General features: G+C 72.7%; 49 protein-coding genes (1 of these 49 running past the window's edge). 27 read left to right on the top strand and 22 right to left on the bottom strand.

The window, feature by feature from the left end; all coding sequences use genetic code 11:
- On the bottom strand, positions 1–5 hold the 5' end (the start) of the coding sequence (locus AB0K03_RS35455; RefSeq protein ID WP_364694542.1) for a hypothetical protein. The gene continues 253 nt to the left of window position 1, outside the view; only the first 5 of its 258 coding nucleotides appear in the window; it begins with the start codon at positions 3–5; its stop codon lies off the left edge, out of view.
- A gap of 180 nt (positions 6–185) precedes the next feature.
- Between AB0K03_RS35455 and AB0K03_RS35450 the strand changes: the two genes are divergently transcribed.
- A complete protein-coding gene (locus AB0K03_RS35450) occupies positions 186–851 on the top strand; it encodes an AbfB domain-containing protein (RefSeq protein WP_364694539.1) in 666 nt (221 codons plus the stop codon).
- A gap of 10 nt (positions 852–861) precedes the next feature.
- On the opposite strand, the gene AB0K03_RS35445 is transcribed toward AB0K03_RS35450, so the two are convergent.
- Complete coding sequence (locus AB0K03_RS35445; RefSeq protein ID WP_364694536.1) at positions 862–1188, bottom strand: hypothetical protein; 327 nt, start codon at positions 1186–1188, stop codon at positions 862–864.
- Between the two features lie 22 nt (positions 1189–1210).
- Positions 1211–2887, bottom strand: coding sequence for a sodium:solute symporter family protein (locus AB0K03_RS35440; RefSeq protein WP_364694533.1), 1677 nt, complete (start codon positions 2885–2887; stop codon positions 1211–1213).
- 153 nt (positions 2888–3040) lie between these two features.
- Here AB0K03_RS35440 and AB0K03_RS35435 point away from each other — a divergent pair, with 153 nt between their 5' ends.
- Positions 3041–4909 (top strand): Xaa-Pro dipeptidyl-peptidase, encoded by a 1869-nt coding sequence (locus tag AB0K03_RS35435; RefSeq protein WP_364694530.1) that lies wholly within the window; start codon positions 3041–3043, stop codon positions 4907–4909.
- A gap of 23 nt (positions 4910–4932) precedes the next feature.
- Positions 4933–7572 (top strand): glycoside hydrolase family 97 catalytic domain-containing protein, encoded by a 2640-nt coding sequence (locus AB0K03_RS35430; RefSeq protein ID WP_364694527.1) that lies wholly within the window; start codon positions 4933–4935, stop codon positions 7570–7572.
- Here AB0K03_RS35430 and AB0K03_RS35425 read toward each other — a convergent pair.
- Complete coding sequence (locus tag AB0K03_RS35425) at positions 7556–8230, bottom strand: TetR/AcrR family transcriptional regulator (RefSeq protein ID WP_364694524.1); 675 nt, start codon at positions 8228–8230, stop codon at positions 7556–7558. The two genes, AB0K03_RS35430 and AB0K03_RS35425, sit on opposite strands and share 17 nt — an antisense overlap.
- 85 nt (positions 8231–8315) lie before the next feature.
- Between AB0K03_RS35425 and AB0K03_RS35420 the strand changes: the two genes are divergently transcribed.
- Positions 8316–9572, top strand: coding sequence for an FAD-dependent monooxygenase (locus AB0K03_RS35420; protein ID WP_364694521.1), 1257 nt, complete (start codon positions 8316–8318; stop codon positions 9570–9572).
- On the opposite strand, the gene AB0K03_RS35415 is transcribed toward AB0K03_RS35420, so the two are convergent.
- Both AB0K03_RS35415 and AB0K03_RS35410 read right to left on the bottom strand, forming a co-directional pair.
- Complete coding sequence (locus AB0K03_RS35415) at positions 9541–10197, bottom strand: HAD family phosphatase (protein WP_364694518.1); 657 nt, start codon at positions 10195–10197, stop codon at positions 9541–9543. The two genes, AB0K03_RS35420 and AB0K03_RS35415, sit on opposite strands and share 32 nt — an antisense overlap.
- Positions 10194–11066, bottom strand: coding sequence for an LLM class F420-dependent oxidoreductase (locus AB0K03_RS35410; protein ID WP_364694515.1), 873 nt, complete (start codon positions 11064–11066; stop codon positions 10194–10196). Before AB0K03_RS35410 ends, AB0K03_RS35415 begins: the two co-directional genes overlap by 4 nt.
- Positions 11067–11342: 276 nt before the next feature.
- Between AB0K03_RS35410 and AB0K03_RS35405 the strand changes: the two genes are divergently transcribed.
- A complete protein-coding gene (locus tag AB0K03_RS35405) occupies positions 11343–12236 on the top strand; it encodes a glycosyltransferase family 2 protein (protein WP_364694512.1) in 894 nt (297 codons plus the stop codon).
- Here the strand turns inward: AB0K03_RS35405 and fgd are convergent.
- Positions 12227–13231 carry a glucose-6-phosphate dehydrogenase (coenzyme-F420) gene (gene fgd / locus AB0K03_RS35400; RefSeq protein ID WP_364694509.1) on the bottom strand — a complete coding sequence of 335 codons (1005 nt, stop codon included), beginning with the start codon at positions 13229–13231 and terminating at the stop codon, positions 12227–12229. The genes AB0K03_RS35405 and fgd overlap by 10 nt on opposite strands.
- Positions 13232–13240: 9 nt before the next feature.
- The gene (locus AB0K03_RS35395; RefSeq protein WP_364694506.1) at positions 13241–15133 is read right to left on the bottom strand and encodes a sigma-70 family RNA polymerase sigma factor; all 1893 of its coding nucleotides are present in this window, start codon (positions 15131–15133) and stop codon (positions 13241–13243) included.
- A gap of 233 nt (positions 15134–15366) precedes the next feature.
- On the opposite strand from AB0K03_RS35395, the gene AB0K03_RS35390 reads away from it, so the two are divergent.
- The 4 genes from AB0K03_RS35390 (at position 15367) to AB0K03_RS35375 (ending at position 18480) form a co-directional block, all read left to right on the top strand.
- Positions 15367–15768, top strand: coding sequence for an ATP-binding protein (locus AB0K03_RS35390; protein WP_364694503.1), 402 nt, complete (start codon positions 15367–15369; stop codon positions 15766–15768).
- A gap of 126 nt (positions 15769–15894) precedes the next feature.
- Positions 15895–17034 (top strand): PP2C family protein-serine/threonine phosphatase, encoded by a 1140-nt coding sequence (locus AB0K03_RS35385; protein WP_364694500.1) that lies wholly within the window; start codon positions 15895–15897, stop codon positions 17032–17034.
- Positions 17035–17103: 69 nt separating this feature from the next.
- On the top strand, positions 17104–17568 hold the full coding sequence (locus tag AB0K03_RS35380; RefSeq protein WP_364694497.1) for a MarR family transcriptional regulator: 465 nt from the start codon (positions 17104–17106) through the stop codon (positions 17566–17568).
- A gap of 36 nt (positions 17569–17604) precedes the next feature.
- Positions 17605–18480, top strand: a complete 876-nt coding sequence (locus AB0K03_RS35375; RefSeq protein WP_364694494.1) for an LLM class flavin-dependent oxidoreductase — start codon at positions 17605–17607, stop codon at positions 18478–18480.
- Positions 18481–18742: 262 nt separating this feature from the next.
- On the opposite strand, the gene AB0K03_RS35370 is transcribed toward AB0K03_RS35375, so the two are convergent.
- Complete coding sequence (locus AB0K03_RS35370; RefSeq protein ID WP_199513700.1) at positions 18743–19090, bottom strand: histone-like nucleoid-structuring protein Lsr2; 348 nt, start codon at positions 19088–19090, stop codon at positions 18743–18745.
- Between the two features lie 321 nt (positions 19091–19411).
- Here AB0K03_RS35370 and AB0K03_RS35365 point away from each other — a divergent pair, with 321 nt between their 5' ends.
- Positions 19412–19891, top strand: coding sequence for a hypothetical protein (locus tag AB0K03_RS35365; protein ID WP_364694491.1), 480 nt, complete (start codon positions 19412–19414; stop codon positions 19889–19891).
- Complete coding sequence (locus AB0K03_RS35360; RefSeq protein ID WP_364694488.1) at positions 19888–21234, top strand: D-alanyl-D-alanine carboxypeptidase; 1347 nt, start codon at positions 19888–19890, stop codon at positions 21232–21234. Before AB0K03_RS35365 ends, AB0K03_RS35360 begins: the two co-directional genes overlap by 4 nt.
- Before the next feature lie 14 nt (positions 21235–21248).
- Here the strand turns inward: AB0K03_RS35360 and AB0K03_RS35355 are convergent, their stop codons facing one another.
- Positions 21249–21746 carry a DUF456 domain-containing protein gene (locus AB0K03_RS35355; protein ID WP_364694486.1) on the bottom strand — a complete coding sequence of 166 codons (498 nt, stop codon included), beginning with the start codon at positions 21744–21746 and terminating at the stop codon, positions 21249–21251.
- 105 nt (positions 21747–21851) lie between these two features.
- Between AB0K03_RS35355 and AB0K03_RS35350 the strand changes: the two genes are divergently transcribed.
- Together AB0K03_RS35350 and AB0K03_RS35345 are read left to right on the top strand one after the other, a co-directional pair.
- Positions 21852–22499 carry a PIG-L family deacetylase gene (locus AB0K03_RS35350; protein ID WP_364694483.1) on the top strand — a complete coding sequence of 216 codons (648 nt, stop codon included), beginning with the start codon at positions 21852–21854 and terminating at the stop codon, positions 22497–22499.
- A gap of 123 nt (positions 22500–22622) precedes the next feature.
- Complete coding sequence (locus tag AB0K03_RS35345; protein WP_364694480.1) at positions 22623–23531, top strand: FliA/WhiG family RNA polymerase sigma factor; 909 nt, start codon at positions 22623–22625, stop codon at positions 23529–23531.
- A 54-nt stretch (positions 23532–23585) separates the two neighbouring features.
- Here AB0K03_RS35345 and AB0K03_RS35340 read toward each other — a convergent pair whose 3' ends face one another.
- Complete coding sequence (locus AB0K03_RS35340) at positions 23586–25922, bottom strand: ATP-binding domain-containing protein (protein WP_364694477.1); 2337 nt, start codon at positions 25920–25922, stop codon at positions 23586–23588.
- A gap of 185 nt (positions 25923–26107) precedes the next feature.
- On the opposite strand from AB0K03_RS35340, the gene AB0K03_RS35335 reads away from it, so the two are divergent.
- Complete coding sequence (locus AB0K03_RS35335; protein ID WP_364694474.1) at positions 26108–26626, top strand: hypothetical protein; 519 nt, start codon at positions 26108–26110, stop codon at positions 26624–26626.
- Between the two features lie 67 nt (positions 26627–26693).
- Here AB0K03_RS35335 and AB0K03_RS35330 read toward each other — a convergent pair whose 3' ends face one another.
- Entirely contained in the window at positions 26694–27536 is an 843-nt protein-coding gene (locus tag AB0K03_RS35330) for a sigma-70 family RNA polymerase sigma factor (protein ID WP_364694472.1), read from the bottom strand.
- A 256-nt stretch (positions 27537–27792) separates the two neighbouring features.
- Between AB0K03_RS35330 and AB0K03_RS35325 the strand changes: the two genes are divergently transcribed.
- Complete coding sequence (locus AB0K03_RS35325; RefSeq protein WP_364694470.1) at positions 27793–29289, top strand: DEAD/DEAH box helicase; 1497 nt, start codon at positions 27793–27795, stop codon at positions 29287–29289.
- A 3-nt stretch (positions 29290–29292) separates the two neighbouring features.
- Here AB0K03_RS35325 and AB0K03_RS35320 read toward each other — a convergent pair whose 3' ends face one another.
- The gene (locus tag AB0K03_RS35320; RefSeq protein ID WP_364694467.1) at positions 29293–29670 is read right to left on the bottom strand and encodes a VOC family protein; all 378 of its coding nucleotides are present in this window, start codon (positions 29668–29670) and stop codon (positions 29293–29295) included.
- A gap of 34 nt (positions 29671–29704) precedes the next feature.
- A complete protein-coding gene (locus AB0K03_RS35315) occupies positions 29705–30349 on the bottom strand; it encodes a hypothetical protein (protein WP_364694464.1) in 645 nt (214 codons plus the stop codon).
- A 17-nt stretch (positions 30350–30366) separates the two neighbouring features.
- Here AB0K03_RS35315 and AB0K03_RS35310 point away from each other — a divergent pair, with 17 nt between their 5' ends.
- On the top strand, positions 30367–30561 hold the full coding sequence (locus tag AB0K03_RS35310; protein ID WP_364694461.1) for a hypothetical protein: 195 nt from the start codon (positions 30367–30369) through the stop codon (positions 30559–30561).
- A gap of 90 nt (positions 30562–30651) precedes the next feature.
- Here the strand turns inward: AB0K03_RS35310 and AB0K03_RS35305 are convergent, their stop codons facing one another.
- The 3 genes from AB0K03_RS35305 to AB0K03_RS35295 all read right to left on the bottom strand — a co-directional run bounded on the left by AB0K03_RS35305 (position 30652) and on the right by AB0K03_RS35295 (position 33249).
- On the bottom strand, positions 30652–31692 hold the full coding sequence (locus AB0K03_RS35305; RefSeq protein WP_364694458.1) for a phosphatase domain-containing protein: 1041 nt from the start codon (positions 31690–31692) through the stop codon (positions 30652–30654).
- Positions 31693–31799: 107 nt separating this feature from the next.
- Positions 31800–32510: a hypothetical protein gene (locus tag AB0K03_RS35300; RefSeq protein WP_364694455.1), complete on the bottom strand. Its 711-nt coding sequence runs from the start codon at positions 32508–32510 to the stop codon at positions 31800–31802.
- A 169-nt stretch (positions 32511–32679) separates the two neighbouring features.
- The gene (locus tag AB0K03_RS35295; RefSeq protein ID WP_364694453.1) at positions 32680–33249 is read right to left on the bottom strand and encodes a hypothetical protein; all 570 of its coding nucleotides are present in this window, start codon (positions 33247–33249) and stop codon (positions 32680–32682) included.
- Between the two features lie 326 nt (positions 33250–33575).
- Here AB0K03_RS35295 and AB0K03_RS35290 point away from each other — a divergent pair, with 326 nt between their 5' ends.
- The 8 genes from AB0K03_RS35290 (at position 33576) to AB0K03_RS35255 (ending at position 43222) form a co-directional block, all read left to right on the top strand.
- Entirely contained in the window at positions 33576–34412 is an 837-nt protein-coding gene (locus AB0K03_RS35290; RefSeq protein ID WP_364694450.1) for an NAD-dependent protein deacetylase, read from the top strand.
- A gap of 229 nt (positions 34413–34641) precedes the next feature.
- A complete protein-coding gene (locus tag AB0K03_RS35285) occupies positions 34642–35664 on the top strand; it encodes a LacI family DNA-binding transcriptional regulator (protein WP_364694447.1) in 1023 nt (340 codons plus the stop codon).
- A 134-nt stretch (positions 35665–35798) separates the two neighbouring features.
- On the top strand, positions 35799–37481 hold the full coding sequence (locus AB0K03_RS35280; protein WP_364694444.1) for an ABC transporter substrate-binding protein: 1683 nt from the start codon (positions 35799–35801) through the stop codon (positions 37479–37481).
- 82 nt (positions 37482–37563) lie between these two features.
- A complete protein-coding gene (locus AB0K03_RS35275) occupies positions 37564–38670 on the top strand; it encodes an ABC transporter ATP-binding protein (RefSeq protein WP_364694442.1) in 1107 nt (368 codons plus the stop codon).
- The gene (locus tag AB0K03_RS35270; RefSeq protein ID WP_364694439.1) at positions 38667–39647 is read left to right on the top strand and encodes an ABC transporter permease; all 981 of its coding nucleotides are present in this window, start codon (positions 38667–38669) and stop codon (positions 39645–39647) included. Before AB0K03_RS35275 ends, AB0K03_RS35270 begins: the two co-directional genes overlap by 4 nt.
- Before the next feature lie 3 nt (positions 39648–39650).
- Positions 39651–40742, top strand: coding sequence for an ABC transporter permease (locus AB0K03_RS35265; protein ID WP_364694436.1), 1092 nt, complete (start codon positions 39651–39653; stop codon positions 40740–40742).
- Positions 40739–41749, top strand: a complete 1011-nt coding sequence (locus AB0K03_RS35260; RefSeq protein ID WP_364694433.1) for an ABC transporter ATP-binding protein — start codon at positions 40739–40741, stop codon at positions 41747–41749. The genes AB0K03_RS35265 and AB0K03_RS35260 overlap by 4 nt, the downstream gene beginning before the upstream one ends.
- A gap of 69 nt (positions 41750–41818) precedes the next feature.
- On the top strand, positions 41819–43222 hold the full coding sequence (locus AB0K03_RS35255; protein WP_364694430.1) for a GH1 family beta-glucosidase: 1404 nt from the start codon (positions 41819–41821) through the stop codon (positions 43220–43222).
- Positions 43223–43274: 52 nt separating this feature from the next.
- On the opposite strand, the gene AB0K03_RS35250 is transcribed toward AB0K03_RS35255, so the two are convergent.
- A complete protein-coding gene (locus AB0K03_RS35250; RefSeq protein WP_364694427.1) occupies positions 43275–44528 on the bottom strand; it encodes an ROK family protein in 1254 nt (417 codons plus the stop codon).
- 194 nt (positions 44529–44722) lie between these two features.
- Here AB0K03_RS35250 and AB0K03_RS35245 point away from each other — a divergent pair, with 194 nt between their 5' ends.
- Positions 44723–45553 (top strand): class I SAM-dependent methyltransferase, encoded by an 831-nt coding sequence (locus AB0K03_RS35245; RefSeq protein WP_364694424.1) that lies wholly within the window; start codon positions 44723–44725, stop codon positions 45551–45553.
- A gap of 60 nt (positions 45554–45613) precedes the next feature.
- Positions 45614–45823, top strand: coding sequence for a hypothetical protein (locus tag AB0K03_RS35240; RefSeq protein WP_364694421.1), 210 nt, complete (start codon positions 45614–45616; stop codon positions 45821–45823).
- 54 nt (positions 45824–45877) lie between these two features.
- Here the strand turns inward: AB0K03_RS35240 and AB0K03_RS35235 are convergent, their stop codons facing one another.
- A complete protein-coding gene (locus AB0K03_RS35235) occupies positions 45878–46252 on the bottom strand; it encodes a cupin domain-containing protein (protein ID WP_364694418.1) in 375 nt (124 codons plus the stop codon).
- A 69-nt stretch (positions 46253–46321) separates the two neighbouring features.
- On the opposite strand from AB0K03_RS35235, the gene AB0K03_RS35230 reads away from it, so the two are divergent.
- Complete coding sequence (locus tag AB0K03_RS35230; protein ID WP_364694416.1) at positions 46322–46759, top strand: MarR family winged helix-turn-helix transcriptional regulator; 438 nt, start codon at positions 46322–46324, stop codon at positions 46757–46759.
- Between the two features lie 398 nt (positions 46760–47157).
- Here the strand turns inward: AB0K03_RS35230 and AB0K03_RS35225 are convergent, their stop codons facing one another.
- The 3 genes from AB0K03_RS35225 to AB0K03_RS35215 form a co-directional block, all read right to left on the bottom strand.
- Positions 47158–49680, bottom strand: a complete 2523-nt coding sequence (locus tag AB0K03_RS35225; RefSeq protein ID WP_364694413.1) for a DNA topoisomerase IV subunit A — start codon at positions 49678–49680, stop codon at positions 47158–47160.
- A gap of 17 nt (positions 49681–49697) precedes the next feature.
- Positions 49698–51755, bottom strand: a complete 2058-nt coding sequence (locus AB0K03_RS35220) for a DNA topoisomerase IV subunit B (RefSeq protein WP_364694410.1) — start codon at positions 51753–51755, stop codon at positions 49698–49700.
- A gap of 123 nt (positions 51756–51878) precedes the next feature.
- On the bottom strand, positions 51879–57128 hold the full coding sequence (locus tag AB0K03_RS35215) for a diguanylate cyclase (protein ID WP_364694407.1): 5250 nt from the start codon (positions 57126–57128) through the stop codon (positions 51879–51881).
- Positions 57129–57328: the final 200 nt, after the last annotated feature.

Here is a 57328-nt window from a genome sequence, read left to right as displayed (position 1 = left end):
TCCATGCCCCTGAGTATCGGAAGCATGGTGTCCCTACTGAAAGGTCCCGGGTAGCGGTGCAACCGAGCCGCACCCGAGCGGCACCGGTTTCTCCATCAAACGGCCCGCCCGGGTTGCCGTTCAGTGGCCGCGACGGCCCGGTACTCTGCCTCCGGCCCCGGTGGAACACCCGGAGAAGGGACACGATGACCGGCCAGGCACCCGAACCACCGCGCCCCGCCGGCACCGTCTACGGACGCGGCGGGGCCGACGCGCGGCAACCGCGGCCCGGCCTGCTCACCCGCACCCCGCCCGCTGTCACCGCGCTCGTGTGCGCGGCGGTCGTCGCGGTCCTGGCCGCCGCGTACGGCGTCTGGCGCGCCACCACCGGCGAGCCGGAGCCGCCGGCCCCGGTCGTGGCGCCGGCACAGCTCTCGGCCGCGCCGTCGAGCCCGGCACCGGCCCGGCTGGCCGCCGGGTCGTGGCTGCTGTCCCCGCTCGACGACCCGGAGACCCACCTGACCTCGGCGAACGGCTTCGCCGCTCTGGCGCCGGACGAGCGGATGGTGCTGGTCGCGGGCCCCGGCCTGGCCGATCCCGCGTGCTTCTCGTTCCGCGGCCCGGACGGGCGGTACCTGCGCCACTTCGACTACCGGCTGCGCTTCGACGGCACGGAGGACTCGGACCTCTTCCGCAACGACGCCACGTTCTGCCCGCAGCCGGGCCTGCCGGCCGGGACCGTATGGCTGAGCTCCAAGAACTACCCGAACCACCTGATCCACCGGCGCGGCACCGACCTCTACATCGACGAACCGGACGGCTCGGAGGCGTTCACGGCCGACAGCTCGTTCCAGGTCCAGCCTGCCTTCTGAGCCGCGGCCCTCAGCCCTCCGGCCTGGTCTCGCCCTCCTCGCGCAGTTCCTCGGCCGACGGCACGACGGTCGGGCGCCACCACAGCCAGAGCAGGAAGAGCAGGCCCAGCACCAGCATCGACAGGCCCATCCAGAGGTTGATCCGGACACCCTGCGCCTTGTCGATGTCCTTGCCCGATTCGAAGAGCCCCATGAGGCCGACGATCACGCCGTACACGACGAACAGGCCGCCGATGACCCGGCGCACGTCGAAGAGGCGGGCGGCCGCGGACCGCTTCTCCACCTCCTCGGTCTCCCCGAGCAGCTCGTCCTTCGGACGGTTCACTTCCTCAGCCATGACAAGTCCTCCCGTCCGCCGGTCACCAGACCGGGATGTACAGCAAGAAGGCCAGCACGACGGCGATGCCGCCGAGCAGGACCGGGTTGCGCCACCAGACCTTGTCGGCGGCGAGGACCGCCTCGCCCGAGGTCGAGGTGCCCGCCAGGCCGTAGACGAGGCCGCGCAGGTCGTTCTCCGGCTTCGGGTGGGTGACCAGGGTGACGATCACGGCGACCACGACCGCGGTGACGAAAGCGAGGCCCGCGCCCCAGAAGCTCTCCTCGAGGTCGGAGTTGAACTTCACGACGTCGGCCAGGTAGAGCAGGTACAGCGTGAGCGACGACAGCGTGCCCAGCAGCAGCGACCAGAAGCCGGCCCAGGCCGACATCCGCTTCCAGAACATGCCGACGATGAACGTCGCGAACAGCGGCGCGTTGATCAGCGAGAACAGCGCCTGGATGTAGTTCATGATGTTGTCGTAGCCGGCCGCGATGAACGCGGTGCCGATGCTGATGATGATGCCGGCGATGGTGGCGATCCGGCCGACCCGCAGGTAGTAGTCGTCGGAGCGACCCTTGCGCACGTACGACTGCCACAGGTCGTACGTGAAGACGGTGTTGAAGCCGCTGACGTTGGCGGCCATGCCGGCCATGAACGAGGCGACCAGGCCGGTCACCGCGACGCCGAGCACGCCGTTGGGCAGCAGGTCGCGCATGAGCAGCGGGATCGAGTTGTTGTACGTCAGATCGCCGGTCTTGGCGCCGAGACCCTTGACGGTGACGATGGCGATCAGGCCGGGGATCACCGTGATGATCGGGATGAGCAGCTTCGGGAACGCGCCGATGATGGGCGTACGCCGGGCCGCGCTCATGTCCTTGGCCGACAGCGCGCGCTGCACCTCGGCGAAGTTCGTGGTCCAGTAGCCGAACGAGAGCACGAATCCGAGACCGAAGACGATGCCGATCCAGTTGGCGCCGAGCGGGTTGTCCGAGGCGGCCGTGCCCTGCCAGGTGTGCAGCGCCGCGTCGCCCAGTTTGCTGTCGCGGACGGCGTCGAAGAGCCCGTTGATGCCGCCCACCTTGACGAGGCCGACGATGGTGATGGGCAGCAGGCCCGCGAGGATGACGAAGAACTGCAGCACCTCGTTGTAGATGGCCGAGGAGAGCCCGCCGATCGTGATGTACGTGAGCACGATCGCGGCGCCGATGACGATGGAGGCCCACAGCGGCCAGCCGAGCAGCGCGTCGAGGATCAGGGCCAGGGCGTACAGGTTGACGCCGGCGATGAGCACCTGGGCGATGGCGAAGATCGTGGCGTTCAGCAGGTGCGTGGGGCGGTTGAAGCGCAACCGCAGGAACTCGGGGACGCTGCGCACCTTGGAGCCATAGTAGAACGGCATCATCACGATGCCGAGGAACACCATGGCCGGCACGGCGCCGATCCAGTAGTAGTGCAGGGTCATCAGGCCGTACTGGGCGCCGTTGGCGGCCATGCCGATGATCTCGAGCGCCCCCAGGTTGGCGGAGACGAACGCGAGCCCGGTGACCCAGGCGGGCATGGACCGGCCGGACAGGAAGAAGTCGGCGCTGGTGCTGATGGCTCTTCGGGCGGCGAACCCGATACCCAGGACCGTCGCGAAGTAGATGACGAGGATGAGGTAGTCGAAGACGTCGAGATCGAGCCTGACCCCGGGCCCCTCAGCAGCGAACACGCCCATGGCACCTCCTGTGCAGTCGGTCGCCGCTTACCCGAGCCGAAGATCTTTCACACCTGTCCGTTTCCGGCAGGTGACGCGGCGGCGCACCTTCCGCTGGAGGGCTCCCCACGATCGAATGGCGTGGATGTCTGTTCCATCAGCGAAAGGACTCCCATGCCCCTTGCCTTACCGCGCCTGCTTCTGGCCTGTTTGGTCGCGGTCGTCGCCGCGCCGGCGCCCGCGTACGCCTCGCCGGGCGGCGGCAGGCCGTACGTCCGTGGCACCGAGACCGTGCCCGTCTACGACTACGCCGACGCAGTCCGCGAGAGCGTCTGGGTGCAGACCTCGGACGACGCCGACGAGGACGGCTCGCCCGACCGGGTGGCGGTCGACCTCGTGCGCCCGCGCACCGGGCCCGGGGTCAAGGTCCCGGTGATCATGGATGCCTCGCCCTACTACGCGTGCTGCGGCCGGGGCAACGAGGGCGAGCTGAAGGAGTACGACGAGAACGGCGTCATCACCAAGGCTCCGCTGTTCTACGACAACTACTTCGTGCCGCGCGGGTACGCCTTCGCCGCGGTCGACCTGACCGGCACGAACCGCTCCACCGGCTGCGAGGACGTCGGCGGACCGCACGAGGTGGCCGGCGCCGAGGCCGTGATCGACTGGCTGAACGGCCGGGCACCCGCGTTCGCCGCGGACGGCAGCCCGGTGTCGGCGGCCGGGTGGACCACCGGCAAGGTCGGGATGATCGGCAAGTCGTGGGACGGCTCGATCGCCAACGGCGTCGCCGCCACCGGCGTACCGGGGCTCGAGACGATCGTGCCCATCTCCGCGATCTCCAGCTGGTACGACTACATGCGCTACAACGGCTCCCTGCGCGCCTCCGGCTACCCGAACTACCTGCAGTCGGTGGTGAGCGACCGGATCGCGCAGTGCGCCGCGGTGACCGAGTCGCTGGCACACGACAGCGCCGACGAGACCGGTGACTACAACGGGTTCTGGCGCGCCCGCGACTACCGCCCGGCGGCGTCGAAGGTGCGTGCGAGCGTGTTCGTGGTGCACGGCGTCAACGACCTGAACGTGACCACCAACCAGTTCGCGCGGTGGTGGGACGAGCTCGCCGACGCCGGGGTGCCGCGCAAGATCTGGCTGCACCAGACCGGACATGTGGACCCGTTCGACGTGCGCCGCGGCGCCTGGGTCGACACCCTGCACCGCTGGTTCGACCGCTGGCTGCAGGGCCTGCGCAACGGGGTCGAGCGGGAGCCGCGGGCCACCGTGGAGACCGCTCCCGGCACCTTCACCGAGGCCCGGGACTGGCCGCTGCCCGGCACGCGCCCGGTGACCGTCCGGCTCGGCTCCGGGACCGCGGCGTACACCGACGCCTCGCTCACCGAGGACCGGGCCGTGGCGGACCCGGCCGCCGACGTGCCGGGCCGCCTGGCGCTGCGGTACGGGCCGCTGACCGCCCCGCTGCGCATCTCGGGCTCACCCTCGGTGCGGCTGCGCGTCCGCGTGGACCGGCCGACCACCCAGCTCACGGCCCGACTCGTGGACTACGGCACGGCCACGCGCGTGCAGTACGACCGGGGCGAGGGCGTACGGACGCTGGACACCGAGTCGTGCTGGGGCGAGTCGACGGCCGCGGACGACGCCTGCTATTTCGACGTCGCGGAGCGGGTGGTCACCACGGACCACGCCGTGCTCACCCGCGGCTGGCAGGATGCCGCGCACCACGTGTCCCTGCGCTTCACCACGCCGCTGCGGGCGGACCGGTGGTACTGGATCACCGTGCCGGTCGATGCATACGACGCGACCGTGCCGGCCGGGCACACGCTGGGCCTGATCCTGACCCAGAGCGATCCGGAGTTCACCGAGGCGCCGAACACCGGTGCCACCGTCAACGTGGATCTCGCGCGGAGCACGCTCACCCTGCCCGTCACCGGACGCGCCTCGCTGAAGCCGTCCTCCGCCGCGCCGCACACGAGAAACGGCCTGACCGCGGAATCCCGGTCGCGGCATCAGCTGCCCCACAGATAGGTGTTCATCTATAGTCCGAACCTATGCGGACGTTGTCCTTTGTGTTCGGTCTTGTGCTGACCGCCACTCCTCTGGCCGTGCCGTCCCCGGCACAGGCCGCGACGAACTGGACCGTGACCGGGCCGGGCGGCGCCGTCGCCGCCCGGCTCGGCCTCGACGACGCCGGCCGGCTCAGCTTCGGCGTCGACCGCGGCGGCGCCGCGGCGCTCGCCCCGGCCCCGATCGGCATCACCACCACGGCCGCCGACCTCAGCGGCGGGCTGGCCTTCACCTCGAGAAGCAGCCGTACGGTGCACGAGCGTTACACCCGCACCACCGGCAAGCAGCTGAAGCGGGACGTGACCCTCGCCGAGTCGACGTTCTCGTTCACCGGCACGAACGACGCCCGGCTCGACGTGGTCGTCCGAGTCTCCGCCGAGGGGGCCGCGTACCGGTACGTGCTTCCGTCCGGCGGCACGGTGACCGGCGAGACGTCGTCCTGGACGCTGCCCGCCGACGCGCCCGCGTGGCTGCTGCCGTATTCGCCGAACTACGAGGAGACCCGCGTGCAGACCACGGCCGCGAGCGCCGCCGCCGGCGATTACGGGTTCCCGTCGCTGTTCCAGGTGGGCACCGGCACGTACGCGCTGCTCACCGAGTCCGATGTGGACGGCCGCTACGACGGCGCCCGGCTGACCCATGACGCCGGCTCCCCGGCGTACCGGATCAAGCTGGCCGACCCTCGGATCACCGCGGCCGACCGGCTGGCGACCCCCTGGCGGGTCGCGGTCGTCGGGGACCTCGCCACGGTGACCGGCTCGATGCTCGTCGACGACCTGGCCCCGCCCTCGAAGCTGACCGACACCTCGTGGGTACGCCCCGGCACGGTCGCCTGGTCCTGGCTGTCGGAGCACAGCAGCCCGTCCGATCCCGTACGCCAGAAGCAGTACATCGATTTCGCGGCGCGCAACGGGTGGCCGTACGTGCTCATCGACGAGGGCTGGAGCGCCGACTGGGTGCCCGAGGTGACGCGCTACGCCCGGGCCCGCGGCGTCGACGTGCTGCTCTGGCTGCACTGGACGAGCCTCGACACCGACCAGGAGCGCGACACCCTGCTGCCGCGGTTCCGCGAGTGGGGCGTCGCCGGGATCAAGGTCGACTTCATGGACTCCGACAGCCAGGCGCGCTTCCGGTGGTACGACGACATCCTCGCGGCCACCGCGGCCGAACACCTGATGGTCAACTTCCACGGCGCCACGATCCCACGCGGCATCCAGCGCACCTGGCCGCACGTGCTGACCCTCGAGGCGATCCGCGGCGCCGAGCAGTTCCGCACCCGGGCGGCGACCAACACGATGTTCCCGTACACCCGCAACGTGGTCGGCGGGATGGACTACACGCCGGTGACCTGGGCGGTGACCGACCGCGACACCACGGACGCGCACGAGGTCGCGCTGGCCCTGGTGTACGAGTCCGGCTGGATCCACCTCGCCGACAAGCCCGAGACGTACGAGGCGCACCCGGAGGCGCTGCGGACGCTCAGCCAGTTGCCGGCCACGTGGGACGAGACGCGCCTGCTCGTCGGCGCACCCGGCCGGGAGACCGTCGTGGCCCGGCGCCACGACGCCCGCTGGTACGTCGGCGGCATCTCGGCGCTCCCCGCCCACCCGGTCTCGGCCCCGCTCGACTTCCTCGGCGGCGGCCGCTACCTCGCCGAGACGCTGCGCGACGGCGACCACGGCCTCGTCCGCGAGAGCCGCATCGTCCGGCGCGGGGACACCCTGGCGGTCCCGGAGCCGGCGAACGGCGGGTTCGTGACGGTGCTGTGCGCGTACACCGGGTCGGCGACCTGCGACAAGCCGGTCCGGCACGTCCCGGCCACCACGCTCACCCTCGATCCGTCCACGACGGACGTCCACCCCGGAGGGTCCGTCACGGTCGAGGCGGTCTTCACGCTGCCGGCCGGCGGTCCGATCACCGGGGTACGGCTGGCGCCCCGCGCACCGGAAGGCTGGACGGTCAGCGGCGCGGCGGTGACCGGCGAGCGCATGCGTGGCGGCGACTCGCTCACCGGCACCTGGACGTTCCACGCCGGCGACGACGTGCCGACCGGCCGGGCCGACCTGCCGATCGCCGCGGAGTTCACCTTCACCGGCGACCCCGGCTCGCCGGACACGCCGGGCAGGCGGCCCGTGCACGTCGAGGAAGCGGTCCGCGCGCTCGTGCCGCCGGAGAACCCGGCCGGCACCCCCGCCGTCAGCGACCTGCCGTTCCTGACCGAGAGCAACGGGTACGGCCCGGTCGAGCGGGACCGGTCCAACGGCGAGGCCGCCGCCGGCGACGGGAACCCGATCACGATCCGCGGCACCGTCTATCCGAAGGGCCTCGGGATGCACGCGCCGGGCGAGGTGACGATCTGGACCGGCGGCGCCTGCACCGGCTTCTCCGCCCGGGTCGGCATCGACGACGAGGTGACACAGTCCGGCTCGGTGGACTTCCAGGTCCTCGGCGACGGGCGGCCGCTGGCGGCGAGCGGGGTGCGGCGCAGTGCCGACCCGGCCGCCTCGCTCACGGCCGACCTCACCGGTGTACGGGTCCTGACCCTGCGCGTCACCGACGGCGGGGACGGCAAGAACTTCGACCACGCCGACTGGGCGGACGCACGGCTCAGCTGCGGCTCGTGACCAGCGCCTCGACGCCGTCCAGGAGGCGGGCCAGGCCGTACTCGAAGGCCTGATCCCCGCCTCCCCGGGCGGCACCGGCCAGCGCCGCGGTCAGCTGCGGGAAGCGTTCACCGTGCTCCCGCAGCACCGCGGCGATCGCCGTGCTCATCTCCGCCTCGCCGAGCCGGGCGGCGGCCTGCTGGGCGAGCATCCGGCCGTGCCCGGCGAGCACCGCGATGGTGTCCAGCCGCTCGGCGCCACTGAGCGGCAGCGTCTCGATGCGGGCCAGCGCCACCTCCATCCAGCCCATCTCGTACGGCCCCAGCGGCCGCCGCCCCACCGTGGCCTCGATCGTCCACGGGTGAGCGAGGTAGCGGCCGAACAGCAGCCGTGACCACTCCTCCAGGGCCGCGCGCCAGCCGGACGCCGAGAGCTCGGGCGGCTCGCCGACGGCCCGCTCCACCATGACCGCGACGAGTTCCGCCTTGCCGGGCAGATACCGGTACAGCGACATCTTCGTGTAGCCGAGATCGGTGGCCACCCGCTGCATCGACACGGCGGCGAGCCCCTCAGCGTCGGCCACCGCGATGCCGGCGTCGGCGATGCCCTCCAGCGTCAGGGCCGGCTTCGGGCCGCGGGTGGGCCGCGCCCGGCCACCCCACAGGAATTCGACCGACATCGGGCCCCCTCTTGCGTCCGGCCGCCAACTGTCTCTACCGTACACAGAAATAACTGATTCCCATGGACACAGTTTGGGGGCCGTCATGGCCGGGACCGTTCTCATCTCCGGCGCGGGCATCGCCGGGCCCGCACTCGCCTACTGGCTGGCCCACCACGGGTTCCGGCCCACTGTCGTCGAGATCGCGCCCGCGCTGCGTACCGGCGGCAGCGCCGTCGACTACCGCGGGCCCGTGCACCTCGGGTTGCTCGAACGGATGGGCGTCCTCGACCGGCTCCGGGAGGTGCAGACCGGCGGAACCGCCATGCGCTTCGTCGACGCGGACGGCCGGTGCCTCATGGAGATGCCGCCGGACTTCGCCGGTGGCGACCTGGAGGTGCTGCGCGGCGACCTGTCCCGCATCCTGTGCGAGGCGAGCGGCGACCGCACCGAGTGGCTCTTCGGGGACACCGTGACCGCGCTCGCCGAGACCGCCACCGGCGTCGACGTGACGTTCCGCAGCGGAGTCCGCCGCACGTTCGACCTGGTCGTGGGCGCCGACGGGGTGCATTCCACGGTACGGCGGCTGGCCTTCGGCCCGGACCGCGATCACGTCCGCCACCTCGGCTACCACGTGGCGGGCTGGGACATGCCCAACCACCTGGGCCTGACCCGCGACACGCTCAACTACAACGTGCCCGGGCGGCTGGCGGCCATCGGCGGCGACCACCGCGACCCCGCCCGGGCCGCGGCGTTCGTTGCCTTCTCGGCGCCGGCGGAGATCGCGTACGACCGGCACGACCTCGCCGCGCAGAAGCGGATCGTGCGCGAGCGCTTCGCCGGGCTGGGCTGGGAGGTGCCGCGCATGCTCGACGCCCTCGACGCGGCGGACGACCTCTACTTCGACGCGATCTGTCGGGTGGACGTACGCCCGTGGTCGCGCGGGCGCATCGCGCTGGCCGGGGACGCGGCCTGCGGCGCCACGATCTGCGGGATGGGCAACGGCACCGCGCTGGTGGCCGCGTACGCCCTGGCCGGCGAGCTCGCCGCGGCCGGCGGCGACCACACCGTGGCGTTCGACCGTTACGAGGCCCTGATCGGCGACTTCGCCCGGCGTGCGCAGAAGGGCGGCGACACCACCGGCCGGTTCCTGGCGCCGCGCACCGCCCGCGGCATCCGCATGCGCAACTGGCTGCAGAACCAGGGATGGTTCATGCGCCTCACGATGCGGATCGCGGGCGAGCGCAGCGCCGGGATCGACCTGCCGTCCTACGCCGGGACCGTCGTCCGGCGTCCTGACGGCCTCCCCGAGGCCGGTCCCGGCGGCAGCGTCAGCGCAGCTTCTCGACCGCCTCGACGGTGAGCTCGCTGAGGTCGTCGACGACCAGGCTCGCGAGCGCGAGCGCGTCCTCGGCGGGCGGGTAGACGCCGTGCGGCACGGCGATCACCGCGAACCCCGCGGCGCCCACCGCACGCAGGCCGTTGCTGGAGTCCTCCACCCCGGCGCACACCTCGGGCGCGAACCCCAGGCGCTCGGCCGCGGCCAGATAGACGTCCGGCGCGGGCTTGCCACGCGGAACCTCCTCGGTGGACAGCGTCGCCCGGAAGACGTCGGTGAGCCCGGCCGTCTCCAGCACCTGGTCGATCAGCACGCGGGCCGCGGAGCTCGCGAGGGCCAGCGGGAACCGGTCGGCCAGCCGCCGCACCGCCGCGACGGCCCCGGGGATCACCGGCAGCTCCGCGCGGTAGCGCTCGGCCATGCGCCCGAGCACATCGGACGCCACTTGCTCCGGGCTGCGCGGCACGCCGACGTCCTCGCTCAGGTGCCGGGCCCACTCGCCGGTGCTCATCCCCATCAGCCGGGTCTGGGTGTCCGGCAGGAATTCCCGGCCGTGCTCGGCGACGTAGCCGCGCCGGACCTCCTCCCAGACCTCCTCGCTGTCGATGATGACGCCGTCGAGGTCGAAGACCACCGCCTCGATCGTCACAGCGCCTCGACCGCCGGCATGACCTCGGTACGCAGCGTCTCGATCTTGCCGAGGTCGGACACGCCGGCGACCATGCCGTGGCCCACGGTGACGCCGAGACCGGCGAGGTGGGTCAGCGTGGCGATGATCTCGTCCACCTTCTCGCCCTTCTCCCCCGGGTCCAGCTGCACCAGCGCGGTCTTCTCGATGTCGTCGTAGTCGCGGCCCTCGGCCTCGCAGTGCTGCCGCAGCACCTCGAGCTTGCGCTCGATCTCCGGTCCGGCGAAGAGGTTGCAGGCGTCTGCGTACTTGGCGACCAGCCGCAGGGTCTTCTTCTCGCCACCACCGCCGACCAGGATCGGCGGGTGCGGCCGGGACAGCGGCTGCGGCGAGTTGAGCAGGCGGCCGAGGCGGTAGTGCCGGCCCTCGTACGCCTCCTCCTCGCCGTGGAACATGCGCAGGCAGATCTGCAGCGTCTCCTCCAGCCGCTCGAAGCGCTCGGCGGTCGGCGGGAAGAACAGGCCGAGGCCCTCCGACTCCTCGGCGTTCCACGCCGCGCCGATGCCGAGCATGGCCCGGCCACCGGAGAGGACGTCCAGCGTGGTCACGGCCTTGGCCAGCAGCCCGGGATCGCGGTAGGTCACGCCGGTCACCAGCGTGTGCAGCTTGGCCCGGCGGGTGTGCGCGGCCAGGAAGCCCAGCACCGTGTACGCCTCGAGCATCTCGTGCTCGGGCGGCCCCACGACCCCGATCTGCCACAGGTGGTCCATGACGCTGATCCGGTCGAAGCCGGCCTCGTCGGCGGCGGCGGCGATCTCGGCGAGCTGCGGCCCGAGCCGGGGCGCGCCCCCGGGCCAGGTGAAGTCGGCGATGTGCAGACCCAGTTTCACGAGGGTTCCTCTCCACGGGCGAATCCACCTGCGACCCTACTGCGGCGGACCGGCCGCACGCCGGAATTGTGACGGTCCGTAGTGGAGCGCCGGGCGGCCTGAACCGGTTCACCGGGTCGAGTGGTTCGCGCCTGCGGAGTTGACGCACCGTAGTTCCTCGGTAAGTTGTTGGCGGTCCCGATCACCCCGCCCGTTCCAGCCCGCCGCCGAGGAGCCACCGCCATGCCTCCCTCGCCGCGACGCGCGGCGCCGTCCCACGCCGCGCCGTCACCAACCGTGACCGTTGTCATCCCCGCCCTCAACGAGGAGGACAACCTCCCGCTCGTGCTCGAGAACCTGCCCGCGGTCGACGAGGTCGTCGTCGTGGACGGCCGCTCCGACGACGACACCGTGGCCGTGGCCCGCGAGGTCCGCCCCGACGTGGTCGTGGTGCGCCAGACCCGCTCGGGCAAGGGCAACGCGCTCGCCTGCGGCTTCGCCGCCGCGACCGGCGACATCGTGGTGACCGTCAACGCCGACGGCTCCGCCGACCCCGGCGAGATCCCGCGCTTCGTCGACGCGCTGCTGTCCGGCGCGGAGGCGGCGCACGGCTCGCGCTTTCGCTACGGCGGCGACCACCGCGACGCGCTGCCCGGCGAGCGGCTCGGGCACGCCGCCCTGAGCCGGGTCGTCAACCTGCTGTTCCGCACCCGGTTCACCGATCTCAGCTGCGGCTACAACGCGTACTGGCGGGAGCTGCTGCCGGTGCTGGACCTGCCCGGGCCCGAGGTGCCCGGACTGCGGCGCGGCCGCCGCGCCTGGGGCGACGGGCCGGAGATCGAGACGCTGATCACGGTCCGGATGGCCACCCGCGGCCTGCGCGTCGTGGAGGTGGCCACGGTGGGTTACCCGCGCATCCACGGCGACCGGCCGCGGCAGCTGTGGCCGGCCGCCTACCGCATCGTGCGGACCATCGTCACCGAGTACGCCCGTCGCTGGCGCCGTGCCCCCGCCTTCCCGGTGCGCCAGGCTGTCGCGCCCGGTGCGGCGGAGGCGGGACGGCACTCACGCCGCCACGCCGTGCCGCCGCCTCCCCGGGTCCGCCGCCGTTCCCATCTGCGGGTCATCCGCGGCGAGGGCCACGACGAACCGCCGCGCTACGGAGCAGTCCCGGGCGAGAACTACCGCTGAGCGCGCTCGCGCAGCCGGGGCAGGATCTCCTCGCCGTACACGCCGAGGAACCTGTCCTGGTCCGGGCCCGGCGCGTGGAAGACCAGGTGCTTGAAGCCCATGTCCAGGTACTCGGCGACCTTGGCGGCGTGCTCCTCGGGGTCCGAGGAGACGATCCAGCGGGTCACGGTCCGGTCGACGGGCAGCGCGTCGGCCCGGCGCTGCATCTCGATGGGGTCCTCGACGCCGGTCTTCTCCTCGGGGGACAGGGCCAGCGCGCCCCAGTAGTGCGTGTCGTTACGGGCCTTCTCCAGATCGGGATCGAACGACACCTTCACCTCGATCATGAGGTCGAGGTCGTCGAGCGGACGGCCCGCCTTGCCCGCGCCCTCACGGACGGCCGGCAGCAGCGTCTCGGTGTAGAGGTCGTGGCCCTTGCCGCTGGTGGTGATGAAGCCGTCGGCGACCCGCCCGGCGAGCCGGGTCGCGGCCGGGCCGGAGGCACCGATGTAGATCGGCACCGGCTGCTCCGGCTTGTCGTAGATCGTCGCCATCTCGGTGCGGTAGTACGTGCCCTCGTACGTCACCCGGTCCTCGGTCCAGAGCTGCCGGATGAGCGCCACCGCCTCCTTGAGCCGGGCGAACCGCTCCTTGCCCTCGGGCCAGGTCAGGCCCAGCGGCACCTCGTTGAGCGACTCCCCCGAGCCGACGCCGAGGATGACCCGGCCCGGCGCGAGGCAGCCGAGCGTGGCGAAGGCCTGCGCGATCACCGCGGGGTGGTAGCGGAACGTCGGGGTGAGCACGCTCGTGCCGATCAGCACACGCTCGGTGCCGGCGGCCAGCGCGCCGAGCCAGGGCAGCGCCGCCGGGGCGTGCCCGCCGTCGTGCCGCCACGGCTGCAGGTGATCGCTGACGAACACGGAGTCGAAGCCGTGCCGCTCGGCCTCGATGCCGTAGCGGAGCAACTCGCGCGGGGCGAACTGCTCCGCCGATGCCTTGTACCCGAACCGAATCATGGTCCGACCCTATCCCGCGGCTTTGTACGCCCTGCCCGCCTCGGTGGGGGTGTTCGCGTCCTTGTAGAGCCCGAAGTCCACGCTGTCGCCGACGGCGGGCAGGCCGAACCAGGCATAGCGCTCGACGTACGACCGGGACTCCATGCCCTTGGTGCTGCCCTTGATGAAGGCGACCTCCTGCGCGGCGCTCGGGTACTTCGGGCTGCCGGAGAAGTTGATCAGCCCGTACTCGGTGACCCAGACGGGCAGGCCGTACTTCTTGTGCACCGCGTCGACGTAGCCCAGGAACTGCTGGACGGCGGCGGCGCTGAAGTCCGAGCCGTACCAGTGCAGCGTGATGAAGTCGACGCGCAGGTTCTTGGCCTTAACACCCTTCATGAACCGGTCAAGCCAGCCGCCCGCGGTGTCGCCGCCGTACGCGACGGCCGGGCTGCCCAGCCGCATGCCGGTCGCCTGCAGCCGGGGCCACGCGGCGAGGGCGTCCTCGACGCTCATGTTCGCCTGCCCGCCCATGTCCGGCTCGTTGAAGCCGAGCAGCACGTCGCCCTCGCGCTTCACCTCGGCCAGCGTGGCGTCGGTGACGTTCGCCTTGCCCCAGACCATCGGGACGAACTCGACGTCCGCCGGGCCCGGCATGCTGTCGTTGTCCGGCGACCAGTTGTAGTACCAGCCCGCACCGACGTCGGCCAGCGCGCCCTTGATCCCGGCGAACTGCCAGGTGCCCACGCCCTTCTTCGTGCTCGTGCCGGTGGGCGGTACGGGAACCGGCGCCTTGGTCTTCTTCGTCGGTGACGGCTTGGCGGACGGCGTCGCCGAAGCGCTCGGCCGGACCGGCACCGAGGCCGGCAGCGACAGCCGCGGCGCCGGTGCCGCCGTGGAGACGACGGCCGCGCTGGCGACCGGCTTGTCGTCGTGGGTGTAGACGGCCACCGCCGCACCGCCGCCGGCCACGGTGCCGGTCGCGAGCATCGCGGTCAGCACCCGCCGGCCGATGCCCACCGTGCCCTTGACCGCGATCTTGGCGGCCAGGACCTTGCCCGACCCGCCCGCCGCGTGGGCCCCGGCGTGCGTCGCGGACCCGGCCGTCGCCGCGTGGGCGCCCGCGTGCGCCGCGCCGGTCGCGCCGCCGAGGCCGGCCAGCCCGCCGCCGAGCGTGTGCGGCAGCGGGACCAGCGCCATGCCGACCAGCAGCTTCTCCGCCGCCACCAGCCCGGACCAGGCCGGCGAGCACTGGCGGCAGTCGCGGGTGTGGCGGGCGATGCGCTTGCGCCACAGGGCGCCCGGCCGCCCGTCCCAGCCGGCCGTGACTGCTGCCAGCTCGGCGCACGGCGGCGTCGCGGCCAGCGCCCGGACCACCACCCGGGCGGTCTCCAGCTGGCCCTTCATCCGCTGGATGCGGACTGCCGCGTGCTGGCGGGTCACCTCGATCGCGTCGACGATCTCGTCCCGGGTGAGCTCGCCGGAGGCCTCCAGCCACCACAGCGACAGCAGCTCGCGGTTGTCCTCGTCCAGCCAGCGGGTCGCCTCGGCGGTCTCGCGCCGCTGGCCGGCGAGCTCCAGCCGGGTGATCGCCAGGTCGGTGAAGTCGGCGCCCGGATCGCGCACGTCGTCGGGCAGCAGCGCGTCCGGGGCGGCGCGGCGCACCCGGTAGCGCTCGCGGACCTGCCGCACGGTGATCGCCACGAGCCAGGACCGGAACGCCTCGGGGTCGCGCAGGTCGCCCAGGTTGCGCAGCACCCGCAGCATCGTGTCCTGCACGACGTCGTCGACGTCGGCGTGCCCGTCCAGGGCCCGGCCGACGATCGTGTAGACGAGCGGCAGGTACCCGGCGACGAGGCGGTCGGTCGCCGCCGGGTCGCCGGCGCGGGCCGCCACCACCGTCGCGGTGTCCGGTTGAGCCATCACTGTTACGCAGACCTCTCCGTGGAGCACCGATCATTGCGCGCGGCGGCGATTCTGCCGGCCACGAAAAGGGAGACCGCCCGAACGGCCTGCGATAACAGGAAGTTCGGGCGACCGGTTCCGGACCTCCTCTGGGCGACGGCCTTCACACACACGGTTAGTCCGGGCCTCCGCCGGGGAACATTCGATGCGGCATCGGACGACGGGCGATCGGCGGAGGAGGTCCGAGTCACATGCGTATCTCGCTCCACCTGAACCTGCCCCGCGAGGCGGACAGCGTGCCCGCCGTGCGGCGGTTGCTCCGGTGCGCCCTCGCGGCGCTGCACATCGACCGGCAGTCCGGCGAGGACCTGGAGATCGCGCTGAGCGAGGCCTGCGCGAACGTCGTGAAGCACGCCGACGGCGCGGACACCATCGAGGTCCGCCTCGACGTGGCGGCGGACCGCTGCGCGATCGACGTCGCCGACAACGGCGCCGGCTTCGACGCCGACACGGTGACCGAACCCGACACGGTCAGCGACCGTGGCCGCGGCCTCTTCCTGATCAAAGCGCTGAGCGACAACGTCCGGATGCAGTCCACCCCGCGCCGGGGCAGCCTCATCCACTTCGAGAAGTCCTTCGCCACGGCCCCGTAGGGCCGGCCGCTCTCCCGCCCGGCCGCGCCTTCTCCCCCGGCGATTCGGCCCGGCGTGGGGCCGTCGTGCGCGTTTTCTATCATTCTTGCTCTACTGCAAATATTGCCGTTCATACCGGAGGGCGTCGTGTCCGACCGTCCGACACCTGTGGGCGCGCTGCTGCGAGCAGCGCCGCCCGACCGGCTGCCCGAGGTGGCAGCCGAGCACCTGCGCCGGCACCACGCCGCCGGCCGGGTCGAGGTGCTGCTCGGAGATCTCACCCTCACCGGCCTGCGCCCGCTGCTGGAGCCGTCCGGCCCGGCCGGGGACGCGCTCGCCGTACGCTGCTTCGGCAGCCAGCGGCCCGTGGTCGGCGACGCCTCCGGCGGCCGGTACGCGTACCTGCCGCTGAGCGTCTGGGGTGAGCGGCTCGGCGTGCTGTCCGTGCAGACGTCGCTGCCCGCCGGCGCCGGGCTGACCGAGCAGCTGACCGCCGTCGCGGACGAGCTGGCGGTGGCGCTGCGGGCCGCCGGCGCGGTGACCGACCGCTACCGGCAGGCCACCCGCCTGCAGCGCCTCACCATGGCCGCCGAGCTGCAGTGGGAGCTGCTGCCCGGCCGCTCCCTCGGCGACGAGCGGTTCCTCGTGGCCGGGCAGCTCGAGCCGGCGTACGCGGTCTTCGGCGACCACTTCGACTGGGCGCTCGACGGCGACCGGCTCACCGTCACGGTGCTCAACGGGTACGGCGACGGCCTCGATGCGGCCGTGCTCACCACGGTCGCGGTGAACGCCATGCGCAACGCCCGCCGGGCCGGCGCCAACATCGTCGAGCAGGCGGAGCTGGCCTCCGACGCCCTGTACGCCCGCTACGGCGGCGCAGCGCACGCCGCCACCCTGCTGCTCGAGATCGACCTCGTCGGTGGCCGGGTCGAGGCGGTCGACGCCGGGTCGCCGCGCGCGGTGATCGCCCGGGAGCGGGAATTCCATCCCGTCACGCTCGAGCAGCAACTGCCGCTGGGCATGTTCGGCGACAGCCGCTACGAGACCCAGCGCTTCCTGCTCGAGCCGGGTGACCGGCTGCTCGTGGTCAGTGACGGTGTGCACGCCGCCACGCCGGGCGGACGGGCCCCGTACGGGGAGTCGGCTATGCTGACCGCCTTGCGCCGGACGCGGTTGCAGCCCGCGACCGAGGCGGTGGGCACGGTGATGCGCGGCTTGCGTGACTACCACGCGGGAACGGACCCGGCCGACGACGCGGTCACCGTCTGCCTCGATTGGCGGCGATGATGCTTCGAATCACCGCCGGACGGGTACGGCCCGCAACGCACTGAACTTTTCTGCGTACAGAGGACCGGCATGGAGCGCGTCACGGACGTCGCAGCGGCGGTGGAGTCGACGGTGGAGTCGTTGCTGGGCATCTTCGAGAGTGCCCGGCTGGCCCAGTCACCGGCCGTGCCGCCGGCCCAGCTCCGGGTGCTGACGATCATCACCCGCAACGAGCACACGAACATGAGCCGCCTCGCGGAGGCGCTGCAGGTGGTGCCGTCCTCGGCCAGCCGCCTGTGCGACCGGCTGGAGGCCACCGGCCTGCTCCGCCGCGTTCCCGACCCGCGGGACCGCCGGGAGGTGCGGCTGCTGCCCACCCCCGCGGCCGGCCGGCTGCTGCAGGAGCTCCGGGAGCGCCGGCAGGCCGCACTGGCCGAGGTGCTGGAGAAGATGAACCCGGCCCGGCGTACGGAGCTCGTCCGGGCGCTGGCGGCGTTCGACACCGCGGCGAGCTCCGGCGCCACCGGTGACGCGGACGGGTTGCGTACGGCCTGACGCCGCCCGCCGATCATCGTCGGGTACGGTCCCCCGGTGCGCATCGGCATCGTGATCCTCCCGGACGACCGCTGGTCCCGGGCCCGGCACCGCTGGCGCCGCGCGGAGGAGTACGGCTTCGACCACGCGTGGACGTACGACCACCTCGGCTGGCGCGACCTCGTCGACGGCCCCTGGTTCGACGCCGTGCCGACGCTGACCGCGGCGGCGACGGTGACCAGCCGCATCGGCCTGGGCACCTTCGTGGCGTCGCCGAACTTCCGGCATCCCGTGCACTTCGCCCGCGAACTGACGGCCGTGGACGACATCTCGGACGGCCGCCTGCTGCTGGGCGTGGGGGCCGGTGGCACGGGCTTCGACGCGGACGTCCTCGGCGGGCCGGCGTTGTCGCCCCGGGAGCGCGTCGACCGCTTCGCGGAGTTCCTCGAGCTGCTCGACCGTCTGCTGCAGGACGACCACGTCTCGTACGCGGGCCGCTACTACCGGGCGGTCGGCGCCCGGACGCTGCCCGGCCCGGTCCAGCGGCCCCGGCCGCCGCTGCTGGTCGCCGCGAACGGGCCCCGTGCGCTCGCGCTGGCCGCCCGCCACGGCGACGGCTGGGTGACCACGGGCGGACAGGGGCTCGACGACGAAGCCGCCTGGTGGCATTCCGTCCGCGAGGTGAGCTCCCGCTTCGACGCCGCCCTGCACAAGCACGACCGGACGGTTCCGCGACGCATTCTCAACCTGGACTCCTCACCGGTGTACTCGCTGAGCAGTCCCGGCGCGTTCGAGGACGCGGTGGGCCGGGCGCACGAGCTCGGATTCACCGACGTGCTGTCGCATTGGCCGCGGGCCTCGAGCTGGTACGCCGGCGACGAGAAGGTGCTGGAAAGGGTTGCGCCGATGCTGCCGCGGCTGCGGGCATCCTGAAGCGCGCGACCGAAAGGGCCGGAAACTTTCCGAGTACAGGACTTTTTGCGTAGTCCCCCGCGACGCGGTTTCCTTGCCGCCGGCCGCGGGGTTTGCACGGCGCCCGCCGACGGTCGCGGCAATAGGGCCGGCGGTCACCCTTCGACGGCACCCTCGATAACGGCGGCCCCGGCATTCGGCACGCGCTGATGCGCCGGCCGCGGCGCAAAGAGACGTTTCCCCACCGGCCGGCCGTGCGGCCGACCGATGGGGAATGTCGTGCTCAGCGTCCGTGCGCTGCCCGGTACGCGCTGCTGACGCTCGCCGGGATGCGACCACGCTCGGAGATCTGGTGGCCGTTGCGGGCCGCCCACTCACGGATGAGCCTGTTCTCATCGCGGCTTCCCGCCGTGCGCGCCGGCGCCGGACGAGCAGTGCCGCGCCCCGAACCGGAACGGCCGATTCGCGTACCCGCATTGATGAACGGATCCAGGGCCTTGCGCAGCTTGCCGGCATTGGCCTCGGACAGATCGATGGTGTACGCCGTGCCGTCGAGACTGAACTCGACCGTACGATCGGCCGGCTTTCCGTCGAGGTCGTCGATGAGGGTCGTGATTACCTGCCGCGCCATAACGACTCCTGAGGGGAAATCCGAAGAACCGGGGTCAGTCTGGCGTGTCCGGCGCTGTGCGCGCAACAGTTCTCCTGAATTTCACAGCATATCGCTCACGCCGGGCAATAATCGGGGCCGTGGGCCTCACTAAATGCAACCGCGCTATTCCGCACGGCGGCACCTATTCACGACGGTCGAGGCCCGGCGGGCGGCCCGCGCGGCCGGGCGGCGCGGGACGGGCCGGGAATGGCGCCCGCCGGGTGGCCGGCCGCGGGACCGCGGCGGTGGCTGGAAAACCCCGGTGGGCGGGTACCCCTGCGGGCCGTTAGGGTCGTCGCCATGGACGCCGACGACGACCGTGCCAGCCCGCACGCGAGCGACCGGCGCACCGGTGGGCCGGACCCCGGCTGGCACGAGCAGCGCCGGCAGGCCGTCGCGGGTCACGCGGCCGCACTCGAGGCGGCTCGCGCCGCCGAGGCGGGCCGGGCCGCCGAGCTGCTCGCCGGGTTCGTCCGGCGCGCCGCCGAGGCGGGGCTCCCCCCGGGCCCGCTGCGGGCGGTGTCGTTCGACGGCCGGTCCACGTACCGGACGTCGCTGCGAGGCTGGTACCTGAAAGCCAACCGATCCGTAGCCGTCGGTGAAGACGCCCACTATTACGTCCTCAGCGTGCCGTCATCGCTGCGCGCCCGGTTCTCGGGCGCCGACGTGTCACCCAGCACCCCCCGGCTGGTGGTCGGCGCGGGCGGCGGCGACGGCGAGACCATCCCCCTGGCGGACCTGCTGGACCGCCGCCTGACCGCAGGAGTCGTCTGGCCGTGAGCTTCCGTTCCACGACCCGGCGCCGCGTCGTGGCGTCGCTCACCGCGGTCGTCGCGCTCGGCGCGACCGCCCTCACCGGGCCCGCCGCGGCGGCCGGCCCCGCGGCCGCGGTCAGACCGGCCACCGCTGCGGAGAAGCCGGCCGTCGCCGGCCACAAGGCCGCGACCGTTCCGTGCCCCAAGCCGGACGTCAAGCCGCCGCCCGGCCGCCCGCCGCGTCCCACCCCGCCCGAGGACGACCCCGTGCTGCGGGCCGTCGGCGGCGACGCGCTGGCCACCGACGGGCTCGTCGTCCCGCGGGGCGCGCCCAGGCCGCCGGCCCTGACCGCCACCAGCTGGCTCGTCGCCGACCTGGACACCGGCGAGGTGCTCGGCGGGTGCGGCCCGCACGTGTACGGCACCCCGGCCAGCGTGCAGAAGATGCTGCTCGCCGCCACGGTGATGGACAAGCTCGACCCGAAGAAGACGATCACGGTCACCGACGGCGATCTCGCCATCGAGCCGGGCAGCTCGGCGGTCGGCCTGCTCAAGGGCGGGAAGTACACGATCGCGACGCTGTGGCTCGGGCTGCTGCTGAACTCCGGCAACGAGGCCGCGAACGCGCTCGCCCGCCTCGGCGGCGGCAAGGGCGGTGTCCCGGCCACCGTGGCGGCCATGAACGCGGAGGCGAAGCGGCTGGGCGCGTACCAGACGCACGCGGTGACCCCCTCCGGCCTGGACGGGCCGGGGCAGTTCACCAGCGCGTACGACCTGGCGCTCATCGCCCGCAAATGCTTCGCCAACGCCGACTTCCGCAAGTACGCGCTGACCCGCGCCACGCAGATCCCCGCCCAGAAGCACCTGAAGAAGGGCGGGTTCCAGATCCAGAACGAGAACAAGCTCATCTTCAACTACCCCGGGGCGCTCGGCGGCAAGACCGGCTTCACCCAGCTCGCCCGGCACAGCTACGTCGGGGCTGCCCAGCGGGACGGACGGCGGCTGGTCGCGACGCTGCTCGGCGCGGAGGCCAGCCCGCTGCGCGGCTGGCAGCAGGGCGCGGCCCTGCTCGACTGGGGCTTCTCGCTGCCCAAGGAGGCGTCGGTCGGCAAGCTGGTCGAGCCCGACGGCGCCGACGCGAAGGGTACGGCCGCAGACACCGAAGCCGCCCCCGCGGGCCCCGGCCCGGGCAGCACCCGCAAGGCGGCCCCGACCGCCGCACGGGCGGCCTCCGGGCCCGGGCTCTCCCTGGGCGCGGCCGCCGCCATCGCGGTGATCCTGGCCGCCACCCCGCTGCTGCTGCTGCTCACCCAGCGTCGGCGGCACCGCGTCCGCCGCCGTCCCCGCAGCCGCCCGCAGGCCTCCTGACGGGCTTCCCCCGGCTACGCCGCGAGCAGACCGACGACCCAGATCACCGCGATGCCGAGCGCCGCGGCGAGCTCGACCAGCATCGACAGCCCCACCGCGGTGAGCGCCTGACGGGTCGACGGCCACGCCGCTCCCGGGCCGAGGCGGGCCCGTTCGGCGAGGAACAGGCCGAGCACGAAGCCCAGCACCAGGCCCACCACCGGCACCACGAAGAAGCCCACCAGGGCGAGCAGCCCGCCGGCGACCAGCGACGACGTCGGCACGCCCGTGCTCTTGAGGCGGCGGCCGGGCCACAGGTACTTGACCACCGTGCCGCCGACGGCGATGAGCGTGGCCACGACCAGGATCGCCCAGCGCAGCCCGCCGGCCTCCCCCAGCAGGGCCCACAGCAGCACCGCCGCCCAGCACAGCAGCAGCCCGGGCAGGACGGGCAGCAGCACGCCGAGAACGCCGACCGTCATCGCGACCCCCGAGATGAGGGTGACGGTCGTACCGGTGTCGGTGAGATCCATGTGACCACCCTGCCGCAGCCGCGCCACAACCCTCAACCGCCGCGCCCGCCGGCCGATGGACACTCAGCGCCGCCGACCGCGGCGCCCGGATCCGAGGAGGTGGGCATGTCACGCAGTGTGCTGGCCGTGGGCGCCCGCCCCGGGGACCTGGAGAACGGCTGCGCCGGCACCCTCGCCGCGCACCGCGCGGCAGGCGACTCGGTGACCATGCTGGTGCTGTCCTGTGACGGCGCCGACGATCCGGGTACGCGGCGCGCGGAGGCGGCGGCACGGGCCCTCGACTGCCTGCTCGTGTGGGGCCCGGAGGCGGCCGAGCGGCGCCGCCGGCCGGAGCGCAGAACCCAGGGCCGGGGCACCGGTGACCGCCGGGTACGCCGCGGGCAGCCCGGCGAGAGCTGGGACGGGGCCGCGATCGCCGCGATCGAGAACGTGCTGACCGGGGTCGACGCCGACGTGATCTACGTGCACGCCCCCGACGACCCGGACACCGAACGCCGGGCCGCGGCTGCCGCCACGCTCTCGGCCGCACGGCACAGCGCGCGGATCCTGCACTACCCCGGGGAGTCCGCCGCGCGCTTCGACCCGACGCTGTTCGTCGACATCACCGCCCACCTGGACCGCAAGCTCGCCGTCGTCGCCGACCCGGAGCTGGCCACCGCCACGGCCCGGCACCTGGGGGCCCGGGCGCGGGTCCGCTACGCCGAGGCCTTCGTCCCCGAGCGCTTCGTCTGGGACGTCGCCGGAACCCGCTGACGAAGCAACCGGGCGGCAACGTTCCGCAACCGGAACCTGTACCCGCCGTCACCCAAAGTTTCTCCCTGTCAGCCGGTGCCGCCCACCAGCCACGGGCCACCGACAGAAACCGGGGGAAACGACATGACCAGCACCATGACGACCGCTGCCGACTGCGACGCCGCCGACACGACCGCCGTGCCGGCCCTGTCCGCCGCCGAGCAGGAGGAGCTGATCCGTACGCACATGCCGCTCGTCGGCCACCTCGTGCGCGACATGCTCACCCGCATCCCGAACCACATCCACCGCGACGACCTGACCAGCGCCGGCCTGCACGCGCTCGTCACCGCGGCCCGTGGCTGGGACCCCGAGCGCGGCATCCCCTTCCACCGCTTCGCGACGACCCGCATCCGCGGCGCGATCCTCGACGAGCTGCGTTCGCTGGACTGGGCCACCCGCTCGGTGCGCAGCAAGGCCCGCGCCACGGACGTCACCCGGCAGAACCTCACCACCACGCTCGGGCGTACGCCGACGACCGAGGAGCTGGCGCAGGCGCTGGGCACCACCACCACGGACCTGCACCAGACCGACAACGACGTGCAGCGCGCCACCGTCCTGTCGCTGCAGGGCTTCACCACCAGCAGCGCCGACGACCTGGTCACCGAGCCGACGCCGGGGCCGGAGGAGATGCTGGTCCGGCGCGAGCAGATCGGCTACCTGCACCACGCGATCGGCTCGCTGCCCGAGCGGCTGCAGCTCGTCATCACCGAGTACTTCCTCAAGGAGCGCCCGATGGCGGAGATCGCCGCCGAGCTGGGCGTCACCGAGAGCCGCATCTCGCAGCTGCGCGCCGAGGCGCTGTCGCTGCTCAAGGACGGCATGAACACGCACCTCGACCCGCACCTGGCCCCGGTGCCGGAGAACCCGGAGAGCATCACGGCTCGCCGCCGGGCGAGCTACTACGCGTCGATCGCCGGCAACACGAACCTGCACTCGCGGCTGGCCCTGACCAACGCGCACGGCCTCACCCCGTACGCCCAGGGAGCGGCGTGAGGCAGCAGCGGTGAGACGGGGGCCGGCGCGGACAGCGCCGGCCCCCGTCGCGTCTCAGGCCAGGGCGTTCAGGACCTTCGGCAGGTCGGCGGTGTGCAGCACGCCCAGCCGGCGCGTCGCCCGGGTCACGGCCACGTAGAGGTCGCTGAGGCCGCGGGGGCTCTCCGCGACGATCTCGTCGGGCTGCACCACGAGCACGCTGTCGAACTCCAAGCCCTTCGCCTGCCGTACGGTCATCAGCACGATGTGGTTGCGCAGGTCGGGCTGCTCCCCCACGGCTGCCTCCGGGATCGCCGCCACCAGCGCGTCGCCCAGCGACTCCTCGAGGGCGGCGGGCACGAGGACACCCACCCTGCCTTCCTGTGCCTCGGCTGCTTCCCGGCGTACCGCCGCGATCAGCTCGTCGGCGAGCGTTTCGGGCCGCACCCGGCTCGCCCACGGCGCGACGCCGGCCTCCCGCACCGAGCGCGGCGGCTGCAGGGACGGGTCGACGGCGGCCAGCACGTCCGCGGCGACGGCCATGACCTCGGCCGGCGTGCGGTAGTTGACGGTCAGCTCGACCAGCCGCCACCGCTGCGCGACGTACGGCTCGAACACCCGGTCCCAGGTCGTCGTCCCGGACAGGTCGCCGGTCTGCGCCACATCGCCGACCACGGTCATCGACCGGCTGGGGCAGCGCCGCATCAGCAGCCGCCACGCCATCGGCGACAGCTCCTGCGCCTCGTCGACGATCACGTGCCCGAACACCCAGGTCCGGTCGGCGGCGGCACGCTCCGCGGCGGTACGGGTGTCGATCACCTCGTGCCGCTCGACGAAGGCGCTCGCGTCCACGACGTCGACCGCGGACAGGATCTCCTCCTCCTCGTCCTCGAAGTCGAGCGACCGGGAACCCTCGACGATCTCGAGCACACCCTCGGCGTACTCGATGGCCTCGCGCCGCTCGCGGGCGGCGGCGCGGGCCCGCAGCGTGTCGTCCACGCCCAGCAGCTCGGCGAGCTCGTCGAGCAGCGGCACGTCGGCCGGGGTCCAGCGGGCCCGGCGGTCCCGCAGCAGCAACGCGCGCTCCTCGGCGGTGAGGTCACCGGCCGCGGACTCGAGCCGGTCCGGGTCGCTGAGCAGGTCGCGCAGCACCTGCCGGGGCGTGAGCACCGGCCACAGCTCGAACAGCGCCCGCTGGACGTCCTCGTCCTCGCGCAGCTCGCGCCGGGTCTCGGCGAGGTCGGCCTCCTCCAGGAGGTTGTCGCCGCCGAGCGGGTCGGCGCCGATGCGCTCGGCGATCTGCAGGCTCAGCGCGTGGATCGCCTCGGTGACGAACATCTGCCGGGCCACGTTGTGCGGGCGCCCGGACCGGCGCGCGGCGGCGCGGGCGTCCTCACAGACGGCCCGCTCGATCCGCAGCGGATAACCGTCGTGGTCGACCTCGAGGTGGTCGTCGGGCACGGTCTGCCGGTCGGCGACCGCGCGGGCGAGCACGTCGAGCATGTCGAGGCGGCCCTTGAGCGCCGCCGTCCCGGGCGCCTCGGACGCGCGGGCGGTCACCCCGGGGAACATGTCGCCGAGGGTGGCGAGCAGCACGCCGGTCTCGGCCAGCGACGGCAGCACCTGGGAGATGTAGCGCAGGAACGTCGCGTTCGGACCCAGGATGAGCACGCCCTGCTTGGTGAGCTGCGCGCGGTGCGTGTAGAGCAGGTACGCCGCGCGGTGCAGCGCCACGGCGGTCTTGCCCGTGCCCGGGCCGCCCTGCACCACCATCACGCCCGGCAGCCCGGCGCGGATCACCTCGTCCTGCTCGGCCTGGATGGTCTCGACGATGTCGCGCATCCGGCCCGTACGGTTCGCGCCGAGCGCCGACAGCAGCGCCGCCTCGCCGGTCACGTCCTCCCGGCCGCCCGCCCCGGCGGTGAGGTCGAGCACCTCGTCGTCGATGCCGGTCAGCTGCCGGCCCTTGGTGCGCAGATGCCGGCGGCGGGTCACCCCCTGGGGGGACACGGCGGTCGCCAGGTAGAACGGCCGGGCCGCCGGGGCCCGCCAGTCGACGAGCAACGGGTCGCGGTCGCGGTCCTCGGCGAACAGCCCGAGCCGGCCGATGTACTGCGGCGCCGCGCCGGTGAAATCCAGCCGGCCGAAACACAGTCCGTTCTCGACGGAATTCATCTGGGCGAGCTGCTCGGCCCAGTGGCTGCGGGTGGCCTCCCGCTGGGAACGGCCCTGCGGGGTGCCGCCGGCCTCGAGCAGGATCGCGCGCAGCCGGTCGGCGGCCTGCTCGCGCAGCACGTCGAGGCGGTCGTACAGCGTGGTCAGATAGGCCTGTTCGGACTCGATGTCATCGTTCCGCATGGTGTCCGTACCGTCGGCGGAGCTTGACAAAACCACTCCCTGTTGTGGTAGCATTCGGCCGTCGACGACCATTCTTGGTCGTCTTTTTTTGTTGCCATGGAAACGCTCAGAATAGCCGGTCCGCGTTACCTCTGACGACACCGTGGCGGAGGTTACGCCACGCGGCAGACAGTGTCAGGAATCCGTCACCGTGCGGTCCTGGCCGTTACGCCGATGGGGGCTCCGCCTTTAAGCGGGTCATGAACCACAGCCACCCGTTCCGGCGTCTCGGCGCCCTCGCCCTCGTCGCGGTCGCCGCGCTCGCCTTCTCCTCCGCCTGCTCCGACGACTCGGACGACGCCCCGGCCGGCAACGCCGCCGCGGCCGCGGCCGGCGGTCCCGAGCCCAAGACCCTCGAGGGCGCCAAGGCCGCCGCGCAGACCGTCTTCGACCGCTTCAGCGGCGGCGACTTCGGCGGCGCCTGGGAGATGTACACCGCCGCCGGCAAGGCCGCGATCACCAAGGCGGACTACATCAAGCTCAACGAGACCTGCTCCCGCAAGGGCCTGTCCATCCAGCTGACCAGCGCGCGCATGGACGGCGCCGACAAGGCCGTCGTCATCGCCAAGCAGCTGGTCGCCGCGCAGTCGTACACCATGGTGTACGAGCAGGACGCCTGGAAGCTCGAGCCGGCCAAGGAGGGCCTCGCCCTCTACGCCAAGGGCGCCGACCGCGCCATCGCCCTGCAGAAGAAGGCCGGCACCTGCGCCAACGCCTGATTCCCGTACGCGGCGAGGCCCGGTCCCCCAGCGACGTGGGACCGGGCCTCGTTGTCCTCGTACCGGCTCAGGCCGCGACCGGCAGACCGTCCGGGCCGGTGAGCGCCAGCCGGTCCCGCAGCGTGCCGCGGGTCGCGATCTGGTCGTAGTACGCCGCCCGGCGCCGCGCCACGCAGCCCTCCTTCGCCGACGTCGCGACGCCCGGGTTGAGGTGCGTGTTCAGGCCGTCCTTGAGCAGCGACAGCGCCTCGGCGCGCAGCTGCGAGACGCGCGACTCGGTCACCCCGAGGTCGGCGGCGATCTGCGCCATGGGGCGCTCGTCGAAGAAGTAGCCGGTGATGACCACGCGCAGGCGCTCGGGCAGGACCTCGATCGCGTGCCGCAGATAGCCCAGGCGCTCGCGGCGGATCAGCATCTCCTCCGGGCCTGCGCTCGGCTCGGTCACCATGTCGTCGGCGCCGGCCGTCGCGAAGCCCTGCAGGCTGAACACCACGGCGCGCTGCACGTCGTCGTCGGCGGCCTCGATGTCCTCGACCGAACAGCCCAGCCGCTCGGCGACCTCGGCCAGGGTGGGCGTACGGCCCAGCTCGGCGGTCAGCTCCTGGCGCGCCGAGTCGGTACGCCGGGCCCGCTGCCGCACCGAACGGCTCGCCCAGTCCAGGCCGCGCAGCTCGTCCAGCAGGGCGCCGCGCACCCGCGCCGCCGCGAACCGGGCGAACGGCACGCCCCGGGAATCGTCGAAACCACGGGCCGCCGCGACCAGCGCCGCGTACCCGGCCGAGAGCAGATCGTCGCGGTTCACGTGGGCGGGCACCCGGGCGAGCATCTCGCGGACCAGGTGGCCGACGAGCGGCATGTGCGCCCGTACGGTGTCCTCACGACGGCGGTCGACCTCAACAGCACCGCTCATAGGGGGTCTCCTCGGAAGGTACCGGCCGGACATCGGGGGGAGAGTCCGGCGCTGAGGAGTACGGTCCGGTTCGCCGGGTGCAGGCAGGGTCACATTCGGGTGCAGCGGGGTTGCCGTGGAGCGGGGCGTACACTTGATCTCGCGGCTTCGACCTGTTCTGCCTCGGGCCGCGTACGGATCGACCACCACGCGCCGCGACCCGTGAGGTCTGCGCCGGGCAGGACGACCCCTTCAGACGTTCGGAGTTCACACCTACATGTCCTCGTTCACCGATCTCGGCGTACCCGCCGAGCTCGCCGAGGTGCTCGCCGGTCTCGGCGTCACCAGCCCCTTTCCCATCCAGGCCGCGACGCTGCCCGACTCCCTGGCCGGCCGCGACGTGCTCGGCCGCGGCCGCACCGGCTCCGGCAAGACGTACGCGTTCGTGCTGCCGGTCGTGGCCCGCCTCGCCGGCTCCCGCACCCCGCGGCGCCCCGGCCGGCCGCGCGCGCTGATCCTCGCCCCGACCCGCGAGCTCGCCACCCAGATCGACGCGACCCTGGCCCCGCTGGCCGGCGCGCTGGGCCTGCGCACGCTCACGATCTTCGGCGGCGTCGGACCCAACCCGCAGATCCGCGGTCTCAAGGCCGGCGTCGACATCGTCGTGGCCTGCCCCGGCCGGCTCGAGGACCACCTGCGCAGCGGGCACGCCAGCCTCGACGCCGTCGAGATCACCGTGCTCGACGAGGCGGACCACATGGCCGACCTCGGGTTCCTGCCGGTGGTGCGGCGGCTCATGGACGCCACCCCCCGCGACGGGCAGCGGATGCTCTTCTCCGCCACCCTCGACGGCGGCGTGGACGTGCTGGTCCAGCGGTTCATGCGCAAGCCGGTCACGCACCACGTCGACTCGGCCGCCGAGGCACCGGTCGAGATGGCCCACCACGTCCTGCACGTCCGCCACGACGACCGGTTCCCGGTGCTCGTCGACCTGGTCGCCGCGCCGGGACGCACGGTGGTGTTCACCCGTACCAAGCGGCGCGCGAAGACGCTGACCCGTCAGCTCGTCGCCGCCGGCGTTCCCGCGGTCGAACTGCACGGCAACCTCGCGCAGAACGCGCGCAACCGCAACCTGTCGGCCTTCTCCGACGGCACCGCGGAAACCCTCGTGGCCACCGACATCGCCGCGCGCGGCATCCACGTCGACGACGTGGCGCTGGTGATCCACGCCGACCCGCCGGTCGAGCACAAGGCGTACCTGCACCGCTCGGGGCGTACGGCGCGGGCCGGCGCGCAGGGCACGGTCATCACGCTGATGACCGACGACCAGCAGGGCGACGTGCGCGACCTCACCCGCAAGGCCGGCATCAAGCCGACCACGTCGAAGGCCCGCCCCGGCGACGCCCTGCTCGCGCAGCTGGCGCCGGGTGAGCGGACGTACAAGGCGCCGTCGGCTCCGGCTCCCGCCGAGGGTCCGTCCTCCGACGGCTCCGGCCGCCCAGGCGGTTCACGCCGCGGTCACGGGCGCGGCCGCCCCGCCGGCGCCCGGGAGCAGGCACCGGCCGGCGGCGAGAAGTCCGGTGGCCGCCCGCCGAAGGGCCGGGGCACCCAGCAGTCCCGTACGGGCGCGTCGGGAGGACAGCCGCGATCGGCGGCCTCCGGCGGGCAGCCGCGGGGGCGGCGCAGCGGTGGCGCCGGGTCCACGCCGGTGCACACCAGCCAGTCCGGAGGCGCCGCGGCGTTCTCCTCGGGCACCCGCGTCGGCCGCCGCTGACGTTCAGCCCTCGCCGGGTTGTCTGTTCAGGACACAGAACTCGTTGCCCTCCGGGTCGGCGAGCACCATGAAACCCTCGTCGCCCGTCTGGCCCACGTCGGCCCGGCGGGCGCCGAGGCGTAACAGCCGCTCCACCTCCGCCGCCTGATCGCCACCGCCGGCGACCACGAGGTCGGGGTGGTTGCGGTTCTTGCCGGACTTCGGCCCGGCGGGCGCCTGCAGCCACACGGTCGGCGCGCCGGGGTCGTCGTCCGGCGGGTACAGCTTGGCGCACCCGTCGTCGCCCGCCTCGGCCCGGTAGCCGAGCGCGGCCGACCAGAACCGGGCCATCACGGCGACGTCCTGCACGTCCAGCGTCCACTGCGCGATGCGACTGGTCATCGCGCCCGCATACCCGCGCCGGCCCCGATGACACTCAGGGGATGCGGACGGAGATCTCCTCGCCGAGGGTGGACCCGTCGCAGAGCTCGAGGTCGTCGCCACTCCAGAAACGGCCCGGGTCGTACCAGTTGGGCTGCTTGCCGCGCGGCAGCAACCCCATGTCCTCGTACGTCACCGCGACCACTTCGGCGCAGTAGGCCGTCTCGAGGTCGCCGGGCTCCGGCTTGTCGTGCTGCCAGGGCAGGCGGATCTGCGGCACCCGGCCCCGCGCCCAGCGCCAGGCGAGCTGCGCGGTCGACGGGAACGGCGTGCCGTCCAGCCGGGCCACGGTCTTGAGCGCCTTGTCCTCCATCTCCTTGCCCGCCGGCGGCTCCAGCTGACGCAGCCAGCCGCGCTGGCCGTACCGGTGCGCCCAGACGGTGACCGCGTCGCGCAGGTCGTGCAGCTGCACCCCGCGCTGGAACGTGCCCGACCACAGGTCCGGCAGGGACTTGCCGAGCTCCGCGTGCCACATCAGCGGCGGCATGTCCTCGATCACGATGGACATGCCCACGTGGTTGACCGGGCTGTTGGTCATGGTCTGGATGGCACGGTCCGGGCCCGACCGGCCCCGGAAGATCCAGATGTCACCCGTACGCGTCAGGTCGATGGCCTCTTCGAGGCTGATCTCGGCAACCACGTGTCTATCCTCGGCAGATGCGTTGGTGGAAAGTAGCGGGACTGGCCGGGCTGGCGGGAGTCGCCGCCACGGGTGTGGTGCTGGCACGGCAGGAGCGGCGGCGGCGGGCGTACACGCCCGACGAGATCCGGGAGCGGCTGCACGCCCGGGTGTCGGAGACGGCCGGGACGCCGGCGCCGGACCCGGATGCCGAGGCCGGCGCGGAACGCTGACGCCCGGCCCGGGCCGCCCGGGGTTGTCGCCTAGACAACGTCGGTGTCCCGCAGCAGTGACCAGAGGCCCACGCCGCCCGGGGTTGTCGCCTAGACAACATCGGTGTCCCGCAGCAGTGACCAGAGGCCCGCGCCGTCCGGGGCGGAGAACCAGGTCTTGCCGCCGGAGCCGACGGCCTCCGCGCTGCCCGTCGGCCCGGGGATCGCGCCGGCGAGCACGGCCTGCGTCGGCGACAGGCGGCGGATCGCGACCGCGGCCACGTTGTCCGGGTGCGCGTGCGCGAACTCGGAGTAGATCTCCTGGTCGTGCTGGCCGTCGTCGCCGATGAGCAGCCACCGGATGTCCGGGAACTCGCCGGCGAGCCGGGCGAGCGTGTTGCGCTTGTGCTCCTGCCCGCTGCGGAACCAGCGGTCCGGCGTCGGGCCCCAGTCGGTGAGCAGCAGCGGCCCGGCCGGGTAGAGGTGCCGGGAGAGGAAGCGGTTCAGCGCCGGGGCCACGTTCCACGCGCCGGTCGACAGGTAGAAGACCGGGGCGCCGGGGTTGGCGTTGACCAGCCGCTCGTAGAGCACGGCCATGCCCGGCACCGCCATGCGGGCGTGCTCGTCCAGCACGAACGTGTTCCAGGCCGCGAGCAGCGGCCGGGGCAGCGCGGTCACCATGACGGTGTCGTCGATGTCGCTGATGACGCCGAACTTCATGGCCGGATCGACGACGCGGATCGGCGCCTCGACCGGCTCGGCCCCCTCGGTGACCAGGCGTACGCACGCCCAGCCCGGCTCGAGCTCGCCCTTGACCTTGGTGTCCACGTACCCGCTGCGGTCCGTGCGGGTCTGGTGCACCTGGTCGCCGATCTGGATCTGCACCAGCGCGTTGTTGACCGGCGACGTGGTGAAGCTGCGCCAGCCGCGCACCTTCTCGAGCCGCTTGCGGGCCTGCGAGCCGCGGGTGAGCACGACGCGGGCCATGACGCGGGCCCAGCCGGGTGCGCCGTACCCGGTGTAGGCCGTGATCACGGGCCGCCAGCCGCGCTGCCGCAGCCGTCGCTCGACGACCTCGTGGACGGCGTCCTCGATCCGGGCCGCGCGGTGCAGCCGCACGGCCGGGGGACGGCCCGCCGGGGTCACTGACACTTCGGCCTCCTGCCCTTCGTCGTCGACGGCCCCTGTGACGGTACCCGGCCTGCCCGGGTCCCGCGCCGCAACGGGCCGAGGCGCGGCCCCGGGTCCACTCTGGAGGGTCAGTGCACCGCCAGCCGCGCGTTGCCGGCGCGGGCCACCGGCTCGGCGGGGCTCCACTGCTCCGCCCACCGCCCGGTGTTCTCCGGCCGTGGATCGCGTCCGGCGTTCATCGCCGCGGCCAGCGCCTCCGCACGCAGGTTGCGCAGGTTGTCGGCCGCCTTCTCGGCCTCGGCCCACGCGTTCCGTTCCCGCTCGACCGCCGCCTGGTACGCGGCGAAGCGATGCTCCCGGACGGCGCCCCGCAGGGCGGTCTCCTGGGCGACCGGGTGCTTGCGCGGGTTCCACGGCCCCCGGTGTGCCAGCACCTCGTTGAGCTGCGCGATCGACAGCTCCTTGCGACGGCACGCGGCGAGCGCGGAGCGGTGCAGGCACCGGGTGCGGTCGGCGATCTCGGCCCGGGTGCGGCGCTGCCGGAGCACGGGGAACGCGGCCGCGGCCCGGCAGCGACGGGCCTCGCGGTCGGCGGCGTCGTACGCGGCCCAGGCCGCATCGACCTCCTCCTGCGCGATCTCCCAGGCGACGCGGCTGCGCCGGGCGACCCCGGCGGCATGGTCGGCGGCCGCGGCCACCTCGTCGGCGTACCGTTCGGCGGCCGGCGGCGGGGCGGGGCGGCGGTTCGCGCGCGCCTCCCGGCGGGGCAGCGCGACGGCGGCCGTCGCGGCGGCGACGGCGAGCAGCATGATCATCCAGATGACGGCAGCGGTCTCCACGGTCAACACCGGTTTCCTCGTGCGTCGGGTTCGCTGATGACGGGCAGGCGGCCGCGGCGGATTCGGGCACAACTGGTCGCCGCGGGCCACCGGAGTGCCGCCCACTCGGGCCGGGCAGGCGCATACGCCGGCCCGCGGGCGTCACGGGAGGGGTTCTTCGCCGGTGGTCCTACGCCCGCGGCGGGGCGCGCCCGGCGTAGGGGTGCGGGGCGGCGCCGCTGAGGCCGGGCACGGCCCGGTCGCACAGCCGGGCCGGACCGGCCGCGCCGGTGGAGAAGGGTGCGCTGGTGTCCTCGGCCCAGGAGGCGGGCGGGACCGCTGTCCGGGCTGCGTCGCCGGAGACCGCGTGCTCTGCGTCAGAGGCAGCGGGTGCATCGCCGGAAGCGGTGGCGCGAGCCTCCAGGCCGGCGACGGCGGCGGCGCGCGGTGCGTCCCGGTAGGCGGCGGCACGGGCCTCGAGACCGGCGATGGCGGCAGCGCGGGCTTCCTCGGCCGAGGTGGCGGACCCAGGCCCGGCGCCCTGCGCGGACCGCGCGTCCGGCACGACGACGCGGTCAGCGAGGCCGGTGCCCACGGGCGCGTCCACGGTGGTGACGACGGTCGCGGGGCTGTCCGCGTCGGGCGCGGCGGAGAGCGCCGGCGTGGCGAACGCGAGCGCGATCAGCGCCAGGCCGGTGAGAAACTGCAGCAGGCGGCGCCCGTCCCAGTGACGGGGAAGCAGGCGCACGACGACAGCCACGGCATCAACTTACCGTGATCCGCAGGTCCGTGCACAGATCGCATTGACTGAGTGCTTCGTCCCACTCCGGCGGGTGACGGCGCCCGTCCCCCGCCGGCTGTGGCCCGCCAGCCCCGGGCACCGGGCCCGCGCCGGCCGGCGAGACCCGGCCGGCCCCGGGGTGACCGAGTCTCGCGGCGCCGGGCCCACGCCGGCTCGCGAGGCCCGCCGCACCAGGGGTGACCGGAGTCCCGCGGCGCCGGGCCCACGCCGGCTCGCGAGGCCCGCCGCACCAGGGGTGACCGGAGTCTCGCGGCGCCGGGCCACGGGTGAGGGACCATGGTGGGGTGGAGCGAGTCGACGAGCTGGCGCGGTGGTGCGCCGACGGCGGGGTCGTGGTGCTGAGCGGCGCCGGCCTGTCCACCGAGTCCGGCATCCCGGACTACCGCGGCCCGTCCGGCGCCGCCCGGCCCAGCACCCCGATGACCTACCAGACGTTCACCCGGGATCCGATCGCGCGCCGGCGCTACTGGGCACGCAGCCATCTCGGGTGGCGCACAATCGGCGATGCCTACCCGAACCACGGGCACCGGGCGGTCGCGCGCCTGCAGGAGCTGGGACGCCTCGACGGGATCATCACGCAGAACGTCGACGGGCTGCACCAGGCCGGCGGCGCGCACGGGGTGGTCGAGCTGCACGGCAACCTGGCGTGGATCGTCTGCCTGGACTGCGGGCGGCGCAGCGGCCGGGCCGAGCTCGGCGAGCGGCTCGACGCCGCCAATCCCGGCTTCGCGGCGGCCGTCTCCGCGGTCAACCCGGACGGCGACGTGGAGATCGACGACGCGGAGCTCGACGGCTTCACGGTGGTGGACTGCACCGCGTGCGGCGGCATGCTCAAGCCCGACGTCGTGTACTTCGGCGAGACGGTGCCGCCCGCGCGGGTGAGCCGCAGCTTCGAGCTTGTCGCGGGCGCACGCACGCTGCTGGTCCTGGGTTCCTCGCTGACCGTCATGTCGGGCCGCCGCTTCGTGCTGCGGGCGGCGAAGGACGGGATCCGGGTGGCGATCGTCAACCAGGGCGAGACGCGGGGCACGCCGTACGCGCGGCTGATCGTCGACGCGCCGCTGGGCCGGGTGCTGCCCGAGGTGGTCCGGCGCGTGGAGGGCGTCCCCGCCGCCGGCTGATCTCGGGTTGATTCCCGGATGCCGCCTCGACCGCGGGCGATTTGTCCGCTTGATGCCGCCCCGGGAAGGGCGTGAACGCCTGCGTTTCCCCTTGGTTATCGTCTCGAAACCTAAATAAAGACGCCGACGCGTTGACGTGACGCGACTCACCGGAGTTTACTGCCGGAACCGCTCCCGAAACCGGTTCCGAAACTGCGGTGTCACCGCCCGGATACAAGTCGGAGGACCAGTGCCAATCACCATCGCCGATGTGGCGGCCCGGGCCAAGGTCAGCAAGACCACGGTCTCCCGGGTGCTCAACGGCAAGGGTGAACTGGACGAGTCCACCGCCGCCCGGGTGCGCAAGGTCATCGAGGAACTCGGGTACGTGCCCAGCTCCCGCGCCGTCGGGCTGGCCCGCGGGCGTACCCGGGTCGTCGGCATGCTGGTCCCCTCGCTCACCTGGCCGTGGATCGGCGAGGTCCTGCAGGGCGCGGTCGACGTGCTGGAGACCGAGCGCTACGGGCTGCTGCTGTTCACGTGCAACCGCGGCGAGGAGTCCATGCGCCAGTTCGGCGCGCAGGTCTCGGCCAAGAGCTTCGACGGCCTGCTGGTCATCGAGCCCGAGGGCACCCTCGACTACATCGCCACGCTGCACGCCCGCGGGCTCCCGGTCGTGCTCATCGACGACCGCGACGTCCAGCCGATGCAGATCCCGAGCGTCGGCACCACGCACTTCACCGGCGCCGGCGCCGCCGCCCGGCACCTGCTCGAGATCGGCCGCTACAAGCCCCTCGTCATCGCCGGCCCCGAGCGCTTCGGCTGCACCGTGCAGCGCCTCGAGGGGTTCGCCACCGAGTACGCCGAGGCGGGCCACCCGATCCCGGCCGACCACATCCTGCCCGGCGACTTCACCATCGCCTGCGGCTTCGAGGGCATCAACGCCGCGATCGAGGCGGGGCTGGACTTCGACGCCGTCTTCGCGCACAACGACCTCTCCGCCACCGGCGCCATGCAGGCCATCCTCGACAGTGGACGGCGCATCCCGCAGGACGTCGCGGTGGTCGGCTTCGACGACATCCCCCTGGCGGCGCACACCCAGCCGCCGCTGACCACCGTGCACCAACCGTTGCGCGAGATGGGCGAGGCCGCGGCACGCACGCTGCTCGCCCACTTCGAGGGCTCACCCCTGCCCAACCGACCGACCGTCATACCCGCCACCTTCATGGCCCGCGGCTCGACCGGAGCCGGACCGGCCGCCGACCCCTCGTGACTCCGCCGTCCGAGTAGCCCACGAGTCACCTGACGAGACATCACCCGTCGATCGCCTCGGCGATCGGCTGCACCCCGCCCTTTCCTCGGGCGACCCCTCTCACCCGATATCGCATTACCTGAGGAGATCTAGAGATGCAGAGAAGGAAACTGTTCGCGGTCGCCCTGGCGGGCGTGCTCGCCTCGGGCGGGCTCGCCGCCTGCAGCGACTCGCCGAACGCGGGGAACAAGAACGCATCCGGCGGCAACACCTTCCTGACCGTGGGCATGCCGAACGGTCCGCAGACGGAGAACCACAACCCGTTCCTGACCACGTCGGCCGGCGCCTCGCTCGGCTACCGCTGGATGATCTACGAGCCGCTGATGATGTGGAACCCGGTGAAGCCGGCGGACCCGTCGAAGCCGTGGCTGGCAACCGGCGCCGAGTGGTCGAAGGACTTCAAGAAGGTCACGATCACCGTCCGGGACAACGCCACCTGGTCCGACGGGCAGAAGGTCACCGGTGACGACGTCGCCTTCACCTTCAACCTCATCAAGAAGAACGAGGCGATCAACCTCGCCGCCACGCCGTACGGCGAGATCACGAACAGCGGCAACACGGTGACCGTGACGTTCACCAGCTCGATGTTCGTCTACAAGGACAAGTGGCTGGGCCAGACCCCGATCGTGCCCAAGCACATCTGGGAGAAGATCAGCGACCCGAGCAAGGACGCGAACAAGAACCCGGTCGGCTCGGGCCCGTACACGCTGAAGTCCTTCACCCCGCAGACCACCACGCTGTCGGTGCGCACCTCCGGCTACTGGCAGGACCTGCCCCAGGTCAAGGAGCTGCGCTACACCTCGTACACCGACAACAACGCGCAGACCACGGCGCTGTCGGACGGCTCCAACGAGTGGAGCTTCGTCTTCATCCCCAACTACAAGACGGTCTTCCTGGACAAGGACCCGGCCCACTACAAGGTCTGGGCGCCGCCGGTCCTGGGCATCCACGGCCTCTACATCAACACCACCAAGAAGCCGTTCGACGACCCGAAGCTGCGCCAGGCGATGAACATGGTCGTCAACCGCGAGGACATCTTCAACCAGGCCGAGGCGGGCTACTTCCACCCGGTCGTCACCAGCGTGACGGGCCTGCCGTCGCCGGCCGGTGACGCGTTCATCGCGCCGGACTACAAGGGCAAGAACCAGACCGTCGACGTGGCGGGCGCCAAGGCCCTGCTGCAGCAGGCCGGCTACAAGCTCAACGGCACCACGCTGACCGACCCGAGCGGCAAGCCGGTCAAGCTCACCCTGACCGACCCGAGCGGCTGGTCCGACTACCAGACCTCGCTCGAGATCGTGAAGAGCAACCTCGCCGAGATCGGCATCCAGGCCACCGTCGACAAGGCGAACCAGGACGCCTGGTTCCGCAACGTCGAGGAGGGCAACTTCGACGCCACCTTCCGCTGGACCAACGGCGGCTCGACGCCGTGGGACATCTACCAGACGGTGATGGACGGCAAGCTGCTCAAGCCGATCGGCACCGCGTCCCCGGGCGGCAACTTCGGCCGCTTCAAGAACGACGAGGCCACCAAGGCGATCGCTGACTACGCGAACGCCTCGGACGACGCGGCCCGTACCGCCGCGCTCAACACGCTCCAGAAGGTCTTCGTCGAGCAGGTCCCGATGATCCCGGTCGGCGCGGACAACGTCGGCATGGCGTACAGCACGAAGAACTGGGTCGGCTGGCCCGACGACACCAACCCGTACGGCGCCGGCCAGCCCACGCAGGCCAACGCCCTGGACGTCGTCCTGCACCTCAAGCCCGCCAACTCCTGATCCGCACCGCCGCCCCCGGGACCCGCGTTCCGGGGGCGGCACCGCGGCGGTTCCGACCCCCCTTTCCGCAAAGGAACTCGACATGACGTTGAGCCCCGACGCGAAAGCGCCGGCCAGCGAGGTGGTGCTTGAGGCGATCGGCCTGACCAAGCACTTCCCCGTCCGCCGGAAGCTGCGCGACCTGTTCAAGCGCGAGCACGAAGCCGTGCACGCGGTCGACGACGTGAACCTCACCCTGCGGCGTGGTCGGGTGGTGGCGCTCGTCGGCGAGTCCGGCTCCGGCAAGTCCACGGTCGCGCGGCTGCTCGCGCAGCTGTACCCACGGACCGGCGGGGACATCCAGCTGCACGGGGAGTCCACGCGGGTCCACGGCGGCCGAGCGTTCCGGGCGTACGTCCGCCGCGTGCAGATGATCTTCCAGGACCCGTTCGCCTCGCTGAACCCGGTGCACACGATCCGGTACCACCTGACCCGGTCGCTGAAGATCCACGGCAACGCCGGCTCCTCCGCCGCGGACCTCGAGCGCGCCCTCGCCGACCTGCTGAACCGGGTCAGCCTGACGCCGCCCGAGCGCTACCTGGACAAGTTCCCGCACGAGCTCTCCGGCGGCCAGCGGCAGCGCGTCGCGATCGCGCGGGCGCTGGGCGCGAACCCGGAGGCACTGCTCGCCGACGAGCCGGTGTCCATGCTGGACGTCTCGATCCGCCTCGGCGTGCTGAACCTGCTGCGCGACCTCAAGGAACGGCTCAACCTCGCCATCCTCTACATCACCCACGACATCGCATCGGCCCGTTACTTCGCCGACGAGACCCTGGTGATGTACGCGGGCCAGATGGTGGAGGGCGGCGACAGCGAGAGCGTCACGCAGGCGCCGGCGCACCCGTACACCCGGCTCCTGATCGACTCCGCCCCCGACCCGGACCGCATCCACAACATGCTGGAGGACACCGGGGACCGCGGCAACGGCGAACCCCCCAGCCTGATCCACCCGCCGGCCGGCTGCCGGTTCCACCCGCGCTGCCCGATGGCGATGCCGCGGTGTACCACGGACCTCCCGGTCCGCCTGGAGATCGGCGACGCCCCCGGCCACTGGGCCGCCTGCTGGCTGTACGACGAGGCCACCGTCGCCGAGCAGCAGCCGGGTTCGGCCGCGACCGCCGCCATCGTGAACGTGGAGGGCGCCCGATGAGGTACCTGCTCCAGCGGATCCTGTTCTACGCCTTCACGGCGTGGGCCGCGATCACCATCAACTTCTTCATCCCGCGGATGATCCCGGGCGACCCGGTCAAGTCGCTGCTCGCCCGCTTCCAGGGCCAGATGAGCACCGAGGCGATCAACTCGTTGTACGTGCTGTTCGGGCTCGACAAGGACGCCAGCGTCTGGGAGCAGTACGTCGACTACTGGAAGCAGCTGCTCCACGGCGACCTCGGCCTGTCCTTCACGGCCTTCCCCGCGAGCGTCTCGCAGATCATCGGCGACGCGCTGCCGTGGACCGTGGCGCTGGTCGGTATCACGACGATCATCAGCTTCTTCATCGGCACCGGCCTCGGCGTGCTGGCCGGGTGGCGGCGCGGGTCGTGGATCGACGGCCTGCTGCCGGTCACGACCTTCCTGTCCTCGGTGCCGTACTTCTGGCTCGGCCTGCTGGCGATCTACCTGCTCGCCGGACCGGACAGCTTCTTCCCGTCGTCCGGCGGCTACGAACCCGGCCTGGTGCCGGCCTGGGACCAGTACTTCATCCCGAGCGCGATCCGGCACAGCCTGCTGCCCGCGCTCACGATCCTCATCTCCTCGGTGAGCGGCTGGATCCTCAGCATGCGCAACATGATGGTCACCGTCGCGGCGGAGGACTACATAACCGTCGCGCACGCCAAGGGCCTTCCCGAACGCCGGGTGGCGCTGAACTACGCGGCCCGCAACGCACTGCTGCCGAACGTCTCCGGCTTCGCGCTGTCGCTGGGCTTCATCGTCGGCGGCACGCTGCTGGTCGAGATCGTCTTCTCGTACCCGGGCCTGGGCTTCCTGCTCTTCCGGGCGGTCGGCGCCAAGGACTACCCGCTGATGCAGGGCATCTTCCTCGTCATCACCATCTCGGTGCTCGTGGCGAACCTCATCGCCGACATCGCTTATCTGATGCTCGACCCGCGTACCCGCAAGGAGGGCTGACCGGTGACTCTTCCCACCTCCAGCGTGGAGCAGGTCATCCCCGGACAGGGGGCGATGGCGGAGCCCGAGGCGCCGACGCCGACGAAGGCCAAGCGCCGGCGGTTCCGGTTCGTCGCCAACGCCAAGGCGCTCACCGGCCTGGTCGTGCTCGGCATCTACCTGCTCTTCGCGATCATCGGGCCGTGGATCGCGCCGTACGACCCGGACGCACGCGGCCCGGAGCTGGTGGCGCCGCCGTCCGCGGACCACTGGTTCGGCACCACGCACCTCGGCCAGGACGTGTTCAGCCAGGTGCTGGTCGGCACCCGCGGCGTCATGCTCGTCGGCCTGGCCGCCGGCGTGCTCGCCACCGTCCTGTCGGTCGTCATCGGCGTCACGGCCGGTTACCTCGGCGGCGGCTGGGACGACAGCCTCTCCGCACTGTCCAACGTCTTCCTGGTGATCCCGGCCCTGCCACTGATCATCATCGTGACGGCGGCGGCGCCCGGCGGCGGTGACACCCTCGTCGCCCTCATCATCGGCTTCACCTCCTGGGCGTGGGGGGCCCGGGTGCTCCGGGCCCAGACGCTGTCACTACGCAGACGCGAGTACGTCGAGGCCGCCCGCGCCAACGGCGAGTCGACGTGGCGGATCATCCTCTTCGAGATCCTGCCCAACCTGACCGCCATCATCGCCTCCGGCTTCGTCGGCACGGTGATCTTCGCGGTCACCTCCGAGATCACCTTGGCCTTCATCGGCATCGGCTCGGTCTCGACCTGGAACTGGGGCACGATCCTGTTCTGGGCGCAGAGCCAGCAGGCCCTCGCCCAGGGCGCGTGGTGGTGGTTCGTCCCGGCCGGTCTGGCGATCGCGTTCCTCGGCACCGCCCTGTCGCTGATCAACTTCGGCATCGACGAATTCGTCAGCCCGCGCCTGCGCAGCGCCGGGAAGACCAAGATCAAGACCGCCTCCGGCCACACCGTACGGATGCGCGTCGGCTTCACGCCGGTGCTGAGCAGCTCGGGGGCGCCGCCCACGCAGGCACGTCCGATCCCCACGATCAACACCGCGGCGGCGACGCCGGTGAACCGCAGCAACAAGGAGGCCACGCAGTGAGCGGCGAGCCCGTCCTCGAGATCAAGAATCTCAACGTGGACTACGGCCTGGGCGACCAGGCGGTGCACGCGGTCCGCGACGTCAACCTGACGCTGCACCGCGGCGAGGTCCTCGGCCTGGCCGGCGAGTCCGGCTCCGGCAAGTCCACCCTCGCGTACGGCCTCACCCGGCTGCTCGCCCCGCCGGGCGTGATCAGCGGTGGCGAGGTCATCTACCACCCGGACAACGGCGAGCCGTACGACGTACTCGGCCTGGACGACGCCGGACTGCGCGCGTTCCGGTGGGCCGAGACGGCGATCGTGTTCCAGGGTGCGATGAACTCGCTCAACCCCGTACACAAGATCTCCACGCAGTTGAACGACGTCCTCGAGGCCCACGAGCCCAAGATGTCGGCGCACAGCCGCAACGCCCGGGCCCGGGAGATGCTCAAGCTCGTCGGCATCTCCCCGGATCGGATGGACGCCTATCCGCACCAGCTCTCCGGCGGCATGCGGCAGCGCGTGATGATCGGCATGGCGCTCATCCTGCAGCCGCAGGTGGTCATCATGGACGAGCCGACCACCGCGCTGGACGTGGTGATGCAGCGGCAGATCCTCGGCCAGCTCATCGAGCTGCGGGAGCGGCTGGGCTTCTCGGTCATCTTCATCACCCACGACCTGTCGCTGCTCGTCGAGTTCTCCAACCGGATCGCGATCATGTACGGCGGCCGGATCGTCGAGGAGGCGCAGGCGCCCGCGCTGTACCGGAACTCGCTGCACCCGTACAGCGCGGGTCTGCTCGGCTCGTTCCCGGCGCTGCGCGGCGCCCGCCGCGAGCTCAGCGGAATCCCGGGGTCGCCGCCCGACCTCAAGGGCATGCCCTCGGGCTGCTCGTTCCACCCGCGCTGCCCCAAGGTGTTCGACCCCTGCGCCGACAACATCCCGGTGCTGGGCAACCCCGACACCCCGGACGGGTCGACCCGCACCGTGGCCTGCTGGCTGCACCCGGTCAAGCAGCCGGTCGGCTGACCACCGGCACCGACGGCCCCGGCCCTGCGCGCCGGGGCCGTCTGTCTATCCATCCCCCACAGGAGAACCATGAACCCCACCGTCAGCTCCGCCCCCGGGCTGCTGCTCCCCGCAGCCGACTTCCCCCCGTCGTTCAAGTGGGGCGTCGCCACCTCCTCGTACCAGATCGAGGGCGCCGTCGCCGAGGACGGGCGCACGCCGTCCATCTGGGACACGTTCTGCCGGGTGCCCGGCGCCGTGGCCGGCGGGGACCACGGCGACGTCGCGTGCGACCACTACCACCGGATGCCGCAGGACGTCGCGCTGATCAAGAGCCTCGGCGTGGACACGTACCGTTTCTCGGTGGCGTGGCCGCGGGTGCAGCCGCACGGCCGCGGCCCGGTCAACCCGGCCGGCCTCGGCTTCTACGACCGGCTGACCGACGAGCTGCTGGCCGCCGGCGTCGAACCGTGGGTGACGCTGTACCACTGGGACCTGCCGCAGGAGCTGGAGGACGCGGGCGGCTGGCCGAACCGCGACACCGCGTACCGCTTCGCCGACTACGCGATGATGGTCTTCGACAAGCTGAACGACCGCGTGGACACGTGGACCACCCTGAACGAGCCGTGGTGCTCGGCGTGGCTGGGCTACGTCACCGGCGTGCACGCCCCCGGCCGCAAGGACTTCGACGCCGGCCTCGCCGCCGTGCACCACCTGCTGCTCGGCCACGGCCTCGCCACCCAGCGGATGCGGGCGGCGGCGACGCGCGAGCACACCTACGGGATCACCCTCAACATGGGTACGGCCGACCCCGCGACCGACAGCCAGGCCGACCGCGACGCCGCCCGCCGCGCCGACGGCATGGGCCTGCGCGTCTACCTCGACCCGCTGCGCAAGGGTGCGTACCCGCAGGACATCGTCGACGACCTGGCCGCCCGCGGCTCGGCGTTCCCGGTGCAGGACGGCGACCTCGAGATCATCTCCACGCCGTTCGAGGTGCTCGGCGTCAACTTCTACTTCGGACAGGACTTCAGCGGCACCGACGAGAACGGCGGCACGCTCGACGCCGACGGCCTGCCCGTCGTGCGGGCCATCCTTCCCGACCGCCCCCGCACGGCGATGGACTGGCCGATCACGCCGGAGCGCTTCACCCAGCTGCTCGTGCGCCTGCACAACGACTACCCCGGCCTGCCGATCGTCGTCACCGAGAACGGCGCGGCGTTCGACGACCGCGCCGACGAGAACGGGAACGTGGCCGACGACGACCGCACGTCCTACCTGGCGGAGCACATCGCGGCCGTGGCGGCGGCCCGGGAACAGGGCGCGGACGTGCGCGGATACTTCGCGTGGTCGCTGCTGGACAACTTCGAGTGGGCCGAGGGGTACGCGAAGCGGTTCGGCATCGTGCACGTGGACTACGAGACGCAGAAGCGCACGCCGAAGCAGTCGGCGCTGTGGTACCGCGACACGATCGCCCGGGTGCGCGGCAACTGAGGTTCCCCGATCGGGAAAGGGCGCGGCTTCGGCGGCGCCCTTTCCCGTGCGCTCAGCGGCCTCGGGTCAACGACCGGCGGTGCGCCGCGCGGGACATCGGCGCCGGGCCGGCCGTCGCCGGCAGGCCGCCGTCGGCGAGCAGGCGCGCGATCGGCAGCGTGGCCGCGCCCATCGCGACGGCGTCGGGTCCAAGCTGGCAGAGCTCGATCCGGGTACGGGAGTACGGCTGCCGCAGGGCATTCCGGGCGGCTGCGTCCCGGATGTCCGGAAGAAAACGCTCTCCCAGCGCCAAGCCTGCCGGGCCGCCGAGCACGATGCGCTCGGGCGAGAACAGGTTCACCAACCCCGCGATTCCGGCGCCCAGATAGCCGACGGTCTCGCGGATCACCCGGGCCGCCGCCTCGTCGAGCGGGCCGTCCGCCGCCAGCATCCGGGTGAGCAGCTTCGGGTCGGGCTGCCGGCCGGTGGCCTCCGCCAGGCGCGCGATCACCTTCTCCGCGCCGATGTACGCCTCCAGGCACCCCCGCGCCCCGCACCGGCACACGTCACCGTCGTACACGAGCGTGGTGTGTCCCCACTCCCCCGCGCTGCTGTTGGCACCGCGGTAGCCGCGCCCGTCCATCACGACCGCCGCGCCGACGCCCGTACCGACCATGACGATGACCGCGTGGCGTGCCCCGCGGCCCGCGCCGAACCACATCTCGGCCTGACCGACCGTCTTGGCGCCGTTCTCCACGAAGATCGGCACCTCGGTGCCCTCGCGCAGCATCCGGCCCAGCGGCACACCGTCCCAGCCGGTGGTCTGCGAGTAGACCACCGGGGCGTCCTCGCTCTGGTCGACGACCCCGGCCACCCCCACGCCGAAGCCCAGCACGGCGGACTTCTCGATGCCGGCCTCCGCCACCACCGCGTCCAGCCCTTCGAGGAGCTTCGCGGCGGCCACCTCGGGGACCGGGCCGCCGGCGCCGAGCTCGTACTCCACGACGCCGAGGCGGGACATCGCCAGGTCGTACAGTTCCACCAGAACCCGGGTCTCGCCGACGTCGGCGCCGGCGACGTACCCGAATCCCGGCGCGACCCGCAGCAGCGCGCGCGGCCGGCCACCGTCCGAACCGACCAGGCCGGCCTCCTCGACCAGGCCCTCGTCGAGCATCTCGCCGATCAGGTTGCTGACGCTGGCCTGGCTGAGCGCGGTGGTGTCACCCAGCTGCTGCCGGCTCTGCCGGCCGCCGTGGAACAGGTCCGTGAGGAGGCTGGCCCGGTTCGCGCGGCGGACGTCCCGCACCGTCGTACGCCTGGTCTCCAAGCCCGCACCCGCTTTCGCATACACCCGTGTCACCTGCATCTAACGCCCCGAGTCCAACCGCCCCACCACCGCCCCTGACCGGACTGAAGAGTGGCCCGGGCGGAAGTTTCGAGCCGGGTTACCCATCATGACGCGCGCAGGGCCCGGCGAAAACCGGGCGAGGGTCGCCGCGCCTTCGGGTACGGTCGGCCACCGTGACCGATTACCTCGACGTCAACCGCGCGAACTGGGACGAACGCGCCCCGGCGCACGCGGCCTCGACGGGCTACAACCTGGCCGCGTTCGCCGCGGACCCGGGGCATCTCAGCGACGTCGTACGCTTCGACCTGCCGCGGCTGGGCGACATCAGCGGGCTGCGTGGCGTACACCTGCAATGTCACATCGGCAGCGACACCGTGTCGCTGGCCCGGCTGGGCGCGACCATGACGGGCCTCGACTTCTCGCCCGCCTCCCTCGCCGAGGCCCGCAAGCTGGCGGAGCGCGCCGGCAACCCGGTCGACTTCGTCGAGTCGGACGTCTACGGCGCGCCGGAGGTGCTCGGCACGGACGGCTTCGACCTCGTGTACACCGGCATCGGCGCGCTGGGCTGGCTGCCCGACATCCGGCGGTGGGCGCGGGTCGTCGCGGCGCTGCTGCGCCCCGGCGGGCGGCTGTTCATCCGCGAGGGCCACCCGATGCTGTGGACCCTGCAGGACGGCCGCGACGACGACCTGCTCGTGGTCGAGTACCCGTACTTCGAGCATGCCGAGCCGATGGTCTGGGACGAGGCCGGCACGTACGTCGACACCGACCACGAATTCGTGCACACGACCACCCACGAGTGGAGCCACGGCCTCGGCGAGATCGTGACGGCGCTGCTCGAGGCCGGCATGACGATCACCGGCCTGACCGAGCACGACACGGTGCCCTGGGAGGCCCTGCCGGGCAAGATGACCCTGCGCCCCGGCGGCGAATGGCAGGTCACCGACCGGCCCCGCCGCCTGCCGCACACGTACACCCTGCAGGCGGTGCGCGCCGCCGTTTAAAGATCGACGCGTACGGGGTATGTCGCGGGCCACTCCCCCACCTTGCTCAGGAGGCCCCCGATGCGCGCAGGATCGATCGGCGGAATCATCGTCATCTTGTGGCTCGTGCTCGGCGCCGTCGCCGCGTTCGAGCGCGGCTACTTCAAGGACACCGGCGACGCCGGCTGCGCCAAGGCCGGCACGGTCATGGTCACCATCGTCGCGGGACCGCTCAACTGGATGGGCGTCAACCCCAAGATCACGTGCGACATCCCGGAGCCGTCGAAGTAGGCGACGAACCGCCCCGCGCCCGCCCGGTCAGCCGACCGGGCGGGCCGCCGCCTGTCACCGTGTCCACGGCGGGCGGATCGAGGAGCCGTCCGGGAGCACGGCCTCCAGACCGACGCTCGTGGTCACCCACGCGCTCGCCGGCCCGCCCGACCGGTTGTCGACCCGGAACGCCGACCCGGCCGGCACGAACGCGACATCACCGGCCCGCAGCGTCCCCGGCACGCCGTCGACGGTCACGGTCAGCTCACCGGAGATCAGCAGAACCACCTCCTCCCGGCTGACCCGGTGCTCGACACCCGCCGTACCCCCGGCGACCTCGAGCCGCCACGCACACAGCTCCCGGCTCCCCGACGACGGCGCGACGAACGAGTGGAACGTCGCCCCGTGCATCTCGTGCGCTATTGCTGCTTCTTCCTTGACGATGGACATCCTCGCTCCTTTGGTCAATCAGCTTGACCATATAGTCAACCAACTTGACTTCTGTGTCAAACTGGCGCCGTGGAACTCCTCGACCTACCCGCCCTGCTCCTCGGCGCGGCACGCTCCCTGGTGGACGGCATCGACGACGGCGTACGCGCGCGCGGCTTCACGGATCTGCGGCCGGCACACGGGTTCGCATTCGCCCGCCTGTCGAGCGGCGGCGCGACGGTGGTGCAACTCGCGGACCACCTCGACGTCACGAAGCAGGCGGCCAGCCAGATGGTCGAGGACCTGGTGAGCAAGGGATACGTCGAACGCCGCCCCCACCCCGACGACGCGCGTGCGCGGTTGATCGTGCTGACGGAGAAGGGGTGGGCGTGCACCCGGGCAGCGGACGAGGCGGCGGAAGAGGTGCTGCGGCCATGGGCGGACGAGATCGGGCCGGAGCGGGTGGCCGCCCTGCGGGCGGACCTGGCACGGCTGGCGACCCCCGGCCGGCTCCGCCCGATCTGGTGAGGCGGCCGCCGGAACACCCGCGTGAAGCCGCGTAGGCCGGCCGACAGCGACCCGCGCCTTCGTCGAACAACCGCACGCGTCGGTCAGCCATCACGCGAGAAAACGAACCACCCGCCAAGAACGGCCGACCGTGACCTGACCCGCTCGGCAGCAACCTACTGTGACCAGCCGGGAACGGCCCACCGCGGCCCGGCGCGGGAAACGGCCGACCACACGCACGCAAGGTCGACCCACCGCACGGGAGACGGCCCATCGCAACCTGCGGCGAGCGACCCATCGCGAACCGCCTCGGAGCGGCCCCACCACAACCCCGCGCGGAGCAAGCTCGCCGAAACCGGCGCGGGAGCGGCTTGCCGCAACCCGTACGGAAAGGGTGCGCCGCACCCCGCGCGGGATGGTCAGCCGCGTTCGATGAGGTGGCCGATGATCTGGGGGCCCATCAGGACCGCTTCGCCCGAGCCGTCGCGGCGGCCGTCGGGGTCCGGGAGGTCGACCGGGTCGCCCGTCGTGCTGGCGCCGACCGGGCGGGGGCCTACCCAGGCCACCGTGAGGCTGGACTCGCCCTTGAGGAAGCGCTGGACGCGGACGCCGCCCGTGGCTCGGCCCTTGGGCGGGTACGCCGCGAACGGGGTGACCTTGACCTGGGTGCCCGTGGAGGTGACCACCATGGGTTCGCCGTGCTGGGGGTCATGGGTGCCGACCGCGTTGAAGGAGAGGGCCTCGGCGCCGGCGGACAGGTTGATGCCGGCCATGCCGCCGCCCTTGAGGCCTTGGGGGCGTACGAGTTTGGCCGGGAAGCGCAGCAGCGACGCGTCCGAGGTGACGAAGACCAGCGACTCCGAGCCGTCGGTGAGCCAGGTGGCCTGGAGCACCTCGTCGCCGTCCTTGAGCGTGATGACCTCGAACTCGTCGGAGCGGACCGGCCATTCCGGCGCGCAGACCTTGACCACGCCGCGGCGGGTGCCCAGGGCCAGGCCCGGGGAGTCGTCGGCGGCGAGCGGGGCGAGGCCGACGACGCGTTCGCCCTTCTCGAGCGGGACCAGCTCGGAGGCGGACATGCCGCCGCGCAGGGACACCGTGCCGGACTGCTCCGGGAGCACCGGCAGCGGCAGCACGTCGGTCTTGAACGCCCGGCCCCGGTTGGTGATCAGCAGCACCCGGCCGCGGGCCGTGGAGTGCACGACCGCGCGAACCGCGTCGTGCTTGACCCGGCCGCTGCGGCGGCGGGCCTCCGTCGCCTCCTCGCTCTCCGCCGCCGTACGCGCGATCAGCCCGGTGGCCGACAGGATCACCTGGCACGGGTCGTCGGCGACCTCCAGCGGCCCGGCCGGCGCGGAGGCGGCGAGCACCTCCTTGAGGTCGCCGTCGATGAGCGTGGTGCGCCGGGGTGTCGCGAACTCCGCCGCGACCTCGGCCAGCTCGTCGGAGACGACCTGGCGGAGCACGTTCTCGTCGTCGAGGATGCGCGACAGCTCGGCGATCTCCTCGTTGAGCCGCTGCTGCTCGGTCTCCAGCTCGATGCGGTCGAAGCGGGTCAGCCGGCGCAGCGGGGTGTCCAGGATGTACGTCGCCTGGATGTCGGTCAGCCCGAACTCGCTCATCAGGCCGGCCTTCGCGGCCGCGGCGTCGTCGCTGCCGCGGATGATCGCGACGACCCGGTCGATGTCGATGAGCGCGATGAGCAGGCCGTCGACCAGGTGCAGCCGGTCCTGCCGCTTCGTCCGCCGGAACGTGGTGCGCCGGGTGACCACCTCGTAGCGGTGCGCCAGGAACACCTCGAGCAGCTCCTTGAGCCCGAGGGTCCGCGGCTGGCCGTCGACCAGCACGAGGTTGTTGATGCCGAACGAGGTCTCCAGCGGGGTCAGCCTGTACAGGTCGGCGAGCAGCGCCTGCGGGTTCACGCCGACCTTGCACTCGATGACCAGCCGGGTGCCGTGCTCGCGGTCGGTGAGGTCCTTGACGTCCGCGATGCCCTGCAGGCGGGCGGCCTGGCGCTGGCCCTTCTTCGGGCCGGAGACGATGAGCTTGCCCTTCACCTCGTCGGTGATCGCCTCGATGATCTTCTCGGTGCCGACGCCGTACGGCAGCTCGACGACCGTGATGGCCTGCCGGCCGCGGCCACCCTCGAGCGGCCCGGTCTGGGCGCGGGCCCGCATGCGCACCACGCCGCGACCGGTCTCGTATGCCCGGCGCACCTCGTCGAGACCGAGCAGCTGACCGCCGGTGGGCAGGTCGGGCCCGGGCACGAAGCGCATGAGCGCGTCGAGGTCGGCCTCCGGATCGGTGATCAGGTGCCGCGCCGCCGCGACGACCTCGCCGAGGTTGTGCGGGATCATGTTGGTCGCCATGCCGACCGCGATGCCGGACGTGCCGTTGACCAGCAGGTTGGGGAAGGCCGCCGGCAGCACCGTCGGCTCCTGCTCGGAGCCGTCGTAGTTGGGCTTGAAGTCGACCGTGCCCTCGCCGATCTCGCCGACCAGCAGCATGGCCTCGCGCGACATCCGGGACTCGGTGTACCGCTCGGCGGCGGGGCCGTCGTCCGGCGAGCCGAAGTTGCCGTGCCCGTCGATCAGCGGGACGTTGAGCGAGAAGTCCTGGGCGAGGCGGACCATCGCGTCGTAGATCGCCACGTTGCCGTGCGGGTGGTACTTACCCATGCAGTCGCCGACGACGCGGGCGGACTTCACGTACGGGCGGTCGGGGCGGTAGCCCTGCTCCTGCATCGACCAGAGGATGCGGCGGTGGACGGGTTTGAGCCCGTCGCGCGCGTCCGGCAGGGCGCGGGAGTGGATGACCGAGTACGCGTACTCCAGGTAGGAGTCCTCGACCTCGGTGGTGATGGGGTTGTCGATGACGCGGGCCCCGGCCTGGTCGAAGGCCGACAGGTCCACCCGGGACTGCTCGTTCTTGCGGCGTGCCATGTCTTGTGACCCGTTCCTCAGGCGTCGATCGTTTCCTGGTCGATGCGGCCGGCGGCCTCGATGAGCCAGTTCTTGCGCGGCTCGACCCGCTCCCCCATGAGCAGCTCGAGCGTGGCCTCGGCCCGCTCGGCGTCGTCGAGGGTGATCCGCCGGACCGTGCGGGTGGCGGGGTTCATCGTGGTGTCCCACAGCTCGTCGGCGTCCATCTCGCCGAGACCCTTGAACCGGGGCACGGGCTTGTTGACGGACTTGCCGGCCTTCTCGAACCGCCGGACCGTCGCCTCCATCTCCTGCTGGGTGTACGTGTACACCGTCTCGGAGTTGCGGCCCTTGGTGCTGACCTTGTGCAGCGGCGGCATGGCGGCGAAGAGCCGGCCGTTCTCGATCACCGGCCGCATGTACTTGGCGAAGAGCGTGATCAGCAGGGTGCGGATGTGCGAGCCGTCGACGTCCGCGTCCGCCATGATCATGACGCGGCCGTAGCGCATGGTGCTCAGGTCGAACGTGCGCCCCGACCCGGCCCCCAGCACCTGCACGATGGCCGAGCACTCGGCGTTGTCCAGGACCTGCTGCAGGCTGGCCTTCTGGACGTTGAGGATCTTGCCGCGGATCGGCAGCAGCGCCTGGTATTCCGAGCTGCGGGCCATGCGGGCGGTGCCCAGCGCGCTGTCGCCCTCCACGATGTAGAGCTCGCTGCGGTTGATCCCGGTGGAGCGGCAGTCGACGAGCTTGGGCGGCATGGACGCCCCCTCGAGGGCGGTCTTGCGCCGGGCGGCGTCCTTCTGCTGCTTCTGGGTGAGACGGACGCGGGCGGCGTCGACCACCTTCTGCAGGACCGTACGGGCCTCGCTCTTGGTGCGCCGATCGTCCATCCACTGCTTGAGGTGCTGCTCGACGAGGCCCTGCAGCACCCGGGTGATGCCGGCGGTGGACAGCTCGTCCTTGGTCTGCGAGGTGAACTGCGGCTCGGGCACGCGCACGTGGATGACGGCGGTGAGCCCCTCGAGGTAGTCGTCGAGGACCGGCACGTCCTCCTTGGGCTTGAGCAGACCGCGGGCGTTGCGGACGGCCTCGCCGAGGGCGCGGGTGAGGGCGCGCTCGAAGCCCTTGCGGTGGGTGCCGCCGTGCATGTTGCGGATCGTGTTGGTGAAGCACTCGACGGTGCGTTCGTAGCCGGTGCCCCAGCGGAACGCGACCTCGATCTCGGCGCGACGCTCGACGTTGGACTGCATGACGCCGTTGGCGTCGGCGGCGTTCTCCTTGTAGGTGCCCTCGCCGGTGATCATGAGGATGCCGGAGACCGGCTTGTCGCCGGACGGGGTGAGGAACTCCACCATGTCGGTGAGCCCGTGCGGGTAGTGGAAGGTCTCCTCGACCGGCTCCTCGCCGGTGTGGTCGTGCAGCACGAACGCCACGCCGGGCACGAGGAAGGCGGTGTTGCGCAGCTTGGCGCGGACCGTGTCGGTGTCGAGCCGGGCGCCGGTCTCGAAGTAGCGGGCGTCGTACCAGTAGCGGATGGAGGTGCCGGACCGCTCGCCGCGTTTCATCTTGCGCACCACGCGCAGGCCGGCCTCGGCCTGGAACTTCGCCGCGGGGCCGTCGCCGGAGAAGACGCCCGGGACGCCGCGCTGGAACGAGATCTCGTGGACCTTGCCGTCGCGCTTGACGGTCACGTCGAAGCGCAGCGAGAGCGCGTTGACCGCGGAGGCGCCGACGCCGTGCAGGCCGCCGGAGGTCTTGTAACCGGAGCCGCCGAACTTGCCGCCGGCGTGCAGCCGGGTGAGGACCAGCTCGACGCCGGAGAGGCCGGACTTGGCGTTGATGTCGGTGGGGATGCCGCGGCCGTCGTCGTCGACCTGGACCGATCCGTCGGCGTGCAGGTAGACCGTGACGTGCTCGGCGTGACCCGCGACACCCTCGTCGGTGGCGTTGTCGATGATCTCGTTGGCGAGGTGGTTGACGCCGCGGCTGTCGGTCGAGCCGATGTACATGCCGGGGCGCTTGCGCACCGCGTCGAGGCCCTCGAGGTGCGTGAGATCGTCGGCCCCGTAAAGGATCTCCTGTTGCGCAGTCACGAGGTATTACTCCCGGGCAGTGGCGGCCGTCAACGACGCGGCGAGCCTACCGGGCAGGTACGACGAGTTTCGTGAGGCCGACCCGGTACGCCCCGGCAAAGAAAGGGAGGAACCGGACGAACGTCACTCCTCGTGAGCTACGACACGGTTCCGGCCGCCCTGCTTGGCGGCGTACAGGCCCGCGTCGGCGCGGCCGAGCAGGGTGTCGGCGGTCGCGTCCGAGGGGCGCAGCCGGGCCAGCCCGACACTGATAGTGACGGGGATGGGGCCCGTACGCGTGTCGACGGGGCTGCCGTCCACGGCCGCCCGCAGCTTCTCGGCGAGCGCCGGCCCGTCCTCGCGTACCCCCGGCAGCAGCAGCGCGAACTCCTCACCGCCGTACCGGGCGACGAGGCCGTCCGGCGGCAGGCCGGCCAGCAACCGGTCCACCACGCCGCGGATGACGTCGTCGCCGGTCTGGTGGCCGTACGTGTCGTTGATGCGCTTGAAGTGGTCGATGTCGATCATCAGCGCGGTGACCGGGCTGCCCGACTGCCGCGCCGCCGCGAGGGAGCGCTCGGCGAGCTCGAAGAACCGCCGCCGGTTCGCGACCCCGGTCAGGCTGTCCGTGGTGGCCAGCTCGTTGATGCGGCTGAACAGCCGCGCGTTGTCGTACGCGACCATCCCCTGGCCCACCAGCGCGGCCGCGACGCCCAGATCCGCGGCGGCATACGCGTTGACCCGCTCGGACGCGAGCACGAGGACGCCCACCGGCCCGTCGCGGTCGTCCAGCGTGACGGTCAGCCAGCTGCCGCCGCTGTGCGAGCCGAGCGAGGTCGCCCAGGCCGGCGTACCCGAGATCAGGTCGGCCTGCCGGTTGTCCAGCAGCGCACGCAGCTCGGGGTGGTCCGCCAGGACCAGGGTCGCCGTCCCGCCCGTGCCGTTGAGCACGGTGATCTCGGCCGACGACGAGGTGCCGAGCAGCAGCCAGCCGCGCTCGCCGCCGGGCGTCTGCCGGGCGGTGAGCAGCAGCCGGCGCAGCACGAGCTCCGGGTCGAGCGTGCCGCTGAGGCGGGCCATCGCGCGGCGCAGCGTCTCGGCGAGGTCCCGCTGCCGGTTGGCGGCGGCGACCGCGACCTCGAGCTGCGCGGCACGGGCCGTCTCCAGGCCGACGGCGATGTGGTGGGTGATGGCGGTCAGCACGTCGGCGTCGTCGACGGTGAAGACGCCCTTGGCGACGCGGCTGTCGAGGTAGACCACGCCGAGCAGCCGGTCGTCGAGCTCGAGCGGGGCGACGAGGATGCTGCGCAGGCCGTACTGCACGACGCTGTCGGCGCCCAGGGCCGCGCCCTCCTCGGTGCCGGTGACGACGAGCGGTTCGCGGCTGTGCCGGACCCGGTCCACCACCGTGGTGCTGTAACCGGTGAGCTCGGCGAGGTCGTGCCCGCCGGCGTCCCGGCCGACCTGCGGGGCGAGCACCCCGCTGTCGGCGTCCACGAGGAACAGCAGCGCGCGCTCGGCGCCGAGCAGCCGTACGGTCTCGTCCAGCGCGACCCGGGTGAGCCGCTCGGGGTCGATGACCCGCGACGCGGCGTTGCTGAGCTGCTCGAGCGCGGCCCAGCGCTGGCCGGCGCGGCCGCGGGCGGCGACGACCGGCACCCGGTTGCGGCGGCCGGCGTCGAGCCGGAACTCGGCCGCGACCCGGCGGGCCCGGTGCGGCCAGCCCCGCTCCTCGGCGATGGTCGCGGCCATGCGCGCCTGCCGGTCGGCCTCCCCGGTCACACCGAGCTGGGTCAGGGCGCGGGCACGGGTGAGGGCGGCCTCGAAAGAGGTCAGCGGCGCGTCGACGGCGCGCAGCAGCTCCTCGGCCCGGCTGAGGATGTCGAGCGCGACGCCGGCGTGCCCGCTCTTGAGCACCGCGAGCGCGGCCTTGGCGATGCGGTGGTGCGCGGCGACCACCGACCGCTTGGTGACCCGGCCCAGCGTGGCGACGGCCTCCCCGGCCGCGGCCAGGGCCCGCTCCTGGTCGGCCGGGGCGGCGCGGCGGGCCTGTTCGAGCCGGCCGTACGCGCGGTAGACGAAGTACGTGTGCTGGGCGGGAAGCACGTCGGACGGGCGCAGGCCCAGTCCCTCGAACTCCGCGACGGCGTCGTCGAAGGCGGCGCCCAGGTCGTCGCGCTCGATGGCGGTGAGCATCCGGGCGACGATCATGTCGACGACCTCGTGGATCTCCCGGGTGTCGCCGGCGCGGCCCAGCGCGGCGAGCGCCTCCCCGGCCCGGCCGCGCATGGCGAGCAGGCCGGCGTCGACGGCCACGACGGCGCTGCGGTCGGCGTGCCCGCCGGCGTCGAGCCAGCGCTGCCGTCCGGTGCAGGCGGCCTCGGCCTCGGCGATCTCGCCGCGCAGCAGCCAGTCCCACCCGAGCACGGCGTAACAGTCGAGGATCAGGCCGGCGTCGAGGAAGCGGTCCCGCTCCATCAGCACGCGCCGGACGCGCTCGCCGGAGTCCGCGCCGCTTCCGTGCACGGCGATGGCGGTCATCCAGTCGATGCGGGCGATCAGCGTCGGGTCGCCCAGCTCGGCGGCGACGCGCAGGGACGCGGTGGTGATGCGGTCGGACAGCCGGTGCAGCCCCACCATGCGCAACGCCATCGTGAGCGCCACGAAGTCGCGGGCACGCTCCGGGGACCGCCCGAGACGGTTGATCGGGTACACCATCCGCAGCGCGTAGGCGAGGGACCGGGCGGGGCGCAGCGTACGGATGGTGCCCGAGGCGCCGAAGTGCAGCAGCGTCGTCTCCAGCCGCAGCAGGTCGCGGTGTTCGCCCTTGGCGGTGCCGTAGCCGAGCCGGGTGACCCGGGTCAGACAGCCGATGACGAAGAACCACACCGCGGAGAGCACCCGCAGCACGGGGTTGGCGGGCAGGCTGCGGCCCAGCTCGGCGAGCCCCCGGTCGACGGCGTCCAGCTGGGCGGCGCCACTCCAATTGCTCTCGTGCACGCGGGCGATCAGCAGGTGCAGGCGGGCGCGTTCGGTGCCGCTCGACGCCTCCGACAGCGCCTCGGTGAACATCGCCATCGCATCGTCGAAGCGGCCGTTCTGGTGGTACGCGGTGCCGAGCAGCTCCTTGAGCGCGCTGCCCACGGTCAGGCCGCCGGTACGCGCGGCGTCGCGGGCGTACTCGAGGTAGGTCAGCGCGGTGTCCGGCGCGTGCTCGGCGAGCGCCCGGGCACCGGCCGCGGTGCAGGCGCGCAACATCCGGACCGGTTCGTGGCCGGGGTTGCCCAGCGCGCAGTGCCGGGCGAGGGCGTACACGTCGGGGTCGGGACGACGGTCCAGGGCGTCGGCGATGCGGTCGTGCAGCTCGCGCAGCTGCGCCTCGCCGAGGTCGGCGAGGAGCGCGACGCGGATGCTGTCGTGCAGGAACCGGTGGACGCCGTCGCGCTGCGCGAGCAGGCCCTGGCGGTTCGCGTCGGAGAGGACGTCGTGCACCTGGCGGCGGTCGACGCCGGCAGCCTCGGCGATGATCCCGGCGCTGAACGCGGTGCCGACGACGGCGGCGATGCCGAGCAGGTGCCGGCTGGCCGAGTCGAGCGCGCTCATGCGGCGCAGCACGAGCTGCGCCGAGTCGGCCGGCAGCGCCAGGTCGCGGATCCCGTCGCCGTCGACCTCCCACCTGCCCCAGTCCGGCCGCAGCAGCCCGGCCTCCATGACCATCCGCGCGTACGCGAGGGTCACGAACGGGTTCCCGCCGGTCAGCATCGTGATGTGCGCCGCGGCGCGCTCGGGCAGCCGGACGCCGCCGGAGATGGACTCGATGAGCAGCGCCACCTGCTCCTGGCCGAGCGGCGCCAGGGTGACGTCGAGGACCTGGCCGGAGCCGAGTCGCGGTGGCTGCCCCTGCGCGTCGCCGTCGGCGGGCCGGGTGGTCGCCACGACGAGCATCCGTACGCCGGACACGCCGGCGGCCAGCTGCCGCAGCACGCGCCGGGTGCCGTCGTCGAACCACTGCGCGTCGTCGAGGTGCACCAGCACCGGCCCGGCGGTGCGCGCCAGTCCGGTGAGCAGGTCGGCGACGGCGGCGGCGTGCCGGCCGAGGCCGATCTCGCCCGGCACCTCGGGCACGCCGAGGACCTCGGCCAGCGCCGGGGACAGGCTGGTCACCAGGCCGGCGCTCTGGCCGGCGGCGGCGCGCAGGACGTTCGCGGCGGCCGCGCGGCCACCGGGGTGGTCGAGCAACTCCTTCACGTACGCATCGACGGCGGCCCGCAGCGGCGCCATCGGCCGCCGGTCGCCGGACGACGCCCCGCCGCGCAGCACCACGGCGCCCTGGGCGGCGGCCAGCGTGCCGAGCTCGGCCGCGAGCCGGGTCTTCCCCGCGCCGGACGGCCCGTGCAGCATCACCACGCCGCCCCGGCCGCTCGCCGCGTCGTCCCAGCGGTCGCGGAGGACGGCGAACTCGGCCTCCCGGCCGGTCAGCTGCGGCTCCAGCGGCGTGACCGGCCCGTCCTCGTCACCGAGCGGGAACACCGCGGCCGGGTCGGTGGCCAGGCGGCGCAGGTCCGCCAGCAGCCCGGCGGCGCTCTGGTAGCGGTCGTCGGGGTCCTTCGCGAGGAGGCGGACGATGACGGCGGCGAAGGTCGCGCCGAGGCCGGGCGAGAGCGCCCGGGGATCGGGTACGGCGGCGGTGGCGTGCAGGTGCAGCAGCTCGCCGACGTCGTCCGCGGCGAACGGCGGGGCGCCGGTGACGCACTCGAAGAGCACCGCGCCGAGGGCGTACAGGTCTGAGCGGTTGTCGACGGGCCGGTTGAGCATGCCCGTCTGCTCCGGCGCGCAGTAGGTGAGCGTGCCGGCCACGGCGTCGTCCGGGCCCAGGCCGTCGCGCGACGTGGGGGCGGCGAGCCCGAAGTCCACGAGGCGGGCTGCGCCCTCGGCGGTGATCATCACGTTCTCGGGCTTGATGTCGCGGTGCACCAGGTCGTGCTCGTGTACGGCGCGCAGCGCGCCCGCGGCGTCGGCCCCGATCGAGATCGCGTGCCGCTCCGGGAGCGGCCCGCGCAGCAGCCGCCGGGCGAGCGGCTCCCCCTCGACCAGATCCATGATCAGGTACGGCCGGCCGGCGACGTCACCGGCCTTGTGCACGCGCGGGAGGTTCGGGTTGTCGACGGCGGCCAGCAGCGCCGCCTGCCGGTGGAACTCGCGCCCGCGGACCGAACCGGCCGGCGCCTCGTCGAGCAGCATCTTGAGGGCGTACTCGCGGCCGTCGCGCCGGACGCGGTACACCACCGCCTGAGCGCCGCGGCCGATCTCGCCCAGCACTTCGAGCCCGGCGGCGACGCCGAGCTCGGACTGCACCGCTGCCGGCTCTGCCGGTACGGAAGGCGAGGCACCCACGCTGCCTCTATCGGCGCACCGCCTCCCCGCTGAAGGATTCCCGGCCGGGGCCGACTGCACCGCAGCGAAGCGCAGGGCCAGAAGGCCGACCCAACAAACTCAGCCCGGGGCCGACTGCACCGCAGCGAAGCGCAGGGCCAGAAGGCCGACCCAACAAACTCAGCCCGGGGCCGACTGCACCGCAGCGAAGCGCAGGGCCG

Source organism: Actinoplanes sp. NPDC049316, from assembly GCF_040677315.1.
Taxonomy (GTDB): Bacteria; Actinomycetota; Actinomycetes; order Mycobacteriales; family Micromonosporaceae; genus Actinoplanes.
Note: the sequence above shows the minus strand (reverse complement) of the source record. Positions and strands in the feature narration are given on the sequence as shown.

Excerpts from the sequence above, each read along its gene's own strand:
- AB0K03_RS35445 (WP_364694536.1), bottom strand. The coding sequence starts at position 1,188 with ATGGCTGAGGAAGTGAACCGTCCGAAGGACGAGCTGCTCGGGGAGACC.
- AB0K03_RS35355 (WP_364694486.1), bottom strand. The coding sequence starts at position 21,746 with ATGGATCTCACCGACACCGGTACGACCGTCACCCTCATCTCGGGGGTC.
- AB0K03_RS35430 (WP_364694527.1), top strand. The coding sequence starts at position 4,933 with ATGCGGACGTTGTCCTTTGTGTTCGGTCTTGTGCTGACCGCCACTCCT.
- AB0K03_RS35450 (WP_364694539.1), top strand. The coding sequence starts at position 186 with ATGACCGGCCAGGCACCCGAACCACCGCGCCCCGCCGGCACCGTCTAC.
- AB0K03_RS35345 (WP_364694480.1), top strand. The coding sequence starts at position 22,623 with ATGACCAGCACCATGACGACCGCTGCCGACTGCGACGCCGCCGACACG.
- AB0K03_RS35380 (WP_364694497.1), top strand. The coding sequence starts at position 17,104 with ATGGAGCGCGTCACGGACGTCGCAGCGGCGGTGGAGTCGACGGTGGAG.
- AB0K03_RS35320 (WP_364694467.1), bottom strand. The coding sequence starts at position 29,670 with ATGACCAGTCGCATCGCGCAGTGGACGCTGGACGTGCAGGACGTCGCC.
- AB0K03_RS35325 (WP_364694470.1), top strand. The coding sequence starts at position 27,793 with ATGTCCTCGTTCACCGATCTCGGCGTACCCGCCGAGCTCGCCGAGGTG.
- AB0K03_RS35340 (WP_364694477.1), bottom strand. The coding sequence starts at position 25,922 with ATGCTACCACAACAGGGAGTGGTTTTGTCAAGCTCCGCCGACGGTACG.
- AB0K03_RS35225 (WP_364694413.1), bottom strand. The coding sequence starts at position 49,680 with ATGGCACGCCGCAAGAACGAGCAGTCCCGGGTGGACCTGTCGGCCTTC.
- AB0K03_RS35395 (WP_364694506.1), bottom strand. The coding sequence starts at position 15,133 with ATGGCTCAACCGGACACCGCGACGGTGGTGGCGGCCCGCGCCGGCGAC.
- AB0K03_RS35255 (WP_364694430.1), top strand. The coding sequence starts at position 41,819 with ATGAACCCCACCGTCAGCTCCGCCCCCGGGCTGCTGCTCCCCGCAGCC.
- AB0K03_RS35330 (WP_364694472.1), bottom strand. The coding sequence starts at position 27,536 with ATGAGCGGTGCTGTTGAGGTCGACCGCCGTCGTGAGGACACCGTACGG.
- AB0K03_RS35240 (WP_364694421.1), top strand. The coding sequence starts at position 45,614 with ATGCGCGCAGGATCGATCGGCGGAATCATCGTCATCTTGTGGCTCGTG.
- AB0K03_RS35420 (WP_364694521.1), top strand. The coding sequence starts at position 8,316 with ATGGCCGGGACCGTTCTCATCTCCGGCGCGGGCATCGCCGGGCCCGCA.
- fgd (WP_364694509.1), bottom strand. The coding sequence starts at position 13,231 with ATGATTCGGTTCGGGTACAAGGCATCGGCGGAGCAGTTCGCCCCGCGC.
- AB0K03_RS35390 (WP_364694503.1), top strand. The coding sequence starts at position 15,367 with ATGCGTATCTCGCTCCACCTGAACCTGCCCCGCGAGGCGGACAGCGTG.
- AB0K03_RS35280 (WP_364694444.1), top strand. The coding sequence starts at position 35,799 with ATGCAGAGAAGGAAACTGTTCGCGGTCGCCCTGGCGGGCGTGCTCGCC.
- AB0K03_RS35365 (WP_364694491.1), top strand. The coding sequence starts at position 19,412 with ATGGACGCCGACGACGACCGTGCCAGCCCGCACGCGAGCGACCGGCGC.
- AB0K03_RS35440 (WP_364694533.1), bottom strand. The coding sequence starts at position 2,887 with ATGGGCGTGTTCGCTGCTGAGGGGCCCGGGGTCAGGCTCGATCTCGAC.
- AB0K03_RS35275 (WP_364694442.1), top strand. The coding sequence starts at position 37,564 with ATGACGTTGAGCCCCGACGCGAAAGCGCCGGCCAGCGAGGTGGTGCTT.
- AB0K03_RS35235 (WP_364694418.1), bottom strand. The coding sequence starts at position 46,252 with ATGTCCATCGTCAAGGAAGAAGCAGCAATAGCGCACGAGATGCACGGG.
- AB0K03_RS35270 (WP_364694439.1), top strand. The coding sequence starts at position 38,667 with ATGAGGTACCTGCTCCAGCGGATCCTGTTCTACGCCTTCACGGCGTGG.
- AB0K03_RS35350 (WP_364694483.1), top strand. The coding sequence starts at position 21,852 with ATGTCACGCAGTGTGCTGGCCGTGGGCGCCCGCCCCGGGGACCTGGAG.
- AB0K03_RS35370 (WP_199513700.1), bottom strand. The coding sequence starts at position 19,090 with ATGGCGCGGCAGGTAATCACGACCCTCATCGACGACCTCGACGGAAAG.
- AB0K03_RS35425 (WP_364694524.1), bottom strand. The coding sequence starts at position 8,230 with ATGTCGGTCGAATTCCTGTGGGGTGGCCGGGCGCGGCCCACCCGCGGC.
- AB0K03_RS35435 (WP_364694530.1), top strand. The coding sequence starts at position 3,041 with ATGCCCCTTGCCTTACCGCGCCTGCTTCTGGCCTGTTTGGTCGCGGTC.
- AB0K03_RS35335 (WP_364694474.1), top strand. The coding sequence starts at position 26,108 with ATGAACCACAGCCACCCGTTCCGGCGTCTCGGCGCCCTCGCCCTCGTC.
- AB0K03_RS35310 (WP_364694461.1), top strand. The coding sequence starts at position 30,367 with ATGCGTTGGTGGAAAGTAGCGGGACTGGCCGGGCTGGCGGGAGTCGCC.